The organism is Aequorivita viscosa (genome assembly GCF_900106795.1).
In the GTDB taxonomy this organism is placed as follows: Bacteria; Bacteroidota; Bacteroidia; order Flavobacteriales; family Flavobacteriaceae; genus Aequorivita; species Aequorivita viscosa.
The window spans coordinates 146,944-204,614 of record NZ_FNNS01000003.1 but is presented as its reverse complement, the minus strand read 5'-3'; the positions used below and the strand labels follow the sequence as shown (position 1 = coordinate 204,614).

At 36.8% G+C, this 57,671-nt stretch carries 49 protein-coding genes and 1 tRNA gene (1 of these 50 running past the window's edge); 25 read left to right on the top strand and 25 right to left on the bottom strand.

What is annotated here, in order from left to right:
* Positions 1-276: part of a GxxExxY protein coding region (locus BLW28_RS02865; RefSeq protein ID WP_143036829.1), annotated on the top strand (this coding region is incomplete at its 5' end). 6 nt of the annotated region lie to the left of the window's left edge; the window shows 276 of its 282 annotated nt.
* A 437-nt stretch (positions 277-713) separates the two neighbouring features.
* On the top strand, positions 714-1,616 hold the full coding sequence (locus BLW28_RS02860) for a DMT family transporter (protein ID WP_073222024.1): 903 nt from the start codon (positions 714-716) through the stop codon (positions 1,614-1,616).
* Here BLW28_RS02860 and BLW28_RS02855 read toward each other — a convergent pair.
* Together BLW28_RS02855 and BLW28_RS02850 are read right to left on the bottom strand one after the other, a co-directional pair.
* Positions 1,613-1,843, bottom strand: coding sequence for a ferredoxin (locus BLW28_RS02855; protein ID WP_073222020.1), 231 nt, complete (start codon positions 1,841-1,843; stop codon positions 1,613-1,615). The genes BLW28_RS02860 and BLW28_RS02855 overlap by 4 nt on opposite strands.
* The gene (locus tag BLW28_RS02850; RefSeq protein WP_073222018.1) at positions 1,844-3,085 is read right to left on the bottom strand and encodes a peptidase U32 family protein; all 1,242 of its coding nucleotides are present in this window, start codon (positions 3,083-3,085) and stop codon (positions 1,844-1,846) included. It abuts the gene before it with no gap.
* Positions 3,086-3,213: 128 nt separating this feature from the next.
* Here BLW28_RS02850 and BLW28_RS02845 point away from each other — a divergent pair, with 128 nt between their 5' ends.
* Positions 3,214-4,116: a histone deacetylase family protein gene (locus tag BLW28_RS02845; RefSeq protein WP_073222015.1), complete on the top strand. Its 903-nt coding sequence runs from the start codon at positions 3,214-3,216 to the stop codon at positions 4,114-4,116.
* Positions 4,117-4,131: 15 nt separating this feature from the next.
* Here the strand turns inward: BLW28_RS02845 and recQ are convergent, their stop codons facing one another.
* From recQ to BLW28_RS02830, 3 genes are all read right to left on the bottom strand, one after another.
* The gene (gene recQ, locus BLW28_RS02840) at positions 4,132-6,210 is read right to left on the bottom strand and encodes a DNA helicase RecQ (RefSeq protein WP_073222012.1); all 2,079 of its coding nucleotides are present in this window, start codon (positions 6,208-6,210) and stop codon (positions 4,132-4,134) included.
* 74 nt (positions 6,211-6,284) lie between these two features.
* Positions 6,285-6,620, bottom strand: coding sequence for a single-stranded DNA-binding protein (locus BLW28_RS02835; protein WP_073222010.1), 336 nt, complete (start codon positions 6,618-6,620; stop codon positions 6,285-6,287).
* Between the two features lie 374 nt (positions 6,621-6,994).
* Entirely contained in the window at positions 6,995-7,456 is a 462-nt protein-coding gene (locus tag BLW28_RS02830; protein WP_073222007.1) for a CBS domain-containing protein, read from the bottom strand.
* A gap of 109 nt (positions 7,457-7,565) precedes the next feature.
* Between BLW28_RS02830 and BLW28_RS02825 the strand changes: the two genes are divergently transcribed.
* Positions 7,566-9,962, top strand: a complete 2,397-nt coding sequence (locus BLW28_RS02825) for a M20/M25/M40 family metallo-hydrolase (RefSeq protein WP_073222004.1) — start codon at positions 7,566-7,568, stop codon at positions 9,960-9,962.
* Complete coding sequence (locus tag BLW28_RS02820) at positions 9,955-10,764, top strand: NAD(P)H-binding protein (RefSeq protein WP_073222001.1); 810 nt, start codon at positions 9,955-9,957, stop codon at positions 10,762-10,764. Before BLW28_RS02825 ends, BLW28_RS02820 begins: the two co-directional genes overlap by 8 nt.
* A 198-nt stretch (positions 10,765-10,962) precedes the next feature.
* On the opposite strand, the gene BLW28_RS02815 is transcribed toward BLW28_RS02820, so the two are convergent.
* Together BLW28_RS02815 and BLW28_RS02810 are read right to left on the bottom strand one after the other, a co-directional pair.
* The gene (locus BLW28_RS02815) at positions 10,963-13,029 is read right to left on the bottom strand and encodes a M13 family metallopeptidase (RefSeq protein ID WP_073221997.1); all 2,067 of its coding nucleotides are present in this window, start codon (positions 13,027-13,029) and stop codon (positions 10,963-10,965) included.
* 139 nt (positions 13,030-13,168) lie between these two features.
* A complete protein-coding gene (locus BLW28_RS02810) occupies positions 13,169-13,759 on the bottom strand; it encodes a hypothetical protein (RefSeq protein WP_073221994.1) in 591 nt (196 codons plus the stop codon).
* Positions 13,760-13,873: 114 nt separating this feature from the next.
* Between BLW28_RS02810 and BLW28_RS02805 the strand changes: the two genes are divergently transcribed.
* The gene (locus BLW28_RS02805) at positions 13,874-14,824 is read left to right on the top strand and encodes an NAD-dependent epimerase/dehydratase family protein (RefSeq protein ID WP_073221991.1); all 951 of its coding nucleotides are present in this window, start codon (positions 13,874-13,876) and stop codon (positions 14,822-14,824) included.
* A 49-nt stretch (positions 14,825-14,873) separates the two neighbouring features.
* Here BLW28_RS02805 and BLW28_RS02800 read toward each other — a convergent pair whose 3' ends face one another.
* Both BLW28_RS02800 and BLW28_RS02795 read right to left on the bottom strand, forming a co-directional pair.
* Positions 14,874-15,749 (bottom strand): SdiA-regulated domain-containing protein, encoded by an 876-nt coding sequence (locus tag BLW28_RS02800; protein ID WP_073221988.1) that lies wholly within the window; start codon positions 15,747-15,749, stop codon positions 14,874-14,876.
* 335 nt (positions 15,750-16,084) lie between these two features.
* Positions 16,085-16,156 (bottom strand) — tRNA-Arg (locus BLW28_RS02795).
* A gap of 114 nt (positions 16,157-16,270) precedes the next feature.
* Between BLW28_RS02795 and BLW28_RS02790 the strand changes: the two genes are divergently transcribed.
* Positions 16,271-16,759, top strand: a complete 489-nt coding sequence (locus tag BLW28_RS02790; RefSeq protein WP_073221984.1) for a hypothetical protein — start codon at positions 16,271-16,273, stop codon at positions 16,757-16,759.
* 78 nt (positions 16,760-16,837) lie between these two features.
* Here the strand turns inward: BLW28_RS02790 and BLW28_RS02785 are convergent, their stop codons facing one another.
* The 3 genes from BLW28_RS02785 to hemB form a co-directional block, all read right to left on the bottom strand.
* Positions 16,838-17,308, bottom strand: a complete 471-nt coding sequence (locus BLW28_RS02785; RefSeq protein WP_073221981.1) for a hypothetical protein — start codon at positions 17,306-17,308, stop codon at positions 16,838-16,840.
* Positions 17,309-17,389: 81 nt separating this feature from the next.
* Positions 17,390-17,755: a hypothetical protein gene (locus tag BLW28_RS02780; RefSeq protein ID WP_073221978.1), complete on the bottom strand. Its 366-nt coding sequence runs from the start codon at positions 17,753-17,755 to the stop codon at positions 17,390-17,392.
* Between the two features lie 530 nt (positions 17,756-18,285).
* Positions 18,286-19,275, bottom strand: coding sequence for a porphobilinogen synthase (gene hemB, locus BLW28_RS02775; RefSeq protein WP_073215087.1), 990 nt, complete (start codon positions 19,273-19,275; stop codon positions 18,286-18,288).
* 181 nt (positions 19,276-19,456) lie between these two features.
* Here hemB and BLW28_RS02770 point away from each other — a divergent pair, with 181 nt between their 5' ends.
* Entirely contained in the window at positions 19,457-22,105 is a 2,649-nt protein-coding gene (locus BLW28_RS02770; protein ID WP_073215085.1) for a DEAD/DEAH box helicase family protein, read from the top strand.
* A gap of 221 nt (positions 22,106-22,326) precedes the next feature.
* Here the strand turns inward: BLW28_RS02770 and hemF are convergent, their stop codons facing one another.
* The 7 genes from hemF to hemA form a co-directional block, all read right to left on the bottom strand.
* Entirely contained in the window at positions 22,327-23,229 is a 903-nt protein-coding gene (gene hemF / locus BLW28_RS15950; RefSeq protein ID WP_073215119.1) for an oxygen-dependent coproporphyrinogen oxidase, read from the bottom strand.
* A gap of 1,333 nt (positions 23,230-24,562) precedes the next feature.
* A complete protein-coding gene (locus BLW28_RS02760; RefSeq protein WP_073215083.1) occupies positions 24,563-25,351 on the bottom strand; it encodes an EI24 domain-containing protein in 789 nt (262 codons plus the stop codon).
* 278 nt (positions 25,352-25,629) lie between these two features.
* On the bottom strand, positions 25,630-26,118 hold the full coding sequence (locus BLW28_RS02755; protein WP_073215080.1) for a DUF6973 domain-containing protein: 489 nt from the start codon (positions 26,116-26,118) through the stop codon (positions 25,630-25,632).
* On the bottom strand, positions 26,119-27,153 hold the full coding sequence (hemE, locus tag BLW28_RS02750; protein WP_073215077.1) for a uroporphyrinogen decarboxylase: 1,035 nt from the start codon (positions 27,151-27,153) through the stop codon (positions 26,119-26,121).
* A 47-nt stretch (positions 27,154-27,200) separates the two neighbouring features.
* The gene (locus tag BLW28_RS02745) at positions 27,201-27,857 is read right to left on the bottom strand and encodes a uroporphyrinogen-III synthase (RefSeq protein WP_073215075.1); all 657 of its coding nucleotides are present in this window, start codon (positions 27,855-27,857) and stop codon (positions 27,201-27,203) included.
* A gap of 17 nt (positions 27,858-27,874) precedes the next feature.
* Positions 27,875-28,789, bottom strand: coding sequence for a hydroxymethylbilane synthase (hemC, locus tag BLW28_RS02740; protein ID WP_073215073.1), 915 nt, complete (start codon positions 28,787-28,789; stop codon positions 27,875-27,877).
* A 2-nt stretch (positions 28,790-28,791) separates the two neighbouring features.
* Complete coding sequence (gene hemA, locus BLW28_RS02735) at positions 28,792-30,054, bottom strand: glutamyl-tRNA reductase (RefSeq protein ID WP_073215070.1); 1,263 nt, start codon at positions 30,052-30,054, stop codon at positions 28,792-28,794.
* Between the two features lie 197 nt (positions 30,055-30,251).
* Here hemA and BLW28_RS02730 point away from each other — a divergent pair, with 197 nt between their 5' ends.
* The 10 genes from BLW28_RS02730 (at position 30,252) to BLW28_RS02685 (ending at position 41,151) form a co-directional block, all read left to right on the top strand.
* Positions 30,252-31,163 carry an AraC family transcriptional regulator gene (locus tag BLW28_RS02730; RefSeq protein WP_073215067.1) on the top strand — a complete coding sequence of 304 codons (912 nt, stop codon included), beginning with the start codon at positions 30,252-30,254 and terminating at the stop codon, positions 31,161-31,163.
* 447 nt (positions 31,164-31,610) lie between these two features.
* The gene (locus tag BLW28_RS02725) at positions 31,611-32,090 is read left to right on the top strand and encodes a hypothetical protein (RefSeq protein ID WP_073215064.1); all 480 of its coding nucleotides are present in this window, start codon (positions 31,611-31,613) and stop codon (positions 32,088-32,090) included.
* 161 nt (positions 32,091-32,251) lie between these two features.
* The gene (gene hemH, locus BLW28_RS02720) at positions 32,252-33,289 is read left to right on the top strand and encodes a ferrochelatase (protein ID WP_073215060.1); all 1,038 of its coding nucleotides are present in this window, start codon (positions 32,252-32,254) and stop codon (positions 33,287-33,289) included.
* 335 nt (positions 33,290-33,624) lie between these two features.
* A complete protein-coding gene (locus tag BLW28_RS02715) occupies positions 33,625-34,965 on the top strand; it encodes an MATE family efflux transporter (RefSeq protein ID WP_073215057.1) in 1,341 nt (446 codons plus the stop codon).
* 120 nt (positions 34,966-35,085) lie between these two features.
* Positions 35,086-36,171 (top strand): T9SS type A sorting domain-containing protein, encoded by a 1,086-nt coding sequence (locus BLW28_RS02710; protein WP_073215055.1) that lies wholly within the window; start codon positions 35,086-35,088, stop codon positions 36,169-36,171.
* A gap of 102 nt (positions 36,172-36,273) precedes the next feature.
* On the top strand, positions 36,274-36,813 hold the full coding sequence (locus tag BLW28_RS02705) for a CopD family protein (RefSeq protein ID WP_073215052.1): 540 nt from the start codon (positions 36,274-36,276) through the stop codon (positions 36,811-36,813).
* A gap of 178 nt (positions 36,814-36,991) precedes the next feature.
* Complete coding sequence (locus BLW28_RS02700; RefSeq protein WP_073215047.1) at positions 36,992-38,449, top strand: sensor histidine kinase; 1,458 nt, start codon at positions 36,992-36,994, stop codon at positions 38,447-38,449.
* Positions 38,450-38,608: 159 nt separating this feature from the next.
* Positions 38,609-39,046: a hypothetical protein gene (locus tag BLW28_RS02695; RefSeq protein WP_073215042.1), complete on the top strand. Its 438-nt coding sequence runs from the start codon at positions 38,609-38,611 to the stop codon at positions 39,044-39,046.
* 152 nt (positions 39,047-39,198) lie between these two features.
* A complete protein-coding gene (locus BLW28_RS02690; RefSeq protein ID WP_073215037.1) occupies positions 39,199-39,981 on the top strand; it encodes an enoyl-CoA hydratase/isomerase family protein in 783 nt (260 codons plus the stop codon).
* A gap of 99 nt (positions 39,982-40,080) precedes the next feature.
* Entirely contained in the window at positions 40,081-41,151 is a 1,071-nt protein-coding gene (locus BLW28_RS02685) for a PA0069 family radical SAM protein (protein WP_073215034.1), read from the top strand.
* Positions 41,152-41,230: 79 nt separating this feature from the next.
* On the opposite strand, the gene BLW28_RS02680 is transcribed toward BLW28_RS02685, so the two are convergent.
* Complete coding sequence (locus tag BLW28_RS02680; protein ID WP_073215031.1) at positions 41,231-42,388, bottom strand: T9SS type A sorting domain-containing protein; 1,158 nt, start codon at positions 42,386-42,388, stop codon at positions 41,231-41,233.
* Between the two features lie 202 nt (positions 42,389-42,590).
* Here BLW28_RS02680 and BLW28_RS02675 point away from each other — a divergent pair, with 202 nt between their 5' ends.
* From BLW28_RS02675 to BLW28_RS02665, 3 genes are all read left to right on the top strand, one after another.
* Complete coding sequence (locus tag BLW28_RS02675) at positions 42,591-44,444, top strand: chloride channel protein (RefSeq protein WP_073215028.1); 1,854 nt, start codon at positions 42,591-42,593, stop codon at positions 44,442-44,444.
* A 170-nt stretch (positions 44,445-44,614) separates the two neighbouring features.
* Positions 44,615-46,330 (top strand): helix-turn-helix domain-containing protein, encoded by a 1,716-nt coding sequence (locus BLW28_RS02670; protein WP_073215025.1) that lies wholly within the window; start codon positions 44,615-44,617, stop codon positions 46,328-46,330.
* Positions 46,331-46,769: 439 nt separating this feature from the next.
* Positions 46,770-49,040: a S9 family peptidase gene (locus tag BLW28_RS02665; protein WP_083540661.1), complete on the top strand. Its 2,271-nt coding sequence runs from the start codon at positions 46,770-46,772 to the stop codon at positions 49,038-49,040.
* Positions 49,041-49,202: 162 nt separating this feature from the next.
* Here BLW28_RS02665 and BLW28_RS02660 read toward each other — a convergent pair whose 3' ends face one another.
* From BLW28_RS02660 to BLW28_RS02650, 4 genes are all read right to left on the bottom strand, one after another.
* Positions 49,203-49,901 carry an HD domain-containing protein gene (locus BLW28_RS02660; protein WP_073215021.1) on the bottom strand — a complete coding sequence of 233 codons (699 nt, stop codon included), beginning with the start codon at positions 49,899-49,901 and terminating at the stop codon, positions 49,203-49,205.
* A gap of 164 nt (positions 49,902-50,065) precedes the next feature.
* The gene (locus BLW28_RS02655; RefSeq protein ID WP_073215018.1) at positions 50,066-50,809 is read right to left on the bottom strand and encodes a lysophospholipid acyltransferase family protein; all 744 of its coding nucleotides are present in this window, start codon (positions 50,807-50,809) and stop codon (positions 50,066-50,068) included.
* Between the two features lie 90 nt (positions 50,810-50,899).
* On the bottom strand, positions 50,900-51,184 hold the full coding sequence (locus BLW28_RS15570; RefSeq protein WP_143036827.1) for a hypothetical protein: 285 nt from the start codon (positions 51,182-51,184) through the stop codon (positions 50,900-50,902).
* A 15-nt stretch (positions 51,185-51,199) separates the two neighbouring features.
* On the bottom strand, positions 51,200-51,610 hold the full coding sequence (locus BLW28_RS02650) for a BrxA/BrxB family bacilliredoxin (RefSeq protein WP_073215015.1): 411 nt from the start codon (positions 51,608-51,610) through the stop codon (positions 51,200-51,202).
* A gap of 246 nt (positions 51,611-51,856) precedes the next feature.
* Between BLW28_RS02650 and BLW28_RS02645 the strand changes: the two genes are divergently transcribed.
* Positions 51,857-52,585, top strand: coding sequence for a TerB family tellurite resistance protein (locus BLW28_RS02645; protein ID WP_073215012.1), 729 nt, complete (start codon positions 51,857-51,859; stop codon positions 52,583-52,585).
* 97 nt (positions 52,586-52,682) lie between these two features.
* Here the strand turns inward: BLW28_RS02645 and BLW28_RS02640 are convergent, their stop codons facing one another.
* Positions 52,683-54,953: a TonB-dependent receptor gene (locus BLW28_RS02640; RefSeq protein ID WP_073215009.1), complete on the bottom strand. Its 2,271-nt coding sequence runs from the start codon at positions 54,951-54,953 to the stop codon at positions 52,683-52,685.
* A gap of 83 nt (positions 54,954-55,036) precedes the next feature.
* Here BLW28_RS02640 and BLW28_RS02635 point away from each other — a divergent pair, with 83 nt between their 5' ends.
* The 3 genes from BLW28_RS02635 to BLW28_RS02625 all read left to right on the top strand — a co-directional run bounded on the left by BLW28_RS02635 (position 55,037) and on the right by BLW28_RS02625 (position 57,413).
* Positions 55,037-55,690, top strand: coding sequence for a metal-dependent transcriptional regulator (locus BLW28_RS02635; RefSeq protein WP_083540660.1), 654 nt, complete (start codon positions 55,037-55,039; stop codon positions 55,688-55,690).
* A 77-nt stretch (positions 55,691-55,767) separates the two neighbouring features.
* Complete coding sequence (locus tag BLW28_RS02630; protein ID WP_073215002.1) at positions 55,768-56,676, top strand: metal ABC transporter solute-binding protein, Zn/Mn family; 909 nt, start codon at positions 55,768-55,770, stop codon at positions 56,674-56,676.
* Complete coding sequence (locus BLW28_RS02625; RefSeq protein ID WP_073214999.1) at positions 56,676-57,413, top strand: metal ABC transporter ATP-binding protein; 738 nt, start codon at positions 56,676-56,678, stop codon at positions 57,411-57,413. The genes BLW28_RS02630 and BLW28_RS02625 overlap by 1 nt, the downstream gene beginning before the upstream one ends.
* Positions 57,414-57,671 lie beyond the last annotated feature (258 nt).

Genomic DNA, 57,671 nt, shown 5'->3' with positions numbered 1-57,671 from the left:
GCTATGTTTTTAGAGTTGGGAAAAATGGGCTTTTATGTTGAACGTCAGAAAAAAATAAAGGTATACTATGATGGAAAGCAAGTAGGATTATATTTTGCGGATTTAATAGTCAATAATTGTGTAATTATTGAAATCAAAGCAGCTGAAGCTCTCCATCAACAACACGAATATCAGTTGATAAATTATTTGAAAGCTACCGAAATAGAAGTGGGATTACTTTTTAACTTCGGAAAAAACCCAGAATTCCGTAGAAAAATTTTTACCAATAATCGATAGACCGAGGATTACGCTGATGCAACGGATATTCACTGTTAAACATCCGTGAAAATCCGAAAAACACGTGTCATCCGCGTTCCAAATTATAGAACACTGATTACGCTGATGCAACGGATAATCACTTGAAAACATCCGTGAAAATCCGCAAAACCCGTGTCATCCGTGTTCCAATTTATAGAACACTGATTACGCTGATGCAACGGATATTCACTAAAAAACACCCGTAAAAATCCGCAAAACCCGTGTCATCTGTGTTCCAACATACAGAACACTGATTACGCTGATGCAACGGATATTCACTAAAAAATACCCGTGAAAATCCAGAAAACCCGTGTCATCCGCGTTCCATCCCATTTATAATCAAACGTTAATTATTCTATTTTCGCGGGTTAATAAAGTATTTTTGCCAACTTTAATAATCCTTCATTTTTACTACTATGACAAAGCCTAGAATTGCCCTTGTCATTGGAATTATTTGTATTTCTATTTTTCCAATTTTGGTGAAACTAAAGTTGTCGCCTCCCATTATTTCCGCATTTTACCGAATGGCGATTGCGGCGGCTGTATTGGTGCCGTTCACTTTACTATCAGGAAAATTCAAAATTCCTTCAGTAAAAATGTTGATTCTAACCATACTCTGCGGATTTATATTTGCGCTAGATGTTACGGTTTGGAACATTGCAATTCAGGAGTCTACAGCTACTCAGGCTACGCTATTGACCAACCTATCACCTGTCTGGGTAGGAATAGGTGCGTTTTTCTTTTTAAAGAATAAACCCACAAGAAACTTCTGGATTGGCACTGTTATCGCAATTTTAGGAATGATAACCTTAGTTGGTTTTCATTTTTTTGTGTACCTAGATTTTGATTTGGCCTTTGTATTTGCAATACTTTCTGGTGTTTTTTATGCAGTTTATATGTTGGTTAGCAAATTTGTGTTATATGATGTTGAAGTATTGCCTTTTATTACATTAAGCACCCTTAGCTCGGCAGTATTTCTTGGAATACTAAGCTTTGTTACGAATGAACCTTTTATAGGATTTACACAAATGGGATGGTTATCGTTACTGATTCAAGGTCTTGTTTGCCAATTGGCTGCATGGCTACTTTTAGGTTATGCAACAAAACATATGCGCGCTACAAGAGTTTCGGTAAGTCTATTGGGTCAAGCTGTATTAACGACCCTCTTTGCTTGGATGTTTATAAATGAAGAAGTTACTTTACAAATGATTGTTGGCGGAATTATTCTTTTATTCGGAATACGAATTAGCTTCTATACGAAAACAATCCCCATTATTGGAAAAGAGATAAAACTTGAAGAGGTAGCTTCCGATCGTTAAATCAATTTTGTTGAGATTATTTTTACCGGACAGGCCTTTGCGGCTTGTTCACACGTTTCTAACTGCGAATTATCTGCAATTTTTAGGGTAAAAAAACCTTTTCTATCTTCAGCATGGAGCAACACAGTTTTTCCGTCCTTTTTCGACATTCTGAAATAGGCTGGAGCTACTTCTACACAGTAGTTACAACCAATACATTTATTGCGTTGAAGTGTTACAACAACCATTTATGAAGCGACAATTTTATAAAGTTTATCTGATTTTCGAATTCTAAATGGCACAGGAATAGTGCAAGAATCTCCTTTTTTGGCAGTGGTTAATGATTGATCGTTCACCATCATTTCTGAAAGTTCAAATTCTTTGGCACCCGTTGTTGGACCTGTAACCAAGATTTTATCGCCTACGTTTAAATCGTATGCTTCTATTTTGAATTCTGCAATTTTGGCTTTCGGAAAATAATGTTCTCCTTTTCCGATATAAACCTTTTTCTGAGTTGCTTGCGAGCCATCGGTGTTGCTCCATTCACCCAATTTTTGCCCTAAATAATAGCCACTCCAGAATCCGCGGTTGTAAACCTTTGCCAATTCAGTCATCCATCCTTCTACTTTTTCAGGAGAATACGTGCCGTCATAATAAGCATTGATTGCTTCGCGATACACTTGTGTCACTTTAGCGACATATTCAGGAGCGCGGCCACGACCTTCAATTTTCAAAACTTTTACGCCTGTTTCAATTACTTGGTCTAAAAAATCGACTGTACAAAGATCTTTTGGCGACATCATATATTCGTTGTCCAACTCAATCTCAAAACCAGTTTCTTGATCGATTACTGTATATTTTTTTCTGCAATTCTGCTTACAAGCTCCGCGATTGGCGGAGGAGTTATGCGAATGAAGGCTCAAATAACATTTCCCCGAAACAGCCATACAAAGCGCCCCGTGACCAAAAATTTCCACTTCAATCAAATTCCCAGATGGGCCTTTCACTTGTTCTTTTTCAATTTGATCGGTTATGCTTTTAATTTGCCGTAAACTCAACTCCCGACTCATTACCATAGTATCTGCAAAAAGAGCATAAAACTTAACAGTTTCGATATTCGTAATATTTATTTGGGTAGAAATATGAATTTCAATTCCAATCTGCCTAGCATAAGCAATTACAGCTTGATCCATTGCAATAACAGCCGTTAAATCTGCTGCTTTAGCGGCATCCAACAAAGTTTTAATCAATGACAGATCGTGATCGTAAATTATCGTGTTCAGAGTGAGATACGTTCTAACGTTCTTCTTCTTGCATCGTTTTGCAATTTCGGGAAGGTCTGCCAATGTAAAATTAATACTCGCGCGAGCCCGCATATTCAATTGTTCGACTCCAAAATATATAGAATCGGCTCCATTGTCTAATGCTGCTTGCAAGGATTCGAAATTACCCGCCGGAGCCATCAATTCTATTCTGCCAGAAGTTGTCATTGCTTAAAAATTTGAAAATGACTGCAAAAATCGGACTTGATTTCTTTTTAAAATATGATATTTGTTAGGTTTCTTCATTAATTAAGACAAAACCATCGTCTTAAATTGTTTCGTCTTTAAAAAACATTATGCTCAAAATTGCAAATCATCCAATGTACGTTTACCCACTCCCAAAAGGCCATCGTTTTCCCATGGAAAAATACGAACTTTTGCCACAGCAGTTATTGTACGAAGGAACTTGTATAGCAGAAAACTTTTTCGAACCTGAAATGCCTTTAAATGAAGATATTCTAGCTATACATACTGAAGAATATTTTGAAAGTTTATTAAATCTAACAATAGACAAGAGGGCTGCTAGAAAAATTGGTTTCCCTTTATCTAAAGAACTTATTGAAAGAGAACTCCGCATTGCTCAAGGAACAATTGAAGGATGTGAATACGCATTAAACCATGGAATAGCAATGAATATTGCCGGTGGTACACATCACGCTTATACCAATCACGGTGAAGGTTTCTGTATGTTCAATGATCAAGCTATTGCAGCACGCTATCTACAAAAAAAGAAACTTGCAGATAAAATTTTGATTGTAGATTTAGATGTGCATCAAGGTAATGGTACAGCTGAAATTTTTAAGAATGACCCTTCTGTTTTTACTTTTTCGATGCACGGTGCGGGAAATTACCCTTTCAAAAAAGAGAAAAGTGACTTGGATATCGCCGTTCCTGATGGAAGTGGTGATGAAATTTATCTTCAGAAATTAAAACAAACTTTACCGAAACTAATCGACGAGCAAAACCCTGATTTTATTTTCTATTTGAGCGGGGTAGATATTTTAGAAACCGATAAACTAGGTAGATTAAATTGCACTGTGGAAGGCTGCAAAGAACGCGATCACTTTGTTTTGGGGTTGTGCAAAGATTTGGACATTCCAGTTCAGGTAAGTATGGGCGGAGGATATTCGCCTGATATAAAAATAATTATTGAAGCGCATTCAAATACTTTTAGGGTGGCGCAGGAGATTTACTTCTAATGTGAAAACCCTATACTATAGATACAACCCCATCTTTATCTTCCAATAAGGTACTTCAGATTCGAAGTATTCAAAATATGGTTTTAGGCCATCTGGATTTTCAAGCTTTTTTTGAGCGTTTTTGACTTTCTGAATTTCCTCAGATGAAATAAATTGAACTAAGTCTATTTCGTTACCCAGCTGATGCATTTTTAAAAAGTGTCCGTATACTGTATCTTCTGACAGTCCTCGACGGATTGCAATTTCTGCAGGCGAAAATTTTTCTTCTATAAACAGTTTATAGCTGCGTTCGTGCGTAGCTAAATTGCTTTCTAAGTTATCTAAATATCTATTGATGATTCTAAGAAAATCGTCTGCATATTTTTCGAGTTTTGCCTCTCCTACTCCCGAAACTTCTGCAAATTCTTCACGGGTTCGTGGTTTTTTATGCTCCATATCTTCCAATGCAGCATCGCTAAATACTATGTAGGCTGGAACTCCTAATTCAGTTGCTAATTTGGATCGAAGAGTTCTCAGTTTTTCAAAAAGATCAGCTCGTTTCTTTGATGCTTTTTCTGTTTTAACTGTTTCTACATCTTGGACAATGTTTGCCAAACGCACCTTTTTTCCTTCATATAAAACTTTTTTCGCCAAAGGAGTGAGTAGTAACCGTCCATTTTCGTGAAAATAAATTTGTAAAACTCCTTGATTCAAAAGCTGGATAACATATTGCTGCAAATTGCGCCACGATATATCTTTTGCCGCACCAAAGGTCTTGATGTTTTGATAGCCTTTGTCGTAAACCTGTGCGTTTTGCGAACCACGCAGCACGTCTAAAACCATCCCTAAGGCTTCTTGTTCCCGTAGTCTCGCAACAGCAGAACATACTTTTTGTGCTATAAGTGTGCCGTCAAAATATTTAGGTGGTGTTTTGCAGATATCGCAATTGCCGCAATCCTCCGTTATGTGTTCTCCAAAATACCCAAGCAACGCTTTTCTTCTACAACTCAATGCTTCTGCAAATTGTTGCATCCGTTCAAGTTTTGCCAATTGATAGGCTTCGGTTTCAGTACCTTCTGCAAATTTTCTAAGCATAACTACATCGGCAAAACTGTAGAAAAGTATCGTATGCGAAGCCAAACCATCTCTTCCACTACGTCCAATTTCCTGATAATAGCCTTCAATGTTTTTGGGCATATTATAATGGATTACCCAGCGAACATTGCTTTTGTCGATCCCCATTCCAAAAGCGATGGTTGCAACAATAATTGGCGTACGGTCGTTTACGAAATTATCTTGAATCGTACTTCGCTCTTCAGAAGTAAGTCCAGCATGATACGCTTCGGCTACGTAGCCTTTCGACTTGAGTGTTGCCGCTAGCTTTTCGGTACTTTTTCTACTCAAACAATAAATAATGCCACTTTGTTTACCACGTTTGGCGAGAAAATTTAAAATCTGTTTATTGCGGTTCTGGCCAGGACGCACATCTAAATAAAGATTCGGCCTGTCAAAAGATGCTATAAAGGTTTTCGCATTGGGGATGGCTAATTGGGCTGCAATGTCTTCACGAGTAGGACGATCTGCGGTAGCAGTCAAAGCAATTAATGGAACGGATGGAAATTGTTCTTTTAGACGTTTTAATTGCGTGTAGGCTGGTCTAAAATCGTGACCCCAACTGGAAATACAGTGCGCTTCATCGACAGCGAAAAGGCTTATTTCAATAGAATTCAAAATAAAATTTAGCTGCGGAAGACTTTCAGGCGCAACATACAGCAACTTTAATTTGCCATTTTGAAGATTTTTTAAAACTTCCTGTTGTTCCTCAGAAGGTTGTGAGCTGTTAAAAAAAGCAGCAGAAATCCCATTGGCTTTTAAGGCGTCTACTTGATCTTTCATCAAGGCAATTAAAGGCGAAATTACGATTGCTGTTCCTTTTAACGCCAAAGCTGGCAACTGAAAGCATAATGATTTACCGCCTCCGGTCGGCATAATGGCAATGGTGTCTTTTTGGTCTAATACGTTGTTGATTATTTCTTCCTGATTAGGGAGAAATTTGTCGTAGCCGAAATGCGTCTTTAGCAATTCGAATTTATGTAGCTGGGTGGTTGTTTCCATTTCTGTAAAAATAAAGATTTGAAATTGAAAAAAGCCCCCCGATTTATAACGGAAGGCTTTATTGACCAGTTATTCTATTTATTCCCCAACATAACTAGCTCATTGCATACTACTTCTGTAATATATCTTTTAACGCCTACTTTGTCTTCCCAAGATCTTGAAGTTAATTTGCCTTCAATAGCTATTTCTTTCCCTTTGGTAACGTAGTTTTCAATAATTTCGGCAGTTTTTCCCCAAGCTACAATATTGTGCCATTGCGTGTCTGTTACTTTTTCACCCTTCTGGTTTTTGTAGGTTTCGTTTGTGGCAATACTAAACTTTGCAAGTTTGCGTCCGCCCTCGAAGGTGATAATTTCAGGATCGTTTCCTAAGTTTCCAATCAACTGTACTTTGTTTCTAAGTGTGCTCATGTTTTCTAAATTTTAATGTTAAACAATTGATACTATCGAATTTCATTTTATTCGACAGGACAAACATAGAACAGCATCCAAATTATAGTCGGTTGTTACCTATTTACTTTCGTTTATATTCGCTTGTAAACGTTTGTAAACGGATATTTCTAGATTCAAATAACTGACTAATAATTAGTTACAGCTAAATCGCTCTAAGTACGAAAAAATTAAAAAATTTCTGAAACCAAGTGGTTGGAAACGTAATAAATGAAGAAAGAAGCGCAAAAGTTTAAATTAGAACTTATAATTTTTCACAAATTGATTAAGGAAAAGTACAATCAAAGTCAATTATATTGGTGACCCAATTCTGGATAATGTAGAAATATAAGTAACTACCACGTATGCCCTTTAAGCTCCATAGCAGCGCGAAGTACATCACTTTGACTAATTTGACCTACCAATTTTCCGTTTTCCAAGATAGGAAAGCGACGGTGTTTGGATTCTAGAAATTTATTGGCAGCATCCAAAACGTTCATTTCGCCATCAATAGTGTCTACATTTTTAATCATATGCAACTCTACCTTTACATCTTCCATAGGGTGGTTGTGGTATCTAGCATCACTAAGCTCTTTTAAGCAGTCCCCTTCAGAAATAATTCCCACCAGTTCATTATTATCGTTTACGACAGGGCCTCCTGAAATTCCTTTCTTAACTAGAACTTCCATTACTTCCATAATAGATTGCTCGGGTTTAAACGTTATTAAATTGCGGGTCATATAATCAGAAACTTTAATATTCTCCGAAACATTTCTCTGAACTTTTGCTCTTTTTCCTGTAAAACTTTTAATTCCCATAACATTAATTTTTTGCGAACTTCTAATATACTTAATTTAATAGTACGAAAACATCAAGAAAAAGAATGCTTTCGATTAAAATCGTATTTTTAACAAAAATTTGTTAGTTATGAAAATCTTCAATGCGCTACTTTCATTCATACTTGTTGTTGTTTTAACCTACTACAGTTTTTATGGATTGATGCCGCATTATGACGAGGGAGAAACTATTTCGTCCACAGAATTTTCAGTAGATAGAGCCTTAGGTCCTCTTGAGCAAATTGCAAAAGCACCGCATTATGTTGGTTCTGAAGCCCACGCTGATGTACGAAAATTTTTGATTGGCGAATTGCGAAAATTAGGATTAGAGCCCCATATTCAGGAAGGCTTCAGTTTAAATCCTATTTCAAAAACCCTAAACAAGCCCGTAAATATTGCGGCTCGTATTGAAGGTTCTGAAAATGGCAAAGCGCTACTATTGCTCTCTCATTATGACAGTGCAGCAACCTCATCGTACGGAGCAAGCGATGATGGTGTGGGGCTAGTTACTATTTTAGAAAGTGTTCGTGCTTATTTGGCATCAGGAAAAAGACCGAAAAATGATATTATCATTCTCTTTTCAGATGCTGAAGAACTTGGGTTAGACGGCGCAAAGCTTTTTGTAAACGAACATCCCTGGGCACAAAATGTTGGTTTAGTGCTCAATTTTGAAGCTCGGGGCACTAGCGGTCCGAGTAATATGATTGTAGAAACCAATGGCGGAAATTCAAAATTGATAAAGGAATTTATTAAAGCAAATCCAGAATATCCCGTAGCTTCATCTTTAATGTATAGCGTTTATAAAATGCTTCCAAATGATACCGATTCGACGATTTTTAGGGAAGATGGAGATATTGATGGCTTTTTCTTCGCTTTTATCGATAGTCACTTTAACTATCACACAGCCAACGATTCTATGTATTTTTTAGATTGGGATAGCCTTAAACACCAAGGTAGTTATCTACTCCCGCTGCTTCACCATTTTGCAGACGTGAACCTCTTAGAAATAAAATCGGATCAAGATAATGTCTATTTTAATTTTCCGTTGGTTAAAATGGTGAACTATCCGTTTTCTTGGGTAATCCCAATGCTCATCATAGCTACATTACTGTTTTTTACCCTTATATTTTATGGAATATATATTGAAAGGTTAAAAGGTAGAGCAATAGCAATAGGTTTTCTGTCTCTATTACTTTCGCTTTCAATAAGCGGATTATTGGGCTTTTTTGGCTGGAAACTGCTATTAGTGCTTTATCCGCAATACCAGGAAATTCAGCAAGGATTTACCTATAACGGTCATTGGTACATCGCCTTTTTTGTGTTTCTTTCTCTTGCCATCACTTTTGCGGTTTATAAAAAGTTTAATTCAAAATACAACGAACCATCCTTATATGTAGCACCTTTATTCTTTTGGCTATTAATTAACACAGCTGTTGCCATAATTTTAAAAGGGGCCGCGTTTTTTATAATTCCAGTGTTTTTCGGATTGATTTCCTTTTTTGTAATCTTAAAACAAGAACGTCCTAATCTGCTTCTTACAACACTACTCGGCGTACCTGCCATTTTTATTTTTGCACCATTAATCCAATTTTTCCCAGTTGGTTTAGGCTTAAATATGTTGGCATTGAGCGCAGGATTTACAGTATTGCTGTTTGGATTGTTACTCCCGATATTTTCCTATTATAAAATGAAAAACCTACTTTCAGGTCTTTCGTTCATATTGGCCGTATCATTCTTTATAACCGCACATTCAAAAAGTGATTTTTCAGTAGAAAGAAAAAAACCAAACAGTCTTGTTTATTATAATGATGTAGATGCAGGAAAAACATTTTGGTTAACCTATGACAAGCAAGTTGACGAATGGACTCAGAAATATCTTGGTGAAAATCCTGAAAATGCGACAAAATATCTTGACGAAGCAGCCTACAGCAAATATGGAATCAACTACACCTATGCCACCGCAGCCCCGCAAAAAGCTATTCCAGATTTTGAAGTAATTTTAGATGAAGATACGCTTGTAAATAACCTTCGAAACATTCATTTAACCATTGTACCTAGGCGGCACGTAAATAAAATTGACTTGTATAGCACTGAAGATGTTTCCTTCCATTCCTTAGCGTTTAATGGCAAGGAAGCGCAAGTTGGAAGTTCGGATAAAATGTACCGAGGCACAAAAAACGCAGCACTTGTTAGGTATTATGTTTCAAATAATGATTCTTTAAAAGTGAAGTTTACTGTTGAAAAAGACATCCCAGTTTCATTTAGAGTAATGGAATATTCATTCGATTTAATGACAAATCCATTGTTCAATATCGAAAAACGACCCGATTATATGATGCCAAAACCATTTGTCATTACCGAAGCTGTAGCTGTGAATCGAACTTTTTCAATAGATTCGTTACATTTGAAGAAAAATAAGAAAGACACGCTTAATAATGTGTCGGAACCTATAACAGATACCAGCCTTCACGGGCATTTATATGAATAAAAAAATCGCCATAGCCGGACTTGGATGGCTCGGACAACCTTTAGCTTCTCGCCTTAGTAATTTTGGTTATACCGTAAAAGGTTCTGTAACCACGGTTGAAAAAGCCACTTTACTGCAACAAAATGGTCTAAATGCTTTTCCCTTGGAAATTTCAGAAATGGGAATCAAAGGTGAAGTCAAAGTATTACTCGAGAATATAGATTGCCTGATGATTATGATTCCGCCAGGTTTAAGAAGAAACACGGGCGCAGATTATGTGCTTAAAATGGTTCATTTTTTAGAGGAAATTAAAAAGGCTTCCGTACCAAAAGTCATTTTAGTTAGCAGCACTTCGGTTTATGATGATTCCCAAGGAAAAGTGACAGAAAACATCGAACCAAAGCCTGATACGATAGCAGGGAAGCAATTGCGGCAGGTGGAAGAATTGTTTATCAACACAAAAGCTTTTAAAACCACAATCGTCCGTTTTGGCGGATTGCTAGGTGGCAGCCGTCAACCCGCAAGATACTTGGCAGGAAGAAATGATTTAAACGGTGGAAATGCTCCTGTAAACCTCATCGATCGTGAAGATTGTATTACTATTCTAATTGAAATTATAAAACAAGATGCCTTCGAACATATTTTTAATGGCGTAAATCCACATCATCCAAAGAAATCGGATTACTATGTTCAAAAGGCAAAAGAACTTGGATTGGAGCCGCCAACTTTTTCGGAGGCGAATGCTAATGAAGTTTTTAAACAGGTAGATTCGGAGAATTTTAAGAAGGTTTTGGGGTATGCTTTTAAGAAGGAATTGCTTTAAATAGCCTACATAGACAGAAGAAAGACCTACAAGGTTTTGGAAACCTTACAGGAAAAACAAATGCTCTTGCTATAAACTACTATTTCAGAGCATTATTAACGAAAAAAATGGCTGCTTCAATTTCTGAAACAGCCATTTTTTTAGGGCAATACCTACAAGGTTTTTGAAACCTTGCAGGACAAGCTATATTTTAAAACACTACCAAATACGAACCCTGTCTTCTGGGGCAAGGTACATTGGATCGCCTTCTTTAATATCAAATGCTTCATAAAAAGCATCAACGTTAACTAAAGGTTGTGTAGCTCTTACTTTTCCAGGCGAATGCGGATCTGTTTTCACTTGGTTCCTTAGTGCCTCATCACGAGATTTTGTGCGCCAAACGGTTGCCCAACTCATAAAGAAACGTTGTTCTGGTGTAAAACCGTCAATATTATCAGGACGTCCGTTTTCTTTATAAAAACGCTGTAAGCCATCATAAGCTCCAACGATTCCACCAAGGTCACCGATGTTTTCACCCAAAGTGAATTTTCCATTAATAAAAACACTGTCTAAAACTTCAACATTACTGTATTGCTCGGCTAGCTTATCACCTCGCTCTGTAAAGTTTTTAAGATCGGTATCTGTCCACCAGTTTACTAAGTTTCCATTAGCGTCAAAACGTGAACCACTGTCATCAAAAGCATGTGAGATTTCGTGACCGATTACAGCACCCATTCCACCATAATTTACAGCTTCATCAGCCTTATAATCGTAGAAAGGTGGTTGAAGGATTGCCGCTGGGAAAACTATTTCGTTATTAAATGGATTGAAATAAGCGTTCACAGTTTGTGGGCTCATTCCCCATTCCGTACGGTCTACAGGCTCATCAATTTTATCAAGATTTTCTTTAAAGCCCCAAGCTCCTACAGCAACCATATTGTCGTAATACGTGTTTCCTTCCTTTACTTCCATGGTTGAATAATCCTTCCATTTGTCTGGATATCCTATTTTTACAGTGAATCTGTCTAATTTCTCAATTGCTTTTACTTTGGTGCTGTCGCTCATCCAATCTAAAGCACTAATACGGTCCTTATATGCGGCAATTACGTTTGCAATCATTTTTTCGGCTTTTGCTTTTGCCTCTGGCGGGAACATTTCATCTACGTAAAGCTTTCCTAACGCTTCTCCTACGCTTCCGTTAACGGTTGCAAGTGCACGCTCTTTTGCTGGTTTTTGTTTTTTAGTACCCTTTAACGTTGTGCTGTAGAAGTCAAAATTTGCTCGTTCAATTTCTGTAGACAACATAGAAGCTGAACTGTTTAGCGTAGACCAACGAATAACTGTTTTCCAAGTATCTAAATCTGGTTTAGCAAACATTTGCTTTAAAGTAGCCATATATTTTGGCTGCATTACAATTACAGTATCTGGAATTTTAATTGCTCCCATACCTTTAAAAACCTGTTTCCAATTAAGTTCTGGCAGCATGTTTTGCAATTCTGCCATGCTTCTTGGGTTATTTAAGTTTCTAAAGTCGCGACTTTGAACTTTATCAAATCTTGGAGCGGCAAGTTTTGTTTCAAAAGCTAGAATAGTTTCAGCTTGTTTACGCGCAGACTCTTCTGTATCGCCCAAAAACTGTAGCATTCTGGTAATATGATCTACGTATTGCTCTCGGATTTTAACCGAAGCAGGATCTGTATTTGTATAGAAATCACGATCAGGAAGACCTAAACTGCCTGGCATGATATAGGCTGAATTAATGGCACTATTACTAGGGTTAGAAAAAGCAGCAATACCAACAAAAGGTTGTGAAACAGAAACTGCATCTTCAGTAATTAATTTTTGAAAATCTTCAATACTTTTTACATTGGCAATTTTTTCAAGAATTGGTTTCAATGGCTCGATTCCAGCCTTGTTTCTTGCAACTGTATCCAATTCAGATTCGAAAATCATCAAAGCTTTTGCTTGGTCGGTTTCTGGCGCATATTTACCACTTTCCTTGGCTTTCGACAAAATGTTTAGCACATCTTCGTCGGTTTTCTTTCTAAGAATGGTAAAACCTCCCCACTGCGTTTGGTCGTCTGGAATCTCATTGTTTTTCATCCAGTTGCCATTTACATAGTTGTAAAAATCAACTTTCGGACTCACTGTAGTGTCCATGTTTTCTAAAATGATACCGTGTGATTCGGTCTCAACTTTAGCAATCTCGGTTTTTTCCTTACAGGAAACAGCTGCTACCATTACGGCTGTAATAGCTATAGCAGGTTTTAGAAATTTAGTTTTCATTTTAATTAATATTTGTTTTTAGTTGAAGATGAAGTGCCCTTTCCATGCTCCTTCTGTTGATTTTTATTCTGTATACGGGCATTGTAATTTTTAATACTTAAAAAGTACTCGAAAGTAAGTTGTACAAAACTAGAAAATGTTACAGTTTTCTACGTTGTATATCTTGACGCTCCAAATTCATAATTGAATCTTTATAGCGTTGTTGCTCCCTTAATTCCATTTTCTCGTTTTCCAATCGTTGAGAATCGATCTTATCTTTTAAAAACTTCTCGTTTAAATGAACGATGAGGTTTTTAACTGCTCCGTTCATTTCTGAAACTGAATTTTGAAGAGCAGCAGAATCTAATATTTCACTGTGAGCCGCTTGTTTCAAGACTTCAGCACGAGTTTTCACTACCAATAACCGACTTCTAATTTGATTGGTATTTAAAGTGTCGGGTACTTTTTTAAAAAGAGAATCGGAATATTCCGAAAGGCGCTCTGAGCGATTTTTTAATGTGCGCAAGTTGCTCCCGTTTAACTTTTTGGTTTCGGCTAAAATATCTTCAAACACACCCCACTGAATTGCTTGTTGTTTTGCTGGGGCCGAAAGTTCTGGAAATGAAAAATCTGAATCGCCAAAAACAATAGATGTTTCGTGGTGAGTTTCTTCTTTTTCATTCTCTTTAGTAGTGTTTTGACAGGAAAAAAGTAACCCTGCAAGCGCTAAAAGGAATATTATAAACTTCATAAAATTTTAAAAGCAAGCAAAGATACTGGTTATTAAACAAATGACATATATTTTTTTTGAATTTGAAAGCCTTGATAATTTGTACCTTTGCACCACATTTTACACATATAATTTATGAAGAAGCGAATATTGATTATCGGGGCCAGCGGACAAATTGGAACAGAATTGACTGTTTATTTACGTTCAAAATTCGGAAGCCATAAAGTAATTGCAAGTGATATTAGAGAAGGCAGCGAAGAAATGATGCAAAGTGGGCCTTTCGAAATTCTAGATGCAATGGATTATGAAGCTATTCAAGAAGTCGTTATTCGCCACGAAATTACCGATGTTTATTTAATGGCAGCCATGCTTTCTGCCACTGCCGAAAAATTTCCGATGAAAGGCTGGAACCTCAACATGAACTCGCTTTTTCACGTTTTAAACTTAGCAAAGGATAAAAAAATTGATAAGGTATTTTGGCCTTCAAGTATTGCCGTATTCGGCCCAACTACGCCAAAGACCAACACACCACAGTGTACGGTTATGGAGCCTAGTACTGTTTATGGAATAAGCAAACAAACTGGTGAGCGCTGGTGCGAATACTACCACAATCGTTATGGCGTAGATGTTAGAAGCATCCGATATCCTGGTCTTATTAGTTACAAAACACTGCCTGGAGGTGGGACTACAGATTATGCTGTCGATATATATCACAAAGCTTTAAAACATAAAGAATATGTTTGCTTTCTTAATGCTGAAACCACACTTCCTATGATGTTTATGGACGATGCTATTCGTGCCACTGTAGGAATTATGGAAACTGACAAAGAGAACATTAAAGTAAGAAGCTCATATAATCTTTCTGGGCTTAGTTTTAATCCTGAAGAAATAACTGCAAGTATCCAAAAACATATTCCTGAGTTCAAAATAAGTTACGACCCAGATTTTAGGCAAGCAATTGCAGACAGTTGGCCACAGAGTATTGACGACAGTGAGGCTCGAACAGATTGGGGTTGGGAGCATAAAGTATCCCTCGATGAAATGACAGCAATAATGTTGGACAATTTAAAAGACGAGTATCTTTAGAGATTTTAGATTTTTAGAGTGTGTGCGTTTTAGGATGACCTTATAAACCTTATTTCTCTTTTTTAAGTTCAATTTCCAGAATTGTTGCAGTTCCTTTTTTTCCTTCGTTGGAGATATACAAGGTACCATCTGGAGCAAACGTCATTCCTTCTGGTTGCGGAAACGATTTTTTGTTTAAGTCGTGAAGCCTTACGAGCTTACCATCCGGCGTCATAATGAGCAATCGCGGATTTTTTCCTTCCAGTACATAAATATTACCATCTATTGGATTAATTGCTATTTCTGAAGGATAAAACTTATCAAACTTCTTTTTGTTTTTTTTGCTTTTCTTGTCTCCAAAAATTGGATCATTTAAAGGAATTTTAAACACGGGATTAGTTAACACCTTTTTAGTTTCTAAATCAAACGCATAAATTCCTTTATAGTCTTTGCTATTTGGATCAGTATCTTTAACAGCAAGCAAAAGTCTGTTGTTTATTGAATCCGCCACTAACGATTCCATATTATTCCTACCAGAAAAAGGTGTTTTATACTCTACGGTTTGAAACTCGGGACTAAGGAAGTTTGAAACTTCAAAAATTTTTCCGCTACTTTCCAAAACATAAGCAGTACTATCGACAATTGTTACACCTTCATAATCTCCTGGTTTTCCAAAATTAATTTTCTTATCTACCGAATCAGTATCTAGATTATAAATAAATATAATTCCTTCTTCGTCTTGCACACACGCCATTTTATCATCAGAAAAATACCTGATTCCAGACACTTCTTCGAGCGCAACAGGTAATTCCCATTTTCGAATAATAGTATATGACTCTTGTTTTAATCGTGGATTTAGGGCGGGATTTTCGTAAGCAAACCACAAAGTCCCAACCAAAGCCAAAACGCCAAAAATAATTAAAGCTGAAATCGTATTTTCTCTCATAGTAACAAAAACTAAATCTGAAATGAATAAAAGGGATAAATTACACGAAATTCTTACACGAAAGGCTTAAAGTTATTATAAAATAAGAAGGACAAAGAACTTGAAAAATTGAAGATAAAGCCGATCTTGAAAGAAATCGAAATAGAAGCTCAAATTGAAAAATTTAAGGTCGAAAAGAAGGTAACGCAAAATATACTACCCATCTAAATAGATGAATTTATAATTTCACTCCGCAACAATTAATCTTTATCCCAAAAGATTAAATACAAACTGTTCTACAAATGTTTCACAAAATGAAAAAAGGAATAAAGCAAAAAGCCTATAAATCAAATTAGTAGCCTCACCAAGAATCGAACTTGGATCTAAAGTTTAGGAAACTTCTATTCTATCCATTGAACTATGAGGCCAGTATTTTATAGCTGTAAATTTAATTAATTTCAAGAAGTCGCAACAGTTTTCATTTCTGAGTTTTAAAGAATATTTCATTAGTTTTACGACAGCACCTAATCTATCAACAGTATATGAAACGAAGTTTTACAGAAGAGCAGAAATTCACGCGGTGGTGGCTTTGGATTATTTTAATAGGAATTGGTGTCTTGCCGATATTTCCGATTTTTAAACAGGTAAGTAATGAAGTAGAAGTTGCAAGTGAAAATTCTTTTGGCTTTGCATTTATTATTTTTTCGGTTATTATTTATGGGCTAATTGCATTGTTTTTAGTTGTGAAGCTTAAAACCGAAATTAACCAGAACGAAATCAGAATGAGCTTCTTCCCTTTTGTAAAGAAACAAGTTGGTTGGAGCGAAATAAAAACTGCTGAAGTCGTAAACTACGGATTTGTTGGAGGCTGGGGCATCCGGCTTGGGACGGCTTATGGCACGGTTTACAATATAAAAGGAAACAAAGGTTTGGCAATTGAACTTACAAACGGAAAGAAATTTTTAATTGGAACTCAAAAAGAAACCGAAATGAAAAAAATGGTCGAAGAAATTAGAAGTCAAAATTCATAGTTCTTTCACAACGCACTAGAACATAAAAAACCGCTTCAGAAATTAATTTTGAAGCGGTTTTTTGACTTTGAGACTAATCTATGAAGCTTTTAAAAGGGGTCTTACCGAATTTTCCCAACGCTTGGCATCTTGCAAGCAAACAAACGGATCTTTGGTTAAACCAGATTCATCGGTTTCAGAATAAAACTGAATTTCGTGTTTTCCTTGTTTATCCATAAGTTCAAGACCTACCCAGTCAAGCGTTTTTTCATTCTGCTTAATACTTTTAATACGGAAATCCTTTACTTCTTCTAGATTCACAATTCTGAAATCGTCTGTTACGTTTTTTGCAGATGAATAAACAAGTTTTTTAGTCCCTTCATCTATACCAATAACCAAATTGCCAATTACATCAATATTTTTTAACGTAATGCCTTTGGCTTGTGAAAGTTCGGTTAACGATTTTGCAATTTTTTTGTTTATATTTGAGGCATTAATAATCATATAAGCCAATGGGATGAATATTAACAACACGATAATAACCCCAACAATAGTTGAATCAAATTTCATAATGAATAATTTTAAGATGAATAATTTAAATAAGTAAGGGTTTGAAAATCAATTCAAACCAACGAAATAATCATCTAAAAATTACCAGAAGAAATGAAAGGGAAATAAATATTGAAAAATGAGTTCCCGTTTGTCTTTTAAAGAAAAAGAACAATGAAAAGTAGAAAAATCATTTATTTGGGAAAATTCCTGTCGTGAATAAAACACCCCAACTTGACCAAAACCAAAATTTTCATTTTGAGAAATAGTTTGGGAGGCCTCTCCAATGGAAATTTCATTAAAGAGAAAAGGTTTCTCCTGAGTGTCTTGCTGAAATGAAGAGGCTACTTGTTTGTTACCATGAAAATCATCACCGAGCTTAATACTAGCCACCGCTTCATTTCCAAAAAGGAAAAAAACAGCAACTACTGCTAGTAACTTAGATAGATGTTTTTCAAAATGTTTCACGAAGCAAATGTATGTCAAAAATGTATTTGAATATGATAAAATATTTATAATTCTAGAGCCAATCCTGTCCTAAATAAATTTTGTTGTCCATTTGAAAAGTTTTTTAATTTTTTTCGACCTCTTTTCTTTTTTGCATCGCCCAAAAAAGAAACAAAAAAGTCTAGGCTGACGAAACTTTATCTAAATTTATCATTCGGCAGCTAAATTTTAGGAACTCGCTTTGATATTTCTTGCTAAATATAAAAATTTATAATGCTCAAACAGCCTAAAATTTTTAACGCTGCTCTCATTTCAAATTTTACGATAAATTTCCGATAGGCCGATTTGACATTTAATTTTCAACCCCTTAAAACATTAAACCTCCAAAAATATTAATAAAATAAGGTGTTTTGCAGAGATTAGTAAAAACGTTTAGGACGCTATTGTTCTAGAGCCTAAATATTTTGTTTAGAAACCTTCCAAGTTTATACATTTAAAACTATTCAAAATGGAAATATATAAATTTGGAAGGTCAAAAAAACAAAGCGTATTTACGAAATTAATTTAACCACATCTTTAGCAAAGTAGCTCGCAATCATTGAAGCACCTGCACGTTTTATAGCGGTAACTTGTTCCATCATAACAGCATCGTGGTCTAACCAACCTTTTTCAGCGGCCGCTTTTAGCATAGCATATTCTCCGCTTACTTGATAAACAGCGACCGGAACGTTTACAGCATCCTTTATTTCACGAACTATATCTAAATAGCAAAGTGCAGGTTTTACCATCACAATATCTGCCCCTTCGTCAATATCCATCAAAGTTTCACGAATGGCTTCTTCGCGGTTTCCAAAGTCCATTTGGTAGGTTTTTTTGTCCTTTGGAATATCTTTTGAATCCACAGGAGCCGAATCTAAAGCATCTCGGAAAGGTCCGTAAAATGCTGAAGCGTATTTGGCACTATACGCCATAATTCCCGTATCGAAGAAACCTTCGTCTTCCAAAAGTGTTCTGATTTCAAAAATTCGTCCGTCCATCATATCGCTTGGCGCAACAACATCGGCACCAGCTATGGCGTGACTCAAAGACATTTCAGCCAAAACGGCGCTACTATCGTCGTTTAACACTTTTCCATCTGAAATAATTCCGTCGTGACCATAAACTGAGAAAGGATCTAAGGCAACGTCGGTCATCACAAGCATTTCGGGGACCGCGTTTTTCACTGTTTTAATGGCGCGTTGCATTAATCCATCAGGATTTAATGCTTCCTTTCCAGAGTTATCTTTCAGGGTATCATCAACTTTTACAAAAAGCAACACCGATTTCAGTCCGAGTTTCCACAGTTCTTTTACTTCCTTTTCAAGTAAATCCAAACTTAGACGATAGTAATTCGGCATAGAAGCAATTTCTTCTTTTACACCTTTGCCTTCCACCACAAAAAGCGGCACGATAAAATCATTTGGACTTATAATTGTTTCGCGAACCAAACTTCGCATACTTTCACTGGTTCGTAATCTTCGGTTTCTTCTTAATGGGTACATATCTATATAGATTTTAGATTTGAGATATTAGACATTAGATTGAAAATGGTATCTCGAATTTATTTTTGAATTTATAGCCAAGTAGGAACAAGGTTTTTAGCGTTCTATGAAACTGAACAAAAGTCCCTATTTTTGGCGTTGCAAATTTACCAATATAATCTGAGCCTTTCATAAATTGAGCATGCTATCCACCTCACTTCTATTTAAATTTTCTTGGCGTAGCTATCAACAGCGTTTTTTGGAAGGTTTTCCTGTTCATTTAGAAGATAATCACTTGCACGTAGTGGCGCCACCTGGCTCGGGAAAAACCGTACTTGGCTTGGAGATGGTGCGAAGAATAAACAAAAAAGCACTCATCCTAGCACCTACTTTAACCATTCGAAACCAATGGCACGAACGTATGTTAGAGTGTTTTATAAACGGCGAAAATTCAATTTCAATAACATTCGACTTAAAGAACCCAGAAACGCTTACTTTTTCAACCTACCAATCTTTGCATTCCTTTTATAAAAATGAATTGGAAAGTTCGGAAACGAAATTGCTAACGTTCTTTGAGAATGCAGGAATTAAAAACTTGGTTTTAGACGAAGCCCATCATCTAAAAAACGAATGGTGGAAACCTCTTTTTAGTCTCAAAAAACTTCCAGATTCCACCTTAATTTCCCTAACCGCCACACCTCCTTATGATAGTGATGCAAGGGAAATAGCAAAATATTTCGAACTATGTGGCCCGATTGATATGGAAATCGGCTTGCCAGAATTGGTGAAAGAAGGCAATTTGTGTCCGCATCAGGATTATATTTATTTTTCTAAACCACAGCAGGAGCAAATTCGATATATCATTAAATATCGTGAGCAATTGGTAGCGTTTGTTTCTTCCTTAAAAGCTAATGAAGAATTTAGGAAATTTATTCTGAAGCATCCGTTTTATGCAGATACTGAAAATTCGATAGAAGCTGTTTATGAGCAGCCAGATTTCTATTCGGCAATTCTCATTTATTTAAATTCAATTGATTTTAAAATTCCATTGGAGAAAATCGAATTATTGGGAGCGAAACCAAAGGACATAACCTTTCCCTCACTTAGCTATGAATGGGTCGAAGCTCTTTTACAACCTTTATTGGTTGGTGAGAGGGCACTTTATATTGAAAATGAAAGTCTTCTAAATGCTATTGAAAAAGACCTAAAGAAAATTGGAGCTTTTGACAAAAGGCGTGTAAACCTTGTAGGCGAAAGCAATCTTTATCGTTCCCTTTCCCAAAGTCCAACGAAGCTAAAAAGCATAGTAGAAATCGCAAGAATTGAAGCCGATACTCTTGGAAATTCGCTTAGGATGGTGATTCTTTCAGATTATATACGGAAAGAATTTCTCGATTTTAAATATGGTGATTCACTTTCAGAAATAAACAAATTGGGCGTGATACCAATTTTCCAATATTTACGAAATGCAATAAGAAATGATTCCGATTTATCACTTCAGAAAAGTAAATTGGCGGTACTTTCAGGCTCTTTGATTTTAATTCACAATTCGTTGGTAGATGAATTGACTGCCAAAATTTCTTTAGAAGCTTTTTCGCAATCCATTTTGTGGGACACCGAGTTTCTTATCATTACGCCGACTGCGAGTGGAAAAAAGGAAATGGTTAGCGCAATGACCCAGCTTTTTGAAGAAGGATTTATTGAGGTCCTCATCGGCACTAAATCATTGTTGGGAGAAGGCTGGGATGCACCAGCAATCAACACGCTTGTTTTGGCATCTTTTGTAGGTTCCTTTGTAACTTCCAATCAAATGCGCGGGCGGGCACTTCGCGTAAATCCTTTAGAACCCGAAAAAGTTGCAAACATTTGGCATCTCGCTTGCATTGATCCAACCAGTGAAATTGGTGGGGCAGATGTAGAAACCTTGTCGCGAAGATTCGATGCTTTCTGCGGAATTTCCCTTGAAGGAAAACCATTTATTGAAAATGGAATCGACCGATTGGGAGTTACTAACCAGGTTTCCGAAATAGATGTAATAAACGATAAAATGCAATCTCTATCCCGTAATCGTAAAAATGTAAAAGAAAGATGGGAAACAGCTTTGGAAAAGGGTTCAATTTTAATTCGAGAATTGAAACTGGATTTTGCCAAAGAAAAATCCTCCGGTAAACCGAAAAAACTTTATTTCCGCGATCTGGTTAAATATACTTTCATAGAACTTACTGCATTGATATTAATAACCTTACCAGAACTTTTCATAAATAATTTTTTCACTTTAATATCAAAAGGAGTACTTGCATTTTTTTATGCCGTAGTAAGTGGAATTGCCATACTTTTTATTCCAAAAACATTTAAAGCCCTTAAATTATACCTTAAATACGGAAGAAGAGATAAGCAGTTGGGTAAAATCGCAAATGCCTTAAAGTTGGCGATGATTGAAAAACAAATTATTAAAACTTCTCCGAATGACATTGAAGTAGTCATTGAAGAATTTAGTCAAACTGAAATAACCTGCTTTTTACAAGGCGCGACGGTAAAGGAAAGTCTTCTTTTTATAGATTATTTGGAAGAAATTATCTCCCCTGTTGAAAACCCGCGTTACATAATCACCCAAGCATCTTGGTTCAGAAACTTATTAGGGCTTTCAAATTATTACACGGTTCCAAAGATATTTGCCGAAAGAAGAACAGACGCCGATGTATTTTTCACCAATTGGAAAAAGTTCAATAAGAGCGCAAACCTTACGTTCACAAGAAATCCTCAGGGTAGAAAGCTATTGTTAAAAGCACGATTTCATTATTTTCAGGAGGACAACAATGTACGTTCGAAAAAGGCATTGATTTGGAAATGAACCTTTTCTAAAAAATGAAAACCCTTATCCTGCAAGGTCTTGAGGACCTTGTAGGTATAACCGGAATTAACAATCATTATTATTTCAACCTGAAGGTTAAACCCAGTAAACACCTACAAGGAGCCCGCTGAAAAAGCGGGAACACCTTGCAGGAGTAGGACCTGATAGATGTTTGGAAAAGACCTACAAGGAGGCGTCCTTCGTCGACAACACCTTGCAGGTCAGACCCAATTTTTCGGGTTTTTTAATACTTCGACCAATTTTTCTTCCTCGCTTCCTGGCTCCGGATGATGATCATATTTCCATTGAACGTGCGGAGGCAAGCTCATCAAAATACTTTCAATTCTTCCATTGGTTTTTAGGCCGAACAAGGTTCCTTTATCGTGAACTAGATTAAATTCTACATAACGACCACGACGGATTTCTTGCCAAATTCTGTTTGCATCAGTATTAGGAAGATCTTTCCTTTTGTCCACAATAGGAACGTAACATTCTAAAAAGCTATTTCCTACTTCGGTTACAAAATTATACCAATCTTGCATCTTCATCTCCTCAGTTTGCTTCAAATAATCAAAAAACAATCCTCCTACTCCACGAGCTTCATTTCGATGTGAATTCCAAAAGTATTCATCACAACGTTTTTTGTAGGTGTCGTAAAATTTAGGAGAATGTTTATCACAAGCGGTTTTACAGACTTGGTGAAAATGCTTGGCATCTTCTTCAAAAAGATAGTACGGCGTTAAATCCTGTCCGCCACCAAACCAGCTGTCCACGATATTACCAGCAGAATCATACATTTCAAAATAGCGCCAGTTGGCATGTACGGTTGGCACCATTGGGTTTTTTGGATGAAGTACTAAGCTAAGCCCACAGGCAAAAAAGTCAGCGTCTTTTACGCCGAAATACGCTTGCATGCTCTCAGGCAGTTTTCCGTGAACCTCACTGATATTTACACCGCCTTTTTCAAAAACGTTTCCGTTTTCAATAACACGGGTTTGTCCGCCTCCGCCTTCTTTGCGAACCCATATATCTTCTTGGAACTTTGCTTTCCCATCAATTTCTTCCAAAGCGGAAGTGATTTGATTTTGTAGGTTTTTTATGTATTGTACGAATTGTTGTTTCATAGTAATATTAGGGTTTAGACCTACAAGGAGGTCTCCTTCGTCGACAACACCTTGCAGGTCAGAGGCTCCTTCGTCGACAACACCTTTCAGGTCAGAGGCTCCTTCGTTGACAACACCCTGCCTGTTCGGTGGGCAGGATTGCCGTTCTGGGGCCCCATTATCTACACGATCTTCAAAGTCAGAGTTTCTCTCTTCAAGATGTTCTGCAGTTTTCCTATCAGAGGTTTTTCCTGCAAGGTGTTCTCCCGCTTTTTCTGCAGGGGCTCCTTGTAGGTCTTCCCTTCCCCCTAACTCCGCGTTAAAATTAATCCCCCCTTTATGTATAAATGCCATGTTTTCTACCGAATCAAAAATATTCTCAATTACATATTCTTTTGAAAGTTTAAAATATTCTGGTTGATTATCATTCAAATAATGGTGAAGCGAGGAAAACTTATAGTTCGTATAATCCTGAATTTCTTCGGGATTAATATGAATATAAATTAAGAGATTTCTTAGATATCTTTCGTCAACTATTTTTTTTCGCTTAAAGTGTTTTTCAAATAAACTTCCGGTTCGCCCACTAAATTTATTAAATGCTTTTGCATAGGCATTAAAAAAATTAGACATTGCTTGGGTGAATTCTTCTGGTTCCGATTCTACTCTAATCAAGAAGTGAAAATGATTATCCATTAAACAATAGCCAAAAACCGATACTCTCGGAGCAACATATTTACCGAACAGTTGAAGAAAATATCGTTTGTTTTCTTCTGTTTTAAAAATATTCGTTCCATTTATGCCACGGTTGTATATATGGTAATAATGGGATTGTTCTATTGTTTCTAGATTCATAATTTAGCTGTTATTATACCTACAAGGTCTTGGAGACCTTGCAGGAAGTCTTGGAGACCTTGCAGGAAGTCTTGGAGACCTTGCAGGCAGTCTTGGAATGAGTTGTCTCTGTTTCTAGATTCATAATTTGGCTATTTAATATACCTACAAGGTATTGACTTGTTCGCCGTTACAGTTGAGTCCGGCAGGAAGACCTTGCAGGAAATCTTGGAACCCCGTCCAGCATGCGGGTTGGCAATTGAGCGTTTTTCCTGCAAGGTGTCGTTTTGCTTTTTCAGCAAAACCTCCTTGTAGGTCTGCACCCAAAATGTGTTTTTCTTTAATCTTTATTTGAAATGTGGTAATAATGAGATTTTTCTAGATTCATAATTCGGATGTTATAAAACACCTACAAGGTCTGACTTGTCCGTCGTTACATTAAAGTGCTGGAATAAGACCTTGCAGGAAGTCTTGGAATGAGTTTGCTTTGTTTCTGATTTCATAATTGGGCTATTTAATATACCTACAAGGTCTTGGAGACCTTGCAGGAAGAAATGTTCAGCTTTTTAGATTTCTCCAAAACTCTTAAGGTTTCTGTGCTCGCCGCCGTCACCGATAGTGGCAGCACTAAAATTATTCCTACAACAGGAATTAAAAGCATGAGCATAAAGACAATTCCATTACCGATGGCCAAACCTCGGTTTTTACGGACAAACTCAATGCTTTCGGAATATTTAAAATGCCGTTCTAAGGTGTAATCCATATTCCCGAATCCTGCGTAATAGCTCTGCACTAAAAATAATAGAACAGCAGAAACAATCCCGATTACAGGTATAAATCCTATCAAAAGAATCGGAATCGTAAATAGCAATTCCATCATTAAATTTCGCACATTTATTCTCACACCACGCCATAATTGCGACGCGTTTGATGTGTTTCGGTGGTTGTGGGCTGATGCTATTCCGTATAAGTGCTTTTCAATTTTTTCTGAAACGGGACTCATAAAAGGTGCGCTCAGAGCCATTATAATATGGCGATAGAGCATCAATCCTAATGCGATAATAATCAGTGCGCCAATAAAATTGCTGATGACTCTAAATGTTTCCGCACCCCATTCCCAAAACCATATTTTTGAAATGTAAATGCCCAAATCATCATTCAGGCCCCAAGCTAAAAAACCAATTAACACCGCAGTTAAAAAACTAATCATCATTGGAATTGCAAAATACTTCCAAAGCTTCAAAACACCAATGAGCTTGAATGCATCTGTGTATGCCGTTATGCCTTTTAGGATGTTTTTCAGGACTGTCATTCCAGTTTTCACCTTTTTTGGATTTGGTTTGTATCAATGGCCAGCAGGATTTTTAAGGCTTTTAAGTTATTTATTTTTATACCTACAAGGTCAAAAAGAGACCTTGCAGGATGTTCCTAACTGTTAGGTTTATTCTTTAATTATTCTTCAATATAAACCAAGACGCTTTTTAAATTTTTAGTGTCTTCGACTGTTTGAATTTATCATTAGACTGTATTAACACTTACAAAGTCATTGAGATCTTGAAGGAGGCTCCTAATTGTTAGATCTCTTCTTTTTTATTCTTCAATAAAAACTAAGAAGTCTTTTAAATTTTCAGTTTCCTCGACTGTTTTAATTTGCACTGCTTCTTCCAATTTCACCTTTAAAAATTCAATTATCTTCTCTTCGGAAGCATCTTGCAGTTCGAGATAAAGTTTTCTTCCCATCATGTTATTATGCAAATCCATTTCCATTTCTAAAGGGGGATTTGGCATTAGGGTTTCGTGCAAAGTGGTAATTTTATCAGACCATTGCAAGGCTTTTTCGTCTGTTTTTACAATTTTAAGCACACGTTTGGCTATTAAAATATTCCATAAAGCGTGTCTAAATGCATTGGCTTTATTATCGCCATGATGTGTATGTCCATATATTCTGTCGCAAATTTGCATAGTATGCAATGTGGCTTGGTTGGTTGGCATAACCAAAAATGGATTTTTAACTCCTATCCAAGCAAGTCGCCAGAGCTTGGAAAATTTTAGCTCCCATATTCGCGACAGAATTTTCATTTAGTCGGCTTTGTATTCTTTTACAGCTTCAATAAAAGCACCCGCATTTTCTAATGGAATATTTGGCAAAATTCCGTGACCTAGGTTTACGATATAACGATCTTTTCCGAATTCGTCAATCATTTGTTTGACCATCTTTTTTATTTCAGAAGGTGGGCTAAACAATCTAGTTGGGTCAAAATTGCCTTGAAGTGTAATGTTTCCACCAGTTAAATAACGTGCATTTCGAGGAGAACAAGTCCAATCGACACCTAATGCAGACGCGCCACTTTTTGCCATAACGTCTAAGGCAAACCAGCAGCCTTTACCAAAAGCTATAACCGGAGTTTCATCTTTTAAAGCATCAATTATCTGCTGAATATATTTCCAGCTGAATTCCTGATAATCCGTTGGAGAAAGCATACCTCCCCAGCTATCAAATACTTGTACTGCATTAACGCCGTGTTTTACTTTTTCTTTGAGATACAGAATAGTAGTATCTGTTATTTTCTGAAGTAACTCGTGTGCGGCTTCAGGCTGTGTAAAACAAAACTGTTTGGCTTTGTCGAAGTTTTTGGAACCTTGACCTTGAACGCAATAACACAAAATTGTCCACGGACTTCCTGCAAAACCAATTAAAGGAACCTCATCGTTAAGTTTTTCCTTTGTCATATCGATGGCATCCATCACGTAACCTAACGTATCGTTGATATCTGGAACAATTACTCGCTCCAAGTCTTTAGCAGAACGGATAGGTTCTGGAACCCAAGGGCCAAAATTAGGCTTCATTTCTACGTCTATGTTCATGGCTTGTGGAATCACCAAAATATCACTAAACAAAATAGCAGCGTCCATGCCGTATCTGCGAATTGGTTGCACGGTTATTTCACTTGCCAATTCTGGAGTTTGGCAACGGGTGAAGAAATCGTATTTTTCTTTGATTTCCATAAATTCTGGCAAATATCTTCCAGCCTGTCGCATCATCCATACCGGCGGTCGCTCTACAGTTTCGCCACGGAGCGCTTTTAAGAATAAATCGTTTTTTATAGCTTTCATAGGTTTAGTTCAAGATCCCAAAAATTTTTAAAACCTTTCGGATCTGGTTATTTTAAAATTTTTACTGTTCTTGCAATCACACTTTCCACCGTTGTGGAATTTGAAATCACTACTTTATCACTATATTTTTTTGCTTCTTGAGCGGTTGTTGTTCCTATACACACGGCAACTGAATGAATTTTAGAAAGATTGTTTTCCTCATAAAAGCTTCTCACGCCACTTGGACTGAAAAACAGGATTGCCTCAAATTGTCTTTCAAATTTTTTAGGACTTAACGTTGTTCTATAGACTTCTATTTCTTTAAAAGCAATGTTATTTTCTTTTAATGCTGAAGGAATTACATCGCTTCGAATATTTCCGCAGAAAAAATGGAATGAATCCTTTTTGTGGTTTTTTACAAGATATTCCGATAGTTCTGAAGCATATTCGGTCATTTTAATCACTTTTTGACCATTTTCTTCTAAAAGCGCTTTTGTCTTTTCTCCTACGCAGAAACAGTTCTCGACTGTGCTCGAACGGACATCATCGAAAAATGATTTAACTCCATTTTGACTTGTAAAAATAGCATTTTCAATAGTTTGAGGAGAATCGAAAGGAACAAATTCAATGTGAATAGCGTTGTATTCTACTAAAGAAACCCCCGCATGTATTAACAAATCCCTCTGTGAGGGACTTAGTTTTTTGGTGGAGAGAACGCTTTTCATAAAACACTATTTACCTATTATTTTCCTGTATGCTTTTTAATCTTCACCATTAATTCCTTTCCACCATTTTTCAAAATAGATAACGCACATTCTTTCCCAAAACCTATATACTCACTTATTTCGATATCTTTTTCTATTTCGAGCATTTCTTTGCCATCCAAAGAAAACAGACATCCTTTAAACAAGATTTTATCTTCTAAAATTTTGGCAAAAGCTCCAATTGGCGCGGTGCAACCACCTTCCAAAGTGTTTAAAAACTCTCGTTCTATATGCGTGCAGATTTGAGAAGCTGTATGATTTAATTTTGAAGTGGCTTCAACTGAAAACGGATCGTTCTCCATAGCCACAATAACCATTGCGCCTTGTGCTGGCGCGGGAATCATCCAGTCTAATGAAATAAATTTTTCAGGCAAAACGTTAATTCTTTCTAAACCAGCTTTAGCGAAAATTGCGCCTTCCCATTTATTGTCTTTTAGCTTTTGAAGTCGCGTATTTACATTGCCGCGTAAATCTACAAGCTTATGATTTGGATACCTGTGCAACCATTGCGCTTGCCTGCGTAGACTGCCTGTGGCTACGGTGCATACTTTTTCAAAATCTACATCCGTTTCGGTTACTAAAATATCTTCAGAAGTTGCACGCTCTAAAACGGCGGTCTGAACTATTCCTTTTGGTAAGAGTGTTGGTACATCTTTCATGCTATGCACTGCAATATCTACCATCCCGTTAATCATTGCTATGTCCAAAGTTTTCGTGAAAATACCTGTAATGCCCATTTCGTAAAGGGGTTTATCAAGGACTAAATCGCCTTGGGACTTTACTGGGACTAATTGGGTTGAGTAACCCAATGCTTCAAGTTTGGTCTTTACGGTGTTAGCCTGCCAAAGTGCAAGTTCACTATCGCGGGTTCCAATTCGTATTGTTTTTTTCAATGTTAGACTGTTTCAAGTTGAAAGACCCGTTTTATAAGCTCAATACTTTCTTCGGAGCCTTCCTCGCCTTTAAGGTGGTTGGCAAAGTGGGTCGTGATTTTTTGGATAAGACGGTTGCTGATTATCTCTGCTTGTTCTTCGTGGAAACCGTCAATTTTTTTGCGTTGATAATCAATTTCACCTGCTTTAATTTCTGCAAGTTTTATTTTCAACGCTTTTATAACTGGCGCAAACTTTCGGTTTTCTGCCCATTGGTTAAATTCGGTTTCAATCTCAAAAATAATTCCTTGAGCCAAAGGCAGTTCTTTAGCGCGTTGTTCCAAAGTTTGATCTGTTAATGCAGATAATTCGTCTAGATGTATTAACGTTACCATTTCATTTTCCAAAACATCTTGTGAAACGTTTTTCGGAATTGAAAGATCTAGAATTAGTAAGGGCTTTTTTAAGTACAAAAGTTCCTTCGAAATTGTTGGTTGCTGCGCTCCTGTTGCAACAACTAGGACATCGGTTTGAGCAATTTCACTTTGTATATCGGCATAATCCTTAACAATAAGATCGAATTTACCTGCAACTTTTTCAGCCTTGTCCTTAGTTCGGTTAATAAGGGTAATATTTTTGTTTTTGGTGTGTTTAATCAGGTTTTCGCAGGTGTTTCTTCCAATTTTACCTGTTCCGAAAAGCAAGATGTTTTTATCTAAATCCTGCTCTAAATGTGACATAATATATCGCACAGCCGCAAAACTAACCGATGTAGCACCTGAAGAAATCTCGGTTTCATTTTTAATTCGCTTACTAGCTTGAATTACCGCATTGGCTAAACGCTCCATAAACGGATTCATTAATCCGTGTTTTTTTGAAGAACGAAAACTGTTTCGAAGTTGGCTTATAATTTCAAAATCGCCCAAAATCTGACTATCAAGACCTGTTCCTACTTTAAACAAATGCGAGATAGCTGCACGATTTTTGTGCACATAAGCAACTTTCTCAAATTCATCAATAGATCCGTTAGTGTGTTCACACAATAACTTGATAAGTTGGAATGGATGCTCGGCAACGCCGTATAATTCGGTACGGTTACAAGTAGAAATGATACTGAGAGATTGAATACCGATAGCCTTGGCATCTTTCATAATTTGCTCCCTTGCAAAATCATCTATACTGAAATGTCCGCGTACTTCGGCATCCGCTTTTTTATAGTTCAATCCAATAGCATAAAAGGTGCCTTTGGGAGAAGTCTGTAAATACGAGTGAGAATTATTTTTCATATCAAAAAGAGAAAGACAAAAGTAGGGGCATTGTTTTTCAAAAAGTAACGCTAGCGGTATCTTTTGTGTCGCTCTGTGTTAAAAATCAGTCAAAAATGACATTCGTCATACTTTAATGCCCTAAATTAGCGGTCTAGGTACAAAACTACGAATAATTTATTTAGAACAGTTCTAAATAAAAAAGCATATAAAACACCATGAAGTTTCAAAAAAATGTCGCTCAAAGCCCCTCTTCAAATGAAGTTGGAGTTTACGGAGAAACTGTCATTGAGCCAGGTTTCTACATATTAAAATTTAATAATGAAACCAATGATAATCAAACTTTTAAACGAGAGGTGAGCTCTAATTTCATTCAATTTCATTTCTGCATAAAGGGTTCCGCAATATTTAGTTTTAACGAAGGAAATTATGTGCTTCCGTTAAAGGAAGACAATTCGTTATTGCTCTATAATCCGCAACGGGACCTTCCACTAAATCTTTCGCTTCAAAAAAATTCATGGGTGCTGTCCATATTGCTTCCCATTAATAAATTCCACAGTTTGTTTTCTACCGAAGCAAGCTACATAACATTTTTAAGCGAAGAAAATAAAGACCGGAAGTATTACAAAGACGCACAGATAACACCTTCGATGGCTATTGTATTAAATCAATTAATGAATTACAGCCTGCACCCTATCATAAAACCTTTGTATTTTAAAGGAAAGGTTTATGAGCTTCTCAGTCTTTATTTTAACAGACCTGCCGATGCAGATATTGAGCAATGCCCGTTTTTGGCAGATGAAGATAATGTTTCAAAAATCAAAAAAGCAAAACAGATTATCGTTTCCCGAATGGCTGAACCTCCAACTTTACAAGAACTGGCCGACGAAATAAACTTACCAATTAATCGACTCAAAGAAGGCTTTAAACAAATTTATGGCGATTCGGTTTTTAGTTTCTTGTTCGATTATAAAATGGAAGTTGCCCGACAGTTATTGGCCACAGGCATCCACAACGTGAATGAAGTTGGACTGAAGGTTGGATACAGCGCATCTAGCCATTTTATTTCGGCCTTTAAAAAGAAGTTTGGCACTACGCCAAAAAAGTTTTTAATGAGTTTGAATGCTTAACAAAATGTCTTAACCATGATTATTAGGATTAAAGGATTGCTTGATTAAAATTGTGCATATTATTAAAATCATGTCATCAAGATAATCAGGAAAATCAAGGTTAAGACGAGGGAAAATGTCTAAACCATGATAATTAGGATTAAAGGATTGCTTGATTAAAACTGTGCACCTTATCAAAATCAAGTCATCAAGTAAATCAAGGTTAAGACGGGGAAAAATGTCTAAACCATGATTATTAGGATTAAAGGATTGCTTGATTAAAATTGTGCACCTTATGAAAATCAAGTCATCAAGACAATCAAGTAAATCAAGGTTAAGACGAGAGAAAATGTCTAAACCATGATTTATAGGATTATAGGATTGCTTGATTAATCCTATGCACCTTATCAAAATCAAGTAATCAAGCAAATCAAGTTTAAGACGAGGAAAAAATATATAAAGTAAAAAATGAAAAAATTCCGACTTCCTAGAAAAACCAAAAAACGACTGAGAAAAGGGCTCTGGTTTTATCCGCCAGATGAAAAGGGAGGTTCCTTGATGGCAAGCCCTTACCGTTCACAAGAAGATTATGACGCTTATAAAAAAGGCGAATTGCGAAACTTGGGAGTACAACACAATTCCCGAAAACACCAAAATGAATTCAGAAATAAAATAGATAAGGAAATTAAGGTTACTGATGACGTTTTAAAAAATTACCTGGACGATTTAATGGCGAAGGAATTTAGAGATTGGGCATTTAATATTTTAGTGAAAGCCAAAAACCATCCAAAAGCAAAGTCTTCATATTACAATTTTGTCAACGCCTATCTTTTACACAAAAACGATGGTTCTTTTGGAAATGTTGCCTGCCTGGCGGTAGATAGGGCTGAAGAACTATTGAAAAAACGGTATGATCCATCGAAGAAAAAGCAAATTACCTTGAAATGAATTTTCTATAGATCACAATCTTTGTGTCGATAAAACTTAATAATTTCGACACGGTTACTCTTAATTCTGTCATGTATAAAACCTCCAAAGTTTTTAAAATTTTACCCCTTGAGCAATCCCTTTTAAAACTGTAATTTTGCCAACACTAAAAAAATGCCCCTATGAAAGGAGTTCTCCTAGTAAATCTCGGTTCGCCCGATAGCACCGACCCGAAAGACGTAAAAAAATACCTTGATGAATTTTTGATGGATCCAAGAGTGATTGATGTTCCTTTTTGGCTTCGAGCATTCATTGTAAGAGGTATCATCCTCAATACACGACCAAAAAAATCAGCCGAAGCCTATCAAAAAATTTGGTGGCCTGAAGGTTCGCCTTTAATTGTTCTTTCGGAACAACTTCAGGGAAAAATTCAGAATAAAACCACGATTCCTGTTGCTTTAGCGATGCGTTATGGTAGCTTGACTTTGAAGAAAGGTCTTCAGGAATTGGCAGATCAGGGTATCGATGAAGTTTTAACAATTCCACTTTATCCACAATTTGCAATGGCAACTACAGAAACCATTGATGTAAAAGTTGAAGAACTCCAAAAAGAGTTTTTCCCGAAGATGAAAATCACATCGCTGCCAGCATTCTATAAAAAGCCCGAATATATTGAGGTGCTTTCAAAAAGTATTGCAGAAGGGCTGGAAAATGTAGATTACGAACATCTCATTTTTAGCTATCACGGTGTACCGGAACGACATATTTATAAAAGGGATATTACAAAAAGTCATTGTAAAATAGACCGCAGTTGCTGTGTTACCCCTTCACCAGCTCACGAATTTTGCTATAGACATCAGTGCCTTAAAACTACCGAATTAGTCGCCGAAAAACTCAATCTTAAACCCGGAACTTATACCAATAGTTTTCAATCTCGTTTAGGGTTTGATCCTTGGTTAAAACCCCCAACAGACAGGACTATTGAAAGAATGGGACTAGAAGGCGTTAAAAAACTCGCTGTCGTTACACCTGCCTTTGTTAGCGATTGTTTAGAGACTTTAGAAGAAATAGCCATGGAGGGCAAAGAAATTTTCCTTGAAGCTGGCGGGGAAGAATTTACTGTAATCCCTTGTCTGAACGTACGCGATGATTGGGCTGAAGTTTTAACCGGTTGGATTGATAATTGGCGTATTGTAGATACTAAAACTGCAATTGCGTAATTATTGCTTATTCTGAATTAGTCTTGCCCAATGAAGTTTTAAAACCATACCACGACCAAACAAAAGACTTGTTTTTTTTCGAGCTAGACATTAGGATAATTTGATTAAACTATTTTCGCAGATATAATTTTAATATCCTACTCGGAAGTAAGTTGTGACTCAAGAACCAAACTTCAAGCGCGCATGCTATTTGGCTATACAGAATTATGTGATATGCTAGGCGAATATTAAATTTGTCTATTGCAGTTTTTATAAGATGCCAATTGACTTTGCCTATACCTAAAGGGAGCCAATATTTTTATTGACGGATAAAATTGAAAAGATAAATATTAGCAATGAGTAATAAGTCAACGGCTCTTGGAACCGAACCCATTGGGAGTTTATTGATCAAGCAAGCTGTCCCAGCATCTATCGGAATTTTAGTGATGTCCTTGAACATTTTAGTGGACACCATTTTTGTTGGAAATTGGATAGGCTCAATTGCCATAGCTGCAATAAATGTAGTGCTTCCCATTTCATTCTTCATTGCAGCTTTGGGAATGGCTATTGGCATAGGTGGATCCTCCATCATTTCCCGTGCCTTAGGATCTGGAAACAAGGAAAGAGCATTAAAAACTTTCGGTAACCAAATTAGTTTAACAGTTTTGCTCACGAGTGCTATGGTATTCTTTGGGCTTTTGTTTATTAATGAGCTTATCCCAGCATTTGGAGGAAAAGGCGACATCTTTGAACCTGCAAAAATTTACTATCGCATTGTGCTCTACGGAGTGCCATTATTAGCGTTGAGCATGATGGGAAATACGGTGATTCGCGCAGAGGGCAAACCGAAATTTGCCATGATTGCGATGATCATTCCTTCCTTCGGAAATTTGATTTTAGATTATATTTTCATCTATAAAATGGATATGGGAATGGCAGGAGCAGCCTGGGCTACTACTATTTCATACGGCTTGAGCTTCCTTTATATACTGTATTTTTTCGTGAGTAGTAAATCGGAACTTAAAATTAGTTTACCTCATTTCGGACTTAACTTATCAGTTCTCAAGGAAATGTCGGCACTCGGATTTGTAACCCTGGCAAGACAAGCGGTTGTGAGTGTTACGTATCTTTTAATGAACAATATTCTGTTTGATATTGGTGGCGAAGCATCAATAGCTTCTTACGGAATTATCGCGCGAATGCTCATGTTTGCACTCTTTCCAGTGTTAGGAGTTACGCAAGGTTTCCTACCTATAGCTGGATATAATTATGGCGGACAACAATTTGAAAGAGTCCGAGAGAGTATAAACAAAGCAATTCTCTACGCAGCTGGATTGGGACTTCTCATCTTTATTTTAATAATGACCTTCCCAGAAACTATTGTGTCGGTATTTACCAACGACGGTGAAATTTTATCCAAAACACCACATTATATGCGATGGGTATTTGCGGCAACGCCAATTATTGCAATCCAATTGATAGGTTCTGCCTATTTTCAAGCCATTGGAAAAGCCGTTCCAGCACTGCTACTCACCTTAACGCGACAAGGATTCTTCTTTATTCCTTTAATATTTATATTGCCACATTATTTTGGCGAACTCGGTGTGTGGATTTCCTTTCCCGTGGCTGATGTACTTTCAACCATAGTTACAGGTTATTTTTTAAATAGAGAAATTAGAAAAACCCTGAAAGAATAACCTTTAATAATAAACTAGCACTAGAGTTTATTTCTTATTCAATTAATTCACAAAAAAAGAGTGAATAATCGCAAATACCAATCAATTTTTTCAATATATTTATGTTCTAAATTATTGGTTATGAAAAAATTACTACTTCTTTTATTTTCCTTTTTTTTAACAAATATCGTACTGTCACAGCCTGCAGATATGCTTAATGAAGTTTTCAATTTAAAATATTTACATGTAGGAGATACATATTATACGCCTAATGGAGAAAACCCAAATGTGGCTTTTTATGAACTTCCTGGAAGCTACGTTATAGAAGCCGATGGTATTTTTAACACCTTGAATGCAGGTGCTAATTTTGATGGAAATACAGTTACGCTTCACTCCTACGGCATTACACTACACGATTGCGTGGAAACAAATTGTTATTATGAAAACCTCTATTTTTATGAGGTGTTGAAAACTAACAATATTAATTCTAAAACGCTCACCTACATTTATAATGAAGTTAACGGAATTAAATATTTAACCCTCACTGATGCAGATTTTAATACAGCCTATTATAGCACTGCACCAAACGAAACACCAAACCCGTTACTATTTCAAAATTGGTATTTATATAAGTCGGAAGCAGATGTTGGTAATCCCACTTTTTATACAGGTCCCAACCCGCCACAGCTCTCAATAGACTCAAATTTAAGCTATACCGGTGTTGAAGATTGTTCTATTATAAGTGGCAATTTAATTTTTAGTGAAGGAGAATCGGGCGATGAGTTTATACTCCAATCCCGAAATTACAATAATGATGAAAGCAACTGCACAACGGGCTCTCCAAATTATGTACTTAATGAGTTGGAATGGGGACTGCCGTTAAGGAGTTTGGTTTACGAAGGAAATGATGGCATAGATTATTTTCAATATGAATATTTTCCAGGATTTATCTATTACTTCAGAAATACCCTAATTCTGTCAACTCCAGAACATCAAACGAGTAATTTGTCCATTGTTCCGAACCCAGTATCAGACAAACTATTTATCGAATCGGATTTAGATGAATTAAATTCGGTTATCATTACAGATATTAACGGAAGAACAATCCTTTCAGAAAACACTAAGAATTTAAAGGAAGTGGATGTGTCAAACTTAAAATCGGGGTTATATTTTATACGAATTGAATCGCCTTCTGGAAATATTACGAAGAAATTTATCAAAATATGAATTGTGTTTTCTGATGCAACTTCTATAAATCAATATATTTCAAAACGAGTTTGTCTAAACCGAAAAGCTTAATTTTGCATTAGTTTTTTGTAAAAAACCTCTATGGACGATTCCTACTTGTATATAAAATCCCTACACCTCATCTTCATTGTCACGTGGTTTGCTGGCCTTTTTTATATTGTACGCCTATTTGTATATCAAATTGAAGCCTTTCAGAAACCTTCTCCTGAAAAAGAAATTTTAGGAGACCAGCTTAAAATAATGGCTTCCCGACTTTGGAATATTATTACATGGCCTTCGATGATTCTTGCGGTTTTCTTCGGAATTTGGCTGCTTTTCATAAACAGTGCATTGATGTATCTCCCTTGGATGCAGGTAAAATTGGTTTTTGTTGTCTTATTAATTTTCTACCAATTTAAATGTCATCAGATCTTTAAGCAACTCCAAAATGATGTTGTAAAGCACTCCTCAAACTATATGCGGCTTTTTAATGAGGTGCCAACGCTCATACTCTTTGCGGTAGTTTTTTTAGTTATTATGAAAAACACTGTCAACTGGATTTATGGAACCGTTGGAATTTTCGTGTTCGCAATTATGTTGATGATGGGCTTCAAAATTTATAAACGAATTCGAGAAAAGTAATTTGGCCTCGACTCTGCCTGCCTGCCAAAGGCACGTAGATAGGCTCGGCCACCACTCTTTGAACGCAATCGAAATGCCTGCATTGAGCGAAGTCGAATTGTTGGAATTTGGATTTTAAAAATTTGGTGCTTATCAGGATGGTTCAATTATTGTATCTTTCTTCCTCAAAAAAATGTAAATGTATTTTTACAAAAGATCCCTTCGCACCCGAATTTTTCTATCCATGCTCTTATTGGTTGTGGGCGCATCGGTGCTTATCGCCATTGTTACCGTTTATCAATACCGGAAAGAGGCGGAAGATTATCATCGCGATCGACTTTTGCGAAAGGAATCGGCAATTCGGGAAAACATTAACTATGTTTTAAAAACAACGACTTATCCTGTTGAAACAAAACAAATTCCGTTGATTTTTAAAGAGAAGATTTACGAAATAAAGGATATTCACAGCCTCGAAATACTCCTTTATGATTTGAATGGAAATCTCTTAAAATCGTCAAGACCTTCGTTTTTTAAGGACACGGTTTCTCCAAAGATGCCCGATTACGCCTTACAATCACTTCAAAATTCACCAACAAAAAGTTATATAAAAGAATTTGAAGAAGACGGTCAGAAGTACCAATCTTCCTATACGTACATAACAGACAGCTATTTTAAACCGTTGGCAATTCTCAATTTACCCTATATTGAAGACGATGGTTTTCTTACCAAAGAGCTTAAGGAATACCTCTATCGCTTAGCTGTAGCCTACTTTTTTATGCTGCTGGTCGCTATTGCTTTGGCGTATTTTCTTTCAAAATACATTACCCGCTCCTTGAAAGAAATTAGCGATAAACTGTCGAAAACTAGATTTCATACCCGAAACAATAAAATTCATATTCACGATACATCCGAAGAAATTGCAATTCTTGTGAATTCTTATAACGGAATGATAGATGAATTAGAGAAAAGCGCTGCCCAACTCGCCGCCAGTGAACGCGAAACAGCTTGGCGTGAAATGGCAAAACAAGTTGCGCACGAAATTAAAAATCCGTTGACTCCAATGCGACTTACGGTTCAGAGTTTTCAAAGAAGATTTGATTGTAATGATCCTGATATTGATCAAAAAATGGAGGAATATACGCAAACCCTGCTGCAACAAATCGATACGTTAAGTTCAATTGCTTCAGCTTTTTCAACCTATGCGAAGATGCCAGCACAACAAGATGAAACATTGAATGTTGTGAAATTCGCCAAATTGGCTTTAGATATTTTTAATGAAGATTATATCTATTTCTTTTCCGATGAAGAGGAAATCCGAGTACGCTTTGACCGAACTCAGCTTATTCGAGTGGTTACCAATCTGGTAAAAAACAGTATTCAATCTATCGAACAAAAAAACAGCACCGACCCTCGGGTTGATGTAATCGTTAAAACAGTAGGAACCTTCGTAAACATTGTGGTTACCGATAATGGCATTGGTGTTCCCGAGGAAAACAGGGATTTTATTTTTGAACCGCAATTCACCACCAAATCCAGTGGTATGGGCCTTGGCTTGGGAATGGTAAAAAACATTGTTGAAACCTACGGCGGTACAGTAACGCTTGAATCATCGGAGGAGAAAACTACATTTACGGTTTCGTTCCCGGCAATGCTTTAGAAAAAAATAATTTTGAATAACCACGGTGCTTTAGCCCGTGGCACAAAAGATAAATACGCATACGGCTTTAGCCAAACTTTAGCATTGAACTCGTTACAAACCCCAAACCTTTCGGCTCACTTTTTGACATAGTTTTGTTCAAAATAATTCTTCTGAAAAATGAACCACATTCTTTTAACCATAACACTCCTTTTTTCCTTTGCATTAAACGCACAAGCCTATATTAGAGAAGGAAAAGGGGATTATAATACGGTTTTATACACGTGGGACGGTAAATATTTAAGACAAGGAAAAGGAGTTTACAATACTGTTCTTTTCACCGTGGACAATAAATATATTCGTCAGGGAAAAGGAGATTATAATACGGTTTTATCTACTTGGGACGGAAAATATTTGCGGCAAGGACAGGGCGACTACAACAACGTTCTCTACACTTGGGATGGAAAGTACATTAGACAAGGTAAAGGCGACTACAATACCGTATTATACACCTACGACGGAAAATACATCCGACAAGGAAAGGGCGATTACAACACGGTTTTATACACTATCGAAGGGTATCTTCCTATTGAAATATTGTTATTTTTGATTTTATAAAAAAAGAAAAGTCATATCCTAGAGTCACACAAAATCAGTTTGAAGCAATCTACTTGTCCTTTGACCAGAAAGCAGTTAAAGTTGAAAAACTTCCTTAGTTTTGTATTTGCCCTGAAAATCAATTATTACTTGAACTTAAGAAGTTATTAAATATGAAATACGAAAACATACTTTCCAAAACAGAAAACGGCATTACGACCATAACCATCAACCGTCCTTCAAAACTAAATGCGCTAAATCGTGCTACTATTCAAGAGTTACACGACGCTTTTGAAGATGCTGACGATTCTGCTAAAACCAAAGTTATAATCGTTACTGGAAGTGGCGAAAAAGCTTTTGTTGCAGGTGCAGACATTAGTGAATTTGCAGATTTTTCAGAAGAAGAAGGCGCAAAATTAGCCGCAACAGGACAGGAATTACTTTTCGACTTTGTTGCAAATCTTTCAACACCCGTTATTGCGGCCATAAATGGTTTTGCTCTTGGTGGCGGACTGGAATTGGCAATGGCAGCACATTTCCGAATCGCTTCCGATAACGCTAAAATGGGCTTGCCCGAAGTTTCGCTCGGTGTAATTCCTGGATACGGTGGAACACAGCGTTTACCGCAATTAGTTGGGAAAGGTAGAGCCATGGAAATGATTATGACTGCAGGAATGATCGATGCAAACCAAGCACTGCAATACGGCTTAGTAAACCATGTAACAACTCCCGAAGAATTATTAGAATTTACTGAAAAGACAGCTTCAAAAATCATGAGAAACTCTTCAGTCGCTATTGCTGCTGCGATTAAAGCTATAAACGCAAATTACGAAGATGGCGAAAACGGTTTTGATGTAGAAATCGAAGAATTTGGTAACTGCTTTGGTACAGAAGATTTTGAGGAAGGAACGCAAGCATTTCTTCAAAAAAGGAAGGCGGATTTTCCAGGGAGATAATAAGTCTTCTAAAAACACATTAGGAATAATTCCAACTTCAATTGGAGTTCTTCCAAAAATCAATTAACTTTGAAGATTCTCAGTCTTCAAAGTTTTTTTATGTCCGATAACGTTCTAAAAGGCCGTGGCGCCCAGAAAAATGTTCATAATCGATTCTTCAATGACCAACACGAAACGCTTGATGAATATCTAAATTTCTGTGAAGCCGAAGGTGAAGAAGCAGAAAACAACAAAACAAAATATTTGGAAGTATTTCCAAAAACCTTCGTAAACAAAGTGGAAAGTCCCGATGTTGGAATGGCATTTTCGGCCAATCCATATCAAGGTTGTGAACACGGTTGCGTGTATTGCTACGCCCGTAACAGCCACGAATATTGGGGTTATGGTGCAGGCTTGGATTTTGAACGGAATATCCTTTACAAAAAGAATGCCCCTAAACTTCTCGAACAAAAAATAACCTCTAAAAACTGGGAAGGAAGCACTATTGTTTTTTCAGGAAATACAGATTGCTACCAACCGCTAGAACGAAAACTCGAAATAACCCGAAAATGCCTGGAAGTTATGCTGAAATGGAAGCACCCCACCGGCATAATCACTAAAAATTCCTTGATACTTCGCGATTTAGATATTTTGAAGGAAATGGCGAAGTTGAATACTATTTCGGTAAACATTTCCATCACTTCGCTTTCTGAAGATACGCGTAGGTTATTGGAACCACGCACCGCAAGCATTAAACAACGCCTTAAAGTTGTAAAAGTCCTTTCAGAAAATGACATTCCTGTTCGGGTGATGATGGCGCCGATTATTCCTTCCTTGAACAGCCATGAAATATTGCCTTTGGTAAAAAAGGTTTCCGAACTCGGTGCTCGAGATATGAATTATACCATGGTCAGACTAAACGGCCAAGTAGCCGAAATATTTAAAGATTGGGCCTATAAAACCATTCCCGACCGCGCCGAGCGAATATTAAATCAAATTGCTGAATGCCACGGCGGCAACCTTAACGACAGCAATTGGGGCAGAAGGATGAAAGGAGACGGCACCATCGCCCAACAAGTAAAAGACACGTTAGCGATTGCAAAAAAACGTTATTTGGCAGACAGAAATATGCCTGTTTTGGATGCTTCACATTATCTTCAGCTAAAAAATCCGCAGTTGAGGATGTTTTAGATTGCGTTTTCGGGTTTTTTATCGTTCTTCAAAAAGACCTAACGGGTCTTTGAGATCTGTTTGGTATGATAACGCTCAATTAATTCACAATCAACTTCTGCGTTACGATTCCTTTTGAAGTTGCCGACCTAATATAGTAAACACCCAATTGTAGCGTGGACACATCCAGATTCGCCTTTTTCTTATTTAAGTTGGATTGTTTATAAACTACTTTTCCTGTGGTGTCCAAGATGTTTATGTCGCTTATAATATTGTTTTCACTGGAAACAGTAATTAAATCGGATGCAGGATTTGGATACATCCGCATACTATCCATACGCATCCCGTGATCTGATATTCCCATACTTCCTATAAAATCGTAGTCATAGATATAATCGCAGATATAAATTAAATTCCCTTGATCATTCTCGGTGTACCAATGTTGAAGGACAACCATATTTTGCATTTCCACAAGTCTTTTTGTCTCTGATCTATCCTCGGGAGTTACCGGAAAAACAAGCTGATCGACCGTATAGTCCATATTATATTCATATTCCCTTCTGTTTGTAACTCTATCGCCGCTTTTATGCTCCCATTTTATGCAATTTTTATCGGCATCATAATAAAACCATTCCGCCCCAGGATAATCCCACGAGGAACCGTTCCAAATTGAAGGCTTTGAAGTTTGTAAAGTACCGTCGGGATTGTAGATATATTCAATTTTCCACGAATCTTCCATTGTGCCCGATCCCCAAGTATCCTGTACGAATTCCTCAACAACCTGATTGTTATCATTATATGAAATTGTACATTGCTCAAATAATTCTGTCCCATTCATATACATCTCCCAATTTGTAAGCTTGTTATCTTCATAAAAATAAAGATAGGTTCCTCCTAATGAGAATGTTGGACCACTAAAGCTATTATAATTTGAACGCGATAAGATATTTCCATTGTCATCATACGTGTAATCCATATAATAAACGTGGGTCCAATTACCATTCAAAAGTTGATAACCATCTAGCTTAACAACATTGTTATTGGCGTCATAAGTCAAAGAATCTCGCACTCTAATGGCGTCATCTATTAATAGATTGTCTGTGGATGTTAATAGCAAATCTGAATTATACGTATATTTTTCGTATTCAAGATAATCTGAAGATCGATACTCTCTGAGTGAATATTCCTTATCAACATTCTGAGTAAAACCTGAAACCGAAAAGGCAACAGCTAAGCAAACGAGTAAATTTTTTTTCATCGAAATTATTTTAAGGAATTAGCTTGTTAAATATTTCTTAACAAACTTACGGGGATTATGCCAAAAATCATTTCCGTTTTTTGAAGTTCTCTACAATACATTTTCGTTTAGAATTGTTTTAACTTTAAACCCTCTTTACTAAATCGCAAAGATTTTAAATCGAGAAACTGATTTTTAAAACCAACCCAGTACTCAAAACCAGATGGTTTACAAAGTAAAAAAACTGATAGTCAGCTTTGTTCAGTTCAAACGGGCGTTCGTCAATTATCCATTCAGAAAATTCAATTTTGTAGAAATACTTCTTTTCTGGACGAGAGAACGATTAACGCGTTCGCAATTTTTGATTCTGTCTGGAATTCTTGTCGGTCTAACTGCGGGTTTGGGAGGCGTACTTTTAAAAGTGCTTGTCCATCACATTCATTCTTTTGTCAACAACGAAGTTCCCTTTGAGGAGCGGATTTACATTTTTGCAATTTTCCCTTTACTTGGAATTGTCCTCACTACTTTAATTGTAAAGTACTTATTTAAGGGCGATGAGGATAAGGAGCTCTCCAATATTTTAAAAGATATATCCCAAAACGGAAGCAAAGTAAAATCCAACAAAATGTATTCACAGATAATCCAAAGTGCCGTAACTGTTGGTTTTGGAGGTTCTGTAGGACTTGAAACTCCGATAGCCGTAACTGGCTCTGCTGTTGGGTCCAATTATGCACAACGTTATCGTTTGGGGTTTAAAGAGCGTACATTATTGCTCGCTTCTGGTGCTTCTGCAGGCATTGCCGCAGCCTTTGATGCCCCAATTGCCGGAGTTATGTTTGCGTTCGAAATTTTATTAGTTGGTCTGGTTTTTACAGATTTTATTCCCCTCGTCATTGCTGCCATTTGCGGGAGCTTGCTTTCGATGATAATTCTAAATGACGACGTACTTTTCAATCTGCCTGCACGCGAAACCTTTAATTATGGCAATATTCCGTACTATGTAGGACTGGGTGTGCTTACCGGTTTCTATGCACGGTATTTTTTGGTCGTTGGAATAATTGTAAAATGGTTTTTGGGCAAATTCAAGAAAAGGGTTTTATTGAGAGCAATTATAGGAGGAGGTTTGCTTTCCTTGCTGTGCGTTGCGTTTCCACCACTCTATGGAGAGGGATATCTCAATATTCGTATGTTGCATCAAGGAAATATCGAGCATTTAATCCACGAGAGTTTGTTTCGTTATTTTGAATTTGAAAGCTCTCAATGGACCATTATTGCATTTCTAGGACTCACTGTACTTATGAAAGCTTTTGCCACAAGTATTACCTTGAGCTCCGGTGGAAATGGAGGGAATTTCGCCCCTTCATTGGTCGCTGGGGGATTGCTCGGGTATCTTTTCGGATTCGTTTTAGAAATGATGGGAATGCCAAACGTGCCAACCACCAATTTAATGTTAGTAGGCATGGCGGGCGTAATGTCCGGTGCTTTATACGCACCCTTAACGGCAATTTTTCTTATTGCAGAAACCAGTAGTGGTTACGACCTGTTCATTCCTTTGATGGTTGTTTCTGTTACGGCTTATGCTATAAATCGGTTTTTCTCACCAACGCATCCTTCTTACAAAAAACTGGCAGAGCGAGGGGAAATATTCACCACGCGACAAGACCAAAATATCCTTTCACATATCAACCTTCAAGATTGTTTAAATACTTCGTCATTGATTATTAAAACTACCGATAGCATGGAGGAGGTATTGCGAAAATTTAGAAACAGCGACCAAAACACCATGGCCATAGTAGATACCGAAAATAAGTTCTGGGGAATTTTGAATCGAGAGCGACTTCGGCCTTTTTTACTTGGAAAAGAGTCCACTAGAAGCACGAGCGTAAGTGATCTTGCTACAAGTCCATCATTTATCATTTCAAATAAAGACTCGGTTATGGAGATAATGAAAATGTTTGACGAAGCCGATGTATGGCAGCTTCCGATGCTTGATGAAGAGCGGAAATTTCAAGGGTTTGTGAGTCGTTCTGCCATATTAAACAACTATAGAAAGTTGTTGCGGGAATATTCCGAATAGAATATAGATTAGGCTGTTTTTCCTTTGTGTACCTCTATGCCTCTGTGGTGAAAATCAAACACAAAGACACAGAGAACACTGAGATTTGTTCATATAGACCCAAACCTTGCTTCTCTTTTAATCAGTAACTTTGAAGTTTTTCATATTTTCGCCAAATTCGAACCTCCCGCATGAAGCATTTATTACTAATCTTTTTTAGTATTTTCATCTCCACTTCTTCCTTTTCCCAATCGGAAGAGGAGCTTTCCCAACTGCCCTTTGATGCTATTAAAGATACAATTCAGAAATATTCATATTCTGATATAGAGAAAACCATCACGGCTGCCAATGCGTATATTTTAAAAAGTAGAAGTAAAAATGACTTAAAACACGAATGGATAGGCCATAACACTATTGCACTTTCCTATTATCATAACAGGATGTTTAAGGAGTCTAGCGAACAGTCTGAAAAAAATATGCTTTTTGCCCAAAAACATAACTTGCGGGACCAAGAAATGGAGTCCTTGGCGTTTTTGTCAGATTTGCAATTGATAGTTAGTGATATCTCAACACAATTGGAGTATTATGAAAATCTTCTCCAATTGGCTGAAACGTATAAAAGTGATTTTTATAAACAGATAGCTTATAATAAAATAGCTTCTGTTCGTGATGTTAGTGGCGATACTAGAGAAGCAATAAACATTCGTAAAAAATCGCTTAATTTCTTTGAAAATAAAACGGTAGATTCAACTTTCACACAAAAATCTATAAACTCCAAAATAGCCATGATAAGTTTTTACTTATCTAGTTCTTACCTCGAGATAGAAAAAATAGATTCGGCAAAATTGTATGTCGACAAAATAAAACAATTTTCTGAAAAGGATCTAGATACATGTTATATGGCCTTTTTGTATGCTGCAGAAGCTGAGATTGCTTATACAGAAAAACGATTTAAAGAGGCTAAAAAACTCTATCACAAATATTTTGATGTTTGCCCAACCGAATACGATCTTATAAAAATAAACTACGCTTACCTTATAGGTAAAATTGAATTGGCAGAAGGTAATTATCGCTTAGCTAGCGAAATTTTACAGAAGGGTTTGGATGATTATAATGTTACTTCTGTTGAAGAAGGCTTTATGAAAGATTATTATGAGAAACTTGCCGAAGCCTATAAACAAACAGGAAATTTTGAAAGAGCGAGTTTCTATTTTGAAAAATACCTTACTTCAAAAGAAAAACAGACTGAACTCAAAGACAGTGCTAAAAAATCACTTTTAGAAAATGAAAGAGAAGCTTTTTTGAATGAAGTCAATTTGCTAAAGACTGAAAAAGAAAGGAAGCAATCCTACCTTAACTATTTAATGTTAAGCGCGTCCCTTGTAATACTCATTCTACTTTTCGTTTTACTTCGCTTTTATAAAAACAAAAAGGCAAATGAGTTTAAATTCGAGCAATTACTGGCCAAAATTGAAGCTGCCAAGCAATCGGATGAAGTTATTAATACGAAAGATGCGGATTTAGAAGAGAAAAATAGTAACGATGTACCCGAAGACATTAAACAACAAATTCTAGAAGGCCTTAAAAAACTTGAAAAACAGGAGTATTTCTTAAAACAGGAATGCAGTTCGTATAACGTTGCCAAGAAAATTGGCACTAATACTTCTTATCTTTCTAAAGTCATCAATTCACATTACGGAAAAAACTTCAATACGTATATTAATGACCTTCGAATCAATTATGCCATCCTTCGTCTTAAGAATGATGTAATTTTCAGGTCGTATTCCATTCAATCCATCGCCGAAGAAGTAGGTTATAAATCGGCAGATTCGTTTACTAAATACTTCAAAAAAGATACTGGATTAAACCCTTCTTTTTACATTAAAGAAATCAAGAATATCGCCTAAAAACCCATTTCAACCCGAAATTTATAAATATAGGGTTGTTGAATTCCCTCTACTTCAGAATCACTGAAACAAACCTTATCTCCTTTATTTTCATTATCTTACACGTTTTAAAAGCATCCCCATTTTCCTAAATCTCGGGATGCTTACCTTTTATTATAGTGTTTTGTGTCGCAGCTTTGTTTTAGAAATCAACAACTAAAACTTCGTAATATGAATTCACAAAACCCTAAAATTGAAATCTCATCACAAGTAATAATGAAAACCAATGGTAAGTCAATTTCGATTGTGAAGCATTGGCAAGGTGACTATATCATTAAAAATAAATTATGATGAAGAACAAGACAGCAAGACGCATTCAATTAATAAAATTTGCCATTGGCGTAATTATAGGCGTAACAATTTACCTATTTATCAAACTAATATTCTAAACCAACCAATCATGACAACTTTAATTAAAATTTCAATCGCAATTACGTTGCTCTTTCTGGGAGCTACAGCAAATTCACAGCAGTTAAACGGCTCTTATAGCGGACACCTCGAAGTGCAGGGAATGCAAATGGAACTTATTTTCAATATTACCCCAACCAACGAAGGTTATAGCGCAACTCTCGATGTTCCTATGCAAGGAGCAAGCGGAATACCGCTCGATTCCGTAATTTTGCAGGACAACAATGTTACCATAACTTCGGCCAAAATGAAATTGACCTATACAGGTACAGTTTCAGGAGAAACTATTGAAGGAACTTACGAACAAATGGGACAGAAATACCCACTTAATTTGAAGAAAACAATTAAAACAAAACCAGGAAATACTGCCTTACCATCTACTGATGCGGAATTGGCGAAATTGGCTGCAAAGTCTAAAGGTAATTTTAAATATTCTGTAGAAGATTACTTTAAAACGCCAGAAGCTTATTCTTTTCAACTTTCGCCAGACGGTAAGTTTATAAGTTATTTAAAGCGAAGGGAAACTGGCGAACGCGATTTGTATTTAAAGGAAACCGCAACACAAAAAGAAACCTTGCTTATCGAGCAAAAAGAAGATGTGATTCGTGGATATTTCTGGGCAAACAACAGCAGAATTCTATATATGCAAGACAAAGGTGGAGATGAAAATCACCACGTATATGGAGTAGATGTTACTGGCGAAAATAAAAGTGAATTGACTCCTTTTGATGGTGTTAAAGTAAATATTATTGAGTCGTTAAAAGAAGACGAAGACCACGTGATTGTCCAGATGAATAAAGACAACCCACAACAAGAAGAACCTTACCTTTTAAACATTAACACGGGTGCAATCACCAAACTTTACACCGTAAAAGCTGGTGATCCACCTGTAAGCTCTTACGATTTTGACAGAAAAGGAAACCTACGCGCCATCAATAGAATTGTAGATGGTATTAACATGGAATTGCTCTATAAGATAGACGGGGAATTTAAGCGCGTTAAAATTACTGAGTTTGGTGATACATTTGGAATAATTTCATTTAACCCGAGTTCAAAAAACCCAGATGAAGCTTATGTTATCTCAAATTTAGACGGCGATAAAATCGAAATCCAATTATACGATTTAAAAGCAAATAAGAAGGTTAAAACCCTTTTTAGCAATGATACTTTTGATGTTTCAGGACTTTCACTTTCTAGAAAAAGAGATTATGAAATAGATTATTTCAGCTATACAGGTGTAAAAACTGTTGTAAAACCGGTTAGCAAAACATATAAGAAGATTTATGCTCGTTTAAAAAAGGAATTTGGAGCTAAACAATTCTTCACAGTAGGAAAAACAGACGACGAATCGCAGTATATGATTGCTGTAAAAAGCGATAAAATTGTAGGTGAGTATTATCTATACGACGTAAAAAAAGATACAGTAACGCTTTTATACAAGCTATTACCTCATCTTAAAGCTGAAGATATGGCAACCATGATGCCTATCAAATTTCAAAGTCGCGACGGACTAACTTTGCACGGGTATATTACCTTGCCATCTGGCTACAGGGAAGGACAAAAAGTACCACTAATTGTAAACCCTCACGGAGGACCACAGGGCGTTAGGGATTATTGGGGTTTTAATCCAGAAGCACAATTATTTGCAAGTAGGGGTTATGCAACTTTACACGTTAACTTTAGAGTTTCTGGCGGATATGGAAAAGAGTTTTTAAAAGCAGGTTTTGGGCAAATTGGCCGTAAAGCAATGGACGACGTTGAAGACGGTGTAGATTACGCAATTGCGCAAGGCTGGGTAGATAAAGATCGTGTTGCCATATACGGCGGAAGCCACGGTGGATATGCCGTATTACGAGGAATGACAAAAACTCCAGAAAAATATGCTTGTGGTGTTGATTATGTGGGTGTAAGTAACCTACATACATTTATGGGCACTATTCCTGCTTACTGGGAAAAATATCGCGAATTGTTGTACAAAATTTGGTACAACCCAGAAATCCCTGAAGAAAAAGCTATTATGGATGAAATCTCTCCAGCTTTACACGTAGATAAAATTACGAAACCACTTTTCGTTGTTCAAGGCGCAAACGATCCAAGAGTAAACATCGATGAAGCTGATCAAATTGTTGAAAGCTTACGAAAAAGAGGTGTTGAAGTACCATATATGGTAAAATATGATGAAGGCCACGGTTTTGCTAAAGAAGAGAATAGATTAGCGCTTTACGAAGCAATGATGGGCTTTTTCGCAGAGCATTTGAAATAGATTTAAGACCGCTGCGCTATAGGACGCAAGACTTAAGTCTAAATAGTTTCCTTTAACTATAAAACCTATCAAATGTCAAGTTTGATAGGTTTTTTCATTCTCTGTGAGCTCTGTGCCTCTGTGGTAAGCATTCACCACAAAGGCACAGAGTACACAGATTTCTTATTTTTCTCCCTTCCATTCTGCATAAAACTGTTCCAGAAAAGTCTCCATAAACATATGCCTTTCTTCTGCTATTTTACGGCCGGTTTTGGTGTTCATCCTATCTTTAAGAAGTAAGAGTTTTTCGTAGAAATGATTTATTGTTGGCGCATTCGAAGCTTTATATTCTGAAGGCGTCATATTTAAATTTGGGGCAATGGCTGGATCGTAAAGTTTTCTTCCTTTAAATCCTCCATAATTAAAAGTCCGTGCTATTCCGATAGCTCCCAGCGCATCTAATCTGTCAGCATCCTGCACCACATCCAATTCTTTCGAAGTGAATTTCTGGGTTTTGTTTCCACCTTTAAATGAAATGTTCTCAATTATTTTTACCACGTGTTGGATGGTTTCTGAAGCCCGTTCGCCGTGGAGGAAAAAATTTTGGGCCTTTAAAAACTCACGTGCTTTTTTAGGGCCAACAGTTTCATCTCCACCGTGAAATTTGGAATCGGCTATATCGTGAAGCAAGGCTCCTAATGCAATGACAATTTTATCAACCTTTTCACTTTCAGCAATAAGCAGTGAATTTTTGTACACTCTTTCAATATGAAACCAATCGTGGCCTCCTTCTGCACCTTTCAATTCCGTTTTAACAAATGCAATTGTATTTTGGATTAATACGGCTTCTGAAGCGTCGTTGAATAAGGGTAATGAACTCATCTTTATAAAAATTAATTAGCAGTATGAATAATAGGCACATTCTTCGGAAAGAGATTGAAAGCTATATTTGTTAACTCGAAAGACGATAATTCAAGAACTTCTAAATCTAATTTATTGGCTCAAGCAGCAGCGTGAGTCTTGCTTCCCTTGCAATACGCTAGCTTTTATTTATGAACCTTTGAAACTACTGTTTCCTCCACCTTGTCTATAAGGGTTTCCACTTCGTAATCAGAAATTTTTATCGCAGGGTGCGCAATCAATTCTAACCGAACCCCCATTTGAATAGGGAACATTCCGTTACGCTGCAATTTCCAAGAATTATTAATGGTAACAGGCACTACATAACCATTCGGAATTTTCTTGAAAAGCGTTTGCAGGCCGGTTCTTCGAAAAGGTTTTGGAATTCCGGTTTTACTTCGTGTGCCTTCAGGAAAAATAACACCGCTTCGATTATGCTGTTGAAGATAGTTTGAAAATTTCACCATCTCAACAATGGCTTGTCGTGGATTTTTTCTATCAATTAAAATTGAGCCACCGTGACGTAGATTATATGATATTGAAGGAATTCCCTTCCCTAATTCTATTTTAGAAATAAACTTAGGGTGATGCTTTCGTAAATACCAACTTATCGGCGAAATATCCCACATACTTTGATGATTGGAAACAATAATGATTGGTGCATTTTCAGGAATATTCTCACTGATTTTAACGTGAAAAGTAGTTCCTAAAACGTTTAAGCATCGCAACAAGGACCAGTTAAATATGTCGACAGTTTTTTTATGACCAGAATATCCAAACCAATTAAAAGCAGCCCATTGGATAGGGTGAAATATAAGTATTGTAATACCAAAAAGCAGGTAAAACAATACTGAAAAAGGGTAGCTTATAATTTTAAAAAGTGCTTTCATTAGTTGTCAAAAGTAAGAAAACCGTCCTTAAAAAAGACGGCTTTAACTTAGTGTATGTGAAATTATGTTTCTGAAAAAAGTAACGATGAATTATATCTGCCTTTCATTATTCCTTCCAACCTTAGGTTCCCGAGCCGAGCCGAGTGACGACTTTGGTTTTGACTTCGATTTATTCTTCAGCGTATTTCGGTCAATGTATATATAGTTATAGATACAAACTCCAATTATCAATAACCAAAACCCACGATAGAGCCAGTTGTTTACTTCTTTTCCTAGTAAACGCGAAACATCAGGGTTTTCATACAAATTAAACCCTAAAGCGCCTAGTGACAAAAGAGCAATTACTACAGTTAAAGGTTTGTTCAGCTGTATCACGAGCTATTTAACAAATTAACAATACTCGTTGTATGCGTTTTTTAGGTTTTCGGCAATTGCTTGAGCCGGGCGCCCTTCAATGTGATGACGCTCTAACATATGAACCAATTCACCATTTTTAAACAACGCAATAGACGGGGAACTTGGTGGAAATGGAACCATCTGCGCTCTTGCAGCATCTACAGCTTCGCGATCAACACCTGCAAATACGGTTACTAAATTATCGGGTTTTTTATCATTTGCCAAAGACATTCCTGCCCCTGGACGAGCGTTTGCTGCAGCACAACCACAAACAGAGTTCACCACCACTAGCGTAGTTCCTTCTTTTTGAAGTGCTTCATTAACGTCATTTGCTGTATGTAATTCTGAAAAACCTATATTGGTAAGGTCTTCTCTCATTGGTTTTACTAATTCTGCTGGATACATAATATTTGTATTTAAAAGGTATTAAAATTTTGATGCAAAGATACTAATTTTGAAAGGAATGAAACTCTAGATAACAAGCTTCAAATCACAAATAAATCTCAAATTTACAGTGTAAAAATCCTGAAGAAACAGCGTTATTCTGGAATGATACTTTAGAATTTTGTATTGTTTTAAAGTTTGCCGTTTGAAGTTTGGTGCATTTAATGTTTACCTTTGTCGCTTCTAAATCAGAAAAATTACAATTTTATGCTTCGTTGGATCCTTGCAATTCTAGGCTATCTTTTTTACCGTTTTCCCGGAGCAATAGCTGGTTTTTTAATTGGAGGAATTCTCGACAGAATGACTGTAAAAACGAGAACATCTGCTTCTGCGTTTGGGCCATCCAAAACTGTCTCGCCTGCCGACTTTGAGCTGCATTTGCTTTCATTAGCTTCCTTGGTTATTAAAGCCGATGGAAATGTGAGCCAAACAGAACTCGACTACGTACGCCAGTATTTTGTACAAGCGTATGGAAAGGAACGCGCCAATGCAACGTTCCGTCTGTTTAATGAGGTAATTAAAAAGCGTGAAATATCCGCACAAAACATTTGTAATCTTCTTCGCCAACGGACTCGTTATGAAAGCCGATTGCAGATTCTTCACTTTTTATTCAGCATAGCAAATGCCGATGGCCGTGTTTCGGAACTTGAGGTAAATGAAATAAATAAAATAGCTGGTTTCTTAGGTGTTTTTTCACGCGATTTTGAGAGCATTAAAGCAATGTTTTTCAAAAACCCTGACAGTGCCTACAAAATCTTGGAGATTGACCGTAATGCAACCGATGCCGAGGTTAAAAACGCATTCCGAGCTATGGCAAAAAAATACCATCCAGACAAACTCACGCATTTGGATGAAGCCCACCGAAAAGGAGGTGAGGAAAAATTCAAGAAAGTACAGGAAGCTTATGACCAGATTCGTAAGGAACGGGGGATATAGCTTCGGTACATCGTACCAAAACCCAACAAGTCGAAACTTATCCGCCGAAGCTTTTCAGCAAACAAAGAAGACCTGGTAGGTTTGAAACACTTTTACATTAAAGCAACGTATAGCGAATTCCGAAAAAGCCGCGAATTCCTTGATTTGGGGCATATACATAGTTGGGATCGAAGGTTAACGCATACGGGTTATTTGGTGTAGCTACTGCATTTCCTGAATTGTCAAAAACCACTTCCTTATCAAATGGATCGTTTGCTCTTGAAATTAGGAAAGGAGCGTTTTTCGCTGGCGTCCAATCTAAAATGTTTTTCACTCCACCGTAGAGTTCAACATTCTTAATTCCATCATACGTAAATTGAATGTTCTGAATACTCCACGTTGGACTATATTCTGGTCGTGGATCTAATTCGCTTAAAAGAGGAAGGCGCATTGGCCCAAACAAGTTGCCCGTGTAATCTATTGATAAATTGTATTTGAAAATACGATAGGTCAAGGCCCAAGTACCACTATACTTTTCTGTAAGAATCTGCTGACTCGTTTCTCCACTTTCCGTAGTGGTTACATCTTGATACGTAAATCCTAGAATAGCCTTAAACCGATTCGAAAAATGGGCATCCATATTAAAACCTATCCCTTTTGAAATGGCATTTCCATCTAAGTTTGAATAAATAATCTGATTCGGATTGGTATCATAATCGGGTAAAATAGCATTGGTGAAATATGTGTACCAAGCAGAGGCTTCAAAATTCAACATAGTTCCTCCTTTGAAATATAGCTTTTTTAAATAGTTCAAATTCATGTTATAACTGCGTTCTGGATCTAATTCTCCTTCAATTATTACTTCACGAGCTCCAGTAAGTGTGGCATGCTCTTCCGTAAATAAATTCACAACCCGAAATCCAGTTCCTGTGTTGAGCCGGATTATGTCATTTTCAGATAACTTAAAACGATATGCCAATCGGGGAGTAAAAATGCTTCCGTGCCTTTCATCATAATCATATCTAGCTCCTGCCAAAAGCGTGTGCTTGTCATTAAATTTGTATTCGTCTTGCACAAACACAGATGGAATCATAATTTCCTCTGGCTCATTGTATTCGATATTTGCAGTAGCTGTAGTGTTGTCGTCATAGTAATTATATCGGCCAGCGACTCCAAAGAGCATATCGTGTTTGCCAAACTTTTTGTCCCAAGTGAATTGTCCAAACCCAATTCGTTGTTGCGCCATATACTCAACATCGCCATAAACCGAGTTTTGGTCGTGATCGGTATAGGAGAAATTGAAAAGGATTTTTTCGCTCACGGGAAGTTGGTAACTTCCCAATAATTCATACCGAGCGGTGTAAATACTTTCTCCATACACCTCATCCCCACCACGAAAGGAAGGGTTCCAGTTCATTTCTCCTCCCCAACGATCTTCATAGAAAAAACGTCCCGCCAAGGAAGCTATTCGGTTATCTTTCCGTTTAAAACTCCATTTGTTGAATAAAGATATTCGATCCTGAAGGGTTACATCAGTAAAATTGTCATTATTTCCATCTTTGGGATTGGAGTAATTGTAGTAGTTTGCACCCAAAATAGCCGAAGCTTTCCCAAAATCATGCTTCAATCCGAGGTCGAAGTTTACCTCACCCCAAGTTGTCCCAAACGCATCTACGGAGAGTCGAGGAGCGTATTCGGGCAATTTGGTAATTACGTTAATCAAGCCGCCAACTGCCTCACTACCATACAAGGAAGAAGCTGGTCTTTTCACAATTTCCACTTGTTCAATCAATGAATTTGGAATTCCAGAAAGGCCATAAACCGTGGAAAGACCACTAACTATGGGCATCCCGTCAATAAGCACCAAGGTGTACGGACCTTCTAACCCGTTAATGTGAATATCGCCAGTATTACAAACATTGCAGTTTAATTGTGGTCGAACTCCGTTTACATTCTGCAATGCGTCAAAAACACTAGGAGTAGGATTCTTCTTTAAAAATGTAGGCGTGTAGACTTCAACAGGTACGGGGCTTTCAATTCGTAGAACAGGTTTTAATGTTCCACTGATAACAACTTCATTTAAGCTATTATCCTCTTTTAAATCGAAATTCACTTCTTTAGTATTTCCAGAGAGAACCACAGTTTTCGACTCTTTTCCATATCCAGCAAATGAAGCTGATAAGGAATATGTGCCGTTTGGAATATTCAGGATGGTATAATTTCCGTCCTCATCAGACACAGCACCTTTGCTGAGTTTAGATATATACACATTTGCAAAGGGAAGAGGTTCTCCATTACTAGATACAATACCGCTAAGAGTTGTTTGAGCAATTGCAGAAGTTGTCATCAAAACAATCAGTGATTTCAACCAAGTAAATTTATTATTCATATTGTCTAATTATAATTTTAGGCAAAGCTTAAAATATATTTTAATTTAAAAAAACATATCTTTGCACAAACTTAAAGCCGATGATGACCCTTGCAGAAGAAAATTATTTGAAGGCCATTTTTCATTTAGAATTTGAAAATGGAGGTGAAGTGAGCACAAACGCCATTGCTGAGCGCATGGATACAAAGCCATCATCTGTGACAGATATGGTTCAAAAATTAGCTGAAAAAGATGTGCTTGTTTATAAGCGATACAAGGGCGTTCAGCTTACAGACGAAGGAAAAAAACTTGCTGCATATGTTATTAGGAAACATCGCTTATGGGAGGTGTTTTTAGTAGATAAATTGAACTTTCACTGGGATGAGGTTCACGAAATAGCAGAACAACTAGAACATATACAGTCCGAGGAACTCATAATACGCCTCAACGAATTTTTAGGCAACCCCGATTTTGATCCCCACGGAGATCCTATTCCTGATGAACACGGAGTTTTAAAACGCACCGAAAAGAAATTGCTTTCCGAATTAGACAAAAACCAACAAGGGGTCTGTGTAGGTGTAAAAGAATCGAGTCCAGAATTTCTTCAGTACTTAGATAAAAAAGAAATTAGCATCGGCACCAAAATCTTAGTTCTTGGAAAGGAATTTTTTGATGGTTCTATGATAATACGAGTTGGAAACAATCAGTTTTTCATTTCGCATAAAATTGCTGAAAGCCTCTTTGTGCAGACTACTTAAAGCTTGGTTAGACAATTATAACTTTCAAATAAGGCAAGCTGAGTGTATTTTATTTTAATAGAACAAAACCTTCTGAAATGAAAAAAACTTTAATACTTCTTATACTATCTACATTCCTTTTTGGCTGTAAAAACGCCATTGAAGACGATGGAAAAATCAAAGTAGTTACCACAACGAATATTTTGGCAGATCTAGTTTCAGAAATTGGAGGTAATCAAATTTCATTACAAAGTTTGATGGGGGCTGGAGTAGATCCGCATTTGTACAAAGCCAGTGAAGGGGACGTAAGTAAACTCTACAACGCAGATATTATTTTTTACGGCGGCCTTCACTTAGAAGGAAAATTGGTTGATATTTTTGAGAAAATGCAAAGCTCCAAGAATACTGTTTCCCTCGGCGATAGATTGCCGAAAGACCAATTGATTGCTTCGGCAAACTTTGGGTCTAATTACGACCCCCACGTTTGGTTCAATATTCAGTTTTTTAAGCAGTTCGCACAAATTGTTACAAATGAGCTTTCAAAAGCTGATGCTGAAAACGCCGATGTTTACACTGAAAACAACAAAAAGTATCAAGCCAAATTAGATAGTCTTGAGGCGGAGTTAAAAGCCACTATCAATACATTGCCTAAAGAAAAACGCATATTGGTTACGGCTCACGATGCTTTTAATTACTTCGGAAAAGCGTATGATTTCGAAGTTGTGGGTTTACAAGGAATTTCCACCGCGTCCGAAGCTGGAGTGCGGGATGTTCAAAACCTATCGGAATTTATTATTGAAAATAAGGTAAAAGCTATTTTTGTTGAAAGCTCTGTTCCACGCCGAACAATTGAAGCGCTTAAAGCTGCAGTACTTTCCAAAAAACACAATGTTGAAATCGGCGGATCGCTTTACAGTGATGCACTTGGCGACCCGGGCACCGAAGAAGGAACTTATATTGGAATGTTTAAATATAATATGAATACCATTGTAAACGCATTGAAATAATGGGAGAAAAAATAGCCGTAAAAGTAGACGACCTTACTGTAGCATACAATTACAAACCTGTGCTGTGGGATATAGACCTAACTGTTCCTGAAGGCGTGCTTATGGCTATTGTAGGACCAAACGGGGCTGGAAAATCAACCTTGATTAAAGCCATTTTGGGTATCATTAAACCCATAGCAGGAAGTATAAGCATTTTTGGAGAACCGTATGCGAAACAAAGAAAAATGGTCGCTTACGTGCCACAAAAAGGAAGTGTGGACTGGGATTTTCCAACCACTGCTTTTGATGTAGTTTTAATGGGAACCTACGGAAGTTTAGGTTGGATAAAACGTCCTGGAGCGAAAGAAAAGAAAATCGCATTGGAATCTATGGAAAAAGTTGGAATGCTTTCCTACAGAAATAGACAAATAAGTCAATTAAGCGGCGGACAGCAACAACGGGTGTTTCTTGCACGCGCCTTGGCTCAGGATGCTTCCATCTATTTTATGGATGAACCTTTTCAAGGTGTGGATGCAACAACTGAAATCGCTATCATCAATATTTTAAAAGAATTGAGAAAAACAGGAAAAACGGTAATTGTCGTGCATCACGACCTTCAAACCGTTCCTGAATATTTTGATTGGGTTACTTTTTTAAATGTGAAGAGAATTGCCACAGGTCCCGTGAAAGAGATTTTTAACGATGACAATTTGACGAAAACGTATGGGATTAATTATAAGGTTGCGGTTAATAAATAGTGGTTAGAGGGTAGTAGGTGGTTTGTGGTCACTTGGAAGTTAAATACAGAAAGAAATTAAGTGAAATTGAAATTATCGCGAAAATTTCCTGCAAGGTGTTCCTCGCTTTTTCTGCGAGGCTCCTTGTAGGTATTAATGAAACGACTGAAATCTCCTTTACTTTTTGAAATTATAGACCTAATTATGAAGTATGTTGATTACAGCACCAAAGTTTTAGCAATAAAAAATAGACCTACAAGGTTTTGGAAACCTTGCAGG

Bases quoted from the DNA above. Each gene is read 5' to 3' on its own strand.
- BLW28_RS02860 (WP_073222024.1), top strand. From the start codon at position 714: ATGACAAAGCCTAGAATTGCCCTTGTCATTGGAATTATTTGTATTTCT.
- BLW28_RS02855 (WP_073222020.1), bottom strand. From the start codon at position 1,843: ATGGTTGTTGTAACACTTCAACGCAATAAATGTATTGGTTGTAACTAC.
- BLW28_RS02850 (WP_073222018.1), bottom strand. From the start codon at position 3,085: ATGACAACTTCTGGCAGAATAGAATTGATGGCTCCGGCGGGTAATTTC.
- BLW28_RS02845 (WP_073222015.1), top strand. From the start codon at position 3,214: ATGCTCAAAATTGCAAATCATCCAATGTACGTTTACCCACTCCCAAAA.
- recQ (WP_073222012.1), bottom strand. From the start codon at position 6,210: ATGGAAACAACCACCCAGCTACATAAATTCGAATTGCTAAAGACGCAT.
- BLW28_RS02835 (WP_073222010.1), bottom strand. From the start codon at position 6,620: ATGAGCACACTTAGAAACAAAGTACAGTTGATTGGAAACTTAGGAAAC.
- BLW28_RS02830 (WP_073222007.1), bottom strand. From the start codon at position 7,456: ATGGGAATTAAAAGTTTTACAGGAAAAAGAGCAAAAGTTCAGAGAAAT.
- BLW28_RS02825 (WP_073222004.1), top strand. From the start codon at position 7,566: ATGAAAATCTTCAATGCGCTACTTTCATTCATACTTGTTGTTGTTTTA.
- BLW28_RS02820 (WP_073222001.1), top strand. From the start codon at position 9,955: ATGAATAAAAAAATCGCCATAGCCGGACTTGGATGGCTCGGACAACCT.
- BLW28_RS02815 (WP_073221997.1), bottom strand. From the start codon at position 13,029: ATGAAAACTAAATTTCTAAAACCTGCTATAGCTATTACAGCCGTAATG.
- BLW28_RS02810 (WP_073221994.1), bottom strand. From the start codon at position 13,759: ATGAAGTTTATAATATTCCTTTTAGCGCTTGCAGGGTTACTTTTTTCC.
- BLW28_RS02805 (WP_073221991.1), top strand. From the start codon at position 13,874: ATGAAGAAGCGAATATTGATTATCGGGGCCAGCGGACAAATTGGAACA.
- BLW28_RS02800 (WP_073221988.1), bottom strand. From the start codon at position 15,749: ATGAGAGAAAATACGATTTCAGCTTTAATTATTTTTGGCGTTTTGGCT.
- BLW28_RS02790 (WP_073221984.1), top strand. From the start codon at position 16,271: ATGAAACGAAGTTTTACAGAAGAGCAGAAATTCACGCGGTGGTGGCTT.
- BLW28_RS02785 (WP_073221981.1), bottom strand. From the start codon at position 17,308: ATGAAATTTGATTCAACTATTGTTGGGGTTATTATCGTGTTGTTAATA.
- hemB (WP_073215087.1), bottom strand. From the start codon at position 19,275: ATGTACCCATTAAGAAGAAACCGAAGATTACGAACCAGTGAAAGTATG.
- BLW28_RS02770 (WP_073215085.1), top strand. From the start codon at position 19,457: ATGCTATCCACCTCACTTCTATTTAAATTTTCTTGGCGTAGCTATCAA.
- hemF (WP_073215119.1), bottom strand. From the start codon at position 23,229: ATGAAACAACAATTCGTACAATACATAAAAAACCTACAAAATCAAATC.
- BLW28_RS02760 (WP_073215083.1), bottom strand. From the start codon at position 25,351: ATGACAGTCCTGAAAAACATCCTAAAAGGCATAACGGCATACACAGAT.
- BLW28_RS02755 (WP_073215080.1), bottom strand. From the start codon at position 26,118: ATGAAAATTCTGTCGCGAATATGGGAGCTAAAATTTTCCAAGCTCTGG.
- hemE (WP_073215077.1), bottom strand. From the start codon at position 27,153: ATGAAAGCTATAAAAAACGATTTATTCTTAAAAGCGCTCCGTGGCGAA.
- BLW28_RS02745 (WP_073215075.1), bottom strand. From the start codon at position 27,857: ATGAAAAGCGTTCTCTCCACCAAAAAACTAAGTCCCTCACAGAGGGAT.
- hemA (WP_073215070.1), bottom strand. From the start codon at position 30,054: ATGAAAAATAATTCTCACTCGTATTTACAGACTTCTCCCAAAGGCACC.
- BLW28_RS02730 (WP_073215067.1), top strand. From the start codon at position 30,252: ATGAAGTTTCAAAAAAATGTCGCTCAAAGCCCCTCTTCAAATGAAGTT.
- BLW28_RS02725 (WP_073215064.1), top strand. From the start codon at position 31,611: ATGAAAAAATTCCGACTTCCTAGAAAAACCAAAAAACGACTGAGAAAA.
- hemH (WP_073215060.1), top strand. From the start codon at position 32,252: ATGAAAGGAGTTCTCCTAGTAAATCTCGGTTCGCCCGATAGCACCGAC.
- BLW28_RS02715 (WP_073215057.1), top strand. From the start codon at position 33,625: ATGAGTAATAAGTCAACGGCTCTTGGAACCGAACCCATTGGGAGTTTA.
- BLW28_RS02710 (WP_073215055.1), top strand. From the start codon at position 35,086: ATGAAAAAATTACTACTTCTTTTATTTTCCTTTTTTTTAACAAATATC.
- BLW28_RS02705 (WP_073215052.1), top strand. From the start codon at position 36,274: ATGGACGATTCCTACTTGTATATAAAATCCCTACACCTCATCTTCATT.
- BLW28_RS02700 (WP_073215047.1), top strand. From the start codon at position 36,992: ATGTATTTTTACAAAAGATCCCTTCGCACCCGAATTTTTCTATCCATG.
- BLW28_RS02695 (WP_073215042.1), top strand. From the start codon at position 38,609: ATGAACCACATTCTTTTAACCATAACACTCCTTTTTTCCTTTGCATTA.
- BLW28_RS02690 (WP_073215037.1), top strand. From the start codon at position 39,199: ATGAAATACGAAAACATACTTTCCAAAACAGAAAACGGCATTACGACC.
- BLW28_RS02685 (WP_073215034.1), top strand. From the start codon at position 40,081: ATGTCCGATAACGTTCTAAAAGGCCGTGGCGCCCAGAAAAATGTTCAT.
- BLW28_RS02680 (WP_073215031.1), bottom strand. From the start codon at position 42,388: ATGAAAAAAAATTTACTCGTTTGCTTAGCTGTTGCCTTTTCGGTTTCA.
- BLW28_RS02675 (WP_073215028.1), top strand. From the start codon at position 42,591: ATGGTTTACAAAGTAAAAAAACTGATAGTCAGCTTTGTTCAGTTCAAA.
- BLW28_RS02670 (WP_073215025.1), top strand. From the start codon at position 44,615: ATGAAGCATTTATTACTAATCTTTTTTAGTATTTTCATCTCCACTTCT.
- BLW28_RS02665 (WP_083540661.1), top strand. From the start codon at position 46,770: ATGACAACTTTAATTAAAATTTCAATCGCAATTACGTTGCTCTTTCTG.
- BLW28_RS02660 (WP_073215021.1), bottom strand. From the start codon at position 49,901: ATGAGTTCATTACCCTTATTCAACGACGCTTCAGAAGCCGTATTAATC.
- BLW28_RS02655 (WP_073215018.1), bottom strand. From the start codon at position 50,809: ATGAAAGCACTTTTTAAAATTATAAGCTACCCTTTTTCAGTATTGTTT.
- BLW28_RS02650 (WP_073215015.1), bottom strand. From the start codon at position 51,610: ATGTATCCAGCAGAATTAGTAAAACCAATGAGAGAAGACCTTACCAAT.
- BLW28_RS02645 (WP_073215012.1), top strand. From the start codon at position 51,857: ATGCTTCGTTGGATCCTTGCAATTCTAGGCTATCTTTTTTACCGTTTT.
- BLW28_RS02640 (WP_073215009.1), bottom strand. From the start codon at position 54,953: ATGAATAATAAATTTACTTGGTTGAAATCACTGATTGTTTTGATGACA.
- BLW28_RS02635 (WP_083540660.1), top strand. From the start codon at position 55,037: ATGACCCTTGCAGAAGAAAATTATTTGAAGGCCATTTTTCATTTAGAA.
- BLW28_RS02630 (WP_073215002.1), top strand. From the start codon at position 55,768: ATGAAAAAAACTTTAATACTTCTTATACTATCTACATTCCTTTTTGGC.
- BLW28_RS02625 (WP_073214999.1), top strand. From the start codon at position 56,676: ATGGGAGAAAAAATAGCCGTAAAAGTAGACGACCTTACTGTAGCATAC.